General features: G+C 63.2%; 46 protein-coding genes (2 of these 46 cut by a window edge). 34 read left to right on the forward strand and 12 right to left on the reverse strand.

Going from position 1 to position 57,671, the window contains the following annotated elements:
* Window positions 1-879: the 3' portion of a winged helix-turn-helix domain-containing protein gene (locus tag J2808_RS02610; protein ID WP_309811160.1), read on the forward strand. The gene continues 390 nt to the left of window position 1, outside the view; 879 of the gene's 1,269 nt are visible here — the last part of the coding sequence; its start codon lies beyond the left edge, outside the window; the stop codon is at window positions 877-879.
* Between the two features lie 47 nt (window positions 880-926).
* Complete coding sequence (gene secA, locus J2808_RS02615; protein ID WP_309811162.1) at window positions 927-3,665, forward strand: preprotein translocase subunit SecA; 2,739 nt, start codon at window positions 927-929, stop codon at window positions 3,663-3,665.
* Window positions 3,666-3,787: 122 nt separating this feature from the next.
* On the opposite strand, the gene J2808_RS02620 is transcribed toward secA, so the two are convergent.
* The gene (locus J2808_RS02620; protein WP_309811164.1) at window positions 3,788-4,264 is read right to left on the reverse strand and encodes an Rv3235 family protein; all 477 of its coding nucleotides are present in this window, start codon (window positions 4,262-4,264) and stop codon (window positions 3,788-3,790) included.
* A 43-nt stretch (window positions 4,265-4,307) separates the two neighbouring features.
* On the reverse strand, window positions 4,308-5,123 hold the full coding sequence (locus J2808_RS02625) for a LysM peptidoglycan-binding domain-containing protein (RefSeq protein WP_309811167.1): 816 nt from the start codon (window positions 5,121-5,123) through the stop codon (window positions 4,308-4,310).
* A 148-nt stretch (window positions 5,124-5,271) separates the two neighbouring features.
* Between J2808_RS02625 and J2808_RS02630 the strand changes: the two genes are divergently transcribed.
* Window positions 5,272-5,844, forward strand: coding sequence for a hypothetical protein (locus J2808_RS02630; RefSeq protein WP_309811171.1), 573 nt, complete (start codon window positions 5,272-5,274; stop codon window positions 5,842-5,844).
* A 112-nt stretch (window positions 5,845-5,956) separates the two neighbouring features.
* On the opposite strand, the gene J2808_RS02635 is transcribed toward J2808_RS02630, so the two are convergent.
* Complete coding sequence (locus tag J2808_RS02635; RefSeq protein WP_309811174.1) at window positions 5,957-6,172, reverse strand: helix-turn-helix domain-containing protein; 216 nt, start codon at window positions 6,170-6,172, stop codon at window positions 5,957-5,959.
* 153 nt (window positions 6,173-6,325) lie between these two features.
* On the opposite strand from J2808_RS02635, the gene J2808_RS02640 reads away from it, so the two are divergent.
* From J2808_RS02640 to J2808_RS02655, 4 genes are read left to right on the forward strand one after another with little or no spacing between them, the layout of a single operon-like run.
* The gene (locus J2808_RS02640) at window positions 6,326-6,970 is read left to right on the forward strand and encodes a hypothetical protein (RefSeq protein WP_309811177.1); all 645 of its coding nucleotides are present in this window, start codon (window positions 6,326-6,328) and stop codon (window positions 6,968-6,970) included.
* Window positions 6,967-8,274: an AAA family ATPase gene (locus tag J2808_RS02645; protein WP_309811180.1), complete on the forward strand. Its 1,308-nt coding sequence runs from the start codon at window positions 6,967-6,969 to the stop codon at window positions 8,272-8,274. Before J2808_RS02640 ends, J2808_RS02645 begins: the two co-directional genes overlap by 4 nt.
* 58 nt (window positions 8,275-8,332) lie before the next feature.
* Complete coding sequence (locus tag J2808_RS02650; protein WP_309811183.1) at window positions 8,333-13,186, forward strand: NAD-glutamate dehydrogenase; 4,854 nt, start codon at window positions 8,333-8,335, stop codon at window positions 13,184-13,186.
* 28 nt (window positions 13,187-13,214) lie between these two features.
* Entirely contained in the window at window positions 13,215-14,684 is a 1,470-nt protein-coding gene (locus tag J2808_RS02655; RefSeq protein ID WP_309811185.1) for a sensor histidine kinase, read from the forward strand.
* 96 nt (window positions 14,685-14,780) lie between these two features.
* Here the strand turns inward: J2808_RS02655 and J2808_RS02660 are convergent, their stop codons facing one another.
* Window positions 14,781-15,029 carry a WhiB family transcriptional regulator gene (locus tag J2808_RS02660; RefSeq protein WP_003804966.1) on the reverse strand — a complete coding sequence of 83 codons (249 nt, stop codon included), beginning with the start codon at window positions 15,027-15,029 and terminating at the stop codon, window positions 14,781-14,783.
* A 232-nt stretch (window positions 15,030-15,261) separates the two neighbouring features.
* Between J2808_RS02660 and J2808_RS02665 the strand changes: the two genes are divergently transcribed.
* Window positions 15,262-15,777, forward strand: coding sequence for a hypothetical protein (locus J2808_RS02665; RefSeq protein ID WP_397427967.1), 516 nt, complete (start codon window positions 15,262-15,264; stop codon window positions 15,775-15,777).
* Window positions 15,778-15,867: 90 nt separating this feature from the next.
* On the opposite strand, the gene J2808_RS02670 is transcribed toward J2808_RS02665, so the two are convergent.
* Window positions 15,868-19,932: an FtsK/SpoIIIE domain-containing protein gene (locus J2808_RS02670; RefSeq protein ID WP_309811188.1), complete on the reverse strand. Its 4,065-nt coding sequence runs from the start codon at window positions 19,930-19,932 to the stop codon at window positions 15,868-15,870.
* A 244-nt stretch (window positions 19,933-20,176) separates the two neighbouring features.
* Between J2808_RS02670 and J2808_RS02675 the strand changes: the two genes are divergently transcribed.
* From J2808_RS02675 to J2808_RS02720, 10 genes are all read left to right on the forward strand, one after another.
* Window positions 20,177-21,466 (forward strand): nucleotide sugar dehydrogenase, encoded by a 1,290-nt coding sequence (locus tag J2808_RS02675; RefSeq protein WP_309811191.1) that lies wholly within the window; start codon window positions 20,177-20,179, stop codon window positions 21,464-21,466.
* A gap of 53 nt (window positions 21,467-21,519) precedes the next feature.
* Window positions 21,520-22,116 (forward strand): acyltransferase, encoded by a 597-nt coding sequence (locus J2808_RS02680; protein WP_309811194.1) that lies wholly within the window; start codon window positions 21,520-21,522, stop codon window positions 22,114-22,116.
* Window positions 22,113-23,204: a DegT/DnrJ/EryC1/StrS family aminotransferase gene (locus tag J2808_RS02685; protein ID WP_309811197.1), complete on the forward strand. Its 1,092-nt coding sequence runs from the start codon at window positions 22,113-22,115 to the stop codon at window positions 23,202-23,204. Before J2808_RS02680 ends, J2808_RS02685 begins: the two co-directional genes overlap by 4 nt.
* Window positions 23,204-24,199, forward strand: a complete 996-nt coding sequence (locus J2808_RS02690; protein ID WP_309811200.1) for a Gfo/Idh/MocA family oxidoreductase — start codon at window positions 23,204-23,206, stop codon at window positions 24,197-24,199. The genes J2808_RS02685 and J2808_RS02690 overlap by 1 nt, the downstream gene beginning before the upstream one ends.
* Window positions 24,196-25,371 carry a glycosyltransferase family 4 protein gene (locus J2808_RS02695; RefSeq protein ID WP_309811203.1) on the forward strand — a complete coding sequence of 392 codons (1,176 nt, stop codon included), beginning with the start codon at window positions 24,196-24,198 and terminating at the stop codon, window positions 25,369-25,371. Before J2808_RS02690 ends, J2808_RS02695 begins: the two co-directional genes overlap by 4 nt.
* 144 nt (window positions 25,372-25,515) lie before the next feature.
* Window positions 25,516-26,700: a UDP-galactopyranose mutase gene (gene glf, locus J2808_RS02700; RefSeq protein WP_309811206.1), complete on the forward strand. Its 1,185-nt coding sequence runs from the start codon at window positions 25,516-25,518 to the stop codon at window positions 26,698-26,700.
* Window positions 26,697-28,718, forward strand: coding sequence for a glycosyltransferase (locus J2808_RS02705; protein WP_309811208.1), 2,022 nt, complete (start codon window positions 26,697-26,699; stop codon window positions 28,716-28,718). Before glf ends, J2808_RS02705 begins: the two co-directional genes overlap by 4 nt.
* Window positions 28,715-29,620: an ABC transporter permease gene (locus tag J2808_RS02710; protein ID WP_309811210.1), complete on the forward strand. Its 906-nt coding sequence runs from the start codon at window positions 28,715-28,717 to the stop codon at window positions 29,618-29,620. The genes J2808_RS02705 and J2808_RS02710 overlap by 4 nt, the downstream gene beginning before the upstream one ends.
* Window positions 29,621-29,622: 2 nt before the next feature.
* Window positions 29,623-30,351, forward strand: coding sequence for an ABC transporter ATP-binding protein (locus J2808_RS02715; RefSeq protein WP_309811213.1), 729 nt, complete (start codon window positions 29,623-29,625; stop codon window positions 30,349-30,351).
* A 60-nt stretch (window positions 30,352-30,411) separates the two neighbouring features.
* Window positions 30,412-32,472 carry a DUF6541 family protein gene (locus tag J2808_RS02720; protein WP_309811215.1) on the forward strand — a complete coding sequence of 687 codons (2,061 nt, stop codon included), beginning with the start codon at window positions 30,412-30,414 and terminating at the stop codon, window positions 32,470-32,472.
* Here the strand turns inward: J2808_RS02720 and wecB are convergent.
* Together wecB and J2808_RS02730 are read right to left on the reverse strand one after the other, a co-directional pair.
* Window positions 32,466-33,539 (reverse strand): non-hydrolyzing UDP-N-acetylglucosamine 2-epimerase, encoded by a 1,074-nt coding sequence (wecB, locus tag J2808_RS02725; RefSeq protein ID WP_309811218.1) that lies wholly within the window; start codon window positions 33,537-33,539, stop codon window positions 32,466-32,468. The two genes, J2808_RS02720 and wecB, sit on opposite strands and share 7 nt — an antisense overlap.
* Before the next feature lie 54 nt (window positions 33,540-33,593).
* Window positions 33,594-34,736 carry a glycosyltransferase family protein gene (locus tag J2808_RS02730; protein WP_309811222.1) on the reverse strand — a complete coding sequence of 381 codons (1,143 nt, stop codon included), beginning with the start codon at window positions 34,734-34,736 and terminating at the stop codon, window positions 33,594-33,596.
* 94 nt (window positions 34,737-34,830) lie between these two features.
* Between J2808_RS02730 and J2808_RS02735 the strand changes: the two genes are divergently transcribed.
* The 3 genes from J2808_RS02735 to J2808_RS02745 all read left to right on the forward strand — a co-directional run bounded on the left by J2808_RS02735 (window position 34,831) and on the right by J2808_RS02745 (window position 36,967).
* A complete protein-coding gene (locus J2808_RS02735; RefSeq protein ID WP_309811224.1) occupies window positions 34,831-35,538 on the forward strand; it encodes a glycosyltransferase family 2 protein in 708 nt (235 codons plus the stop codon).
* Window positions 35,539-35,543: 5 nt separating this feature from the next.
* On the forward strand, window positions 35,544-35,966 hold the full coding sequence (locus J2808_RS02740; protein ID WP_309811228.1) for a DUF2304 domain-containing protein: 423 nt from the start codon (window positions 35,544-35,546) through the stop codon (window positions 35,964-35,966).
* 62 nt (window positions 35,967-36,028) lie between these two features.
* The gene (locus J2808_RS02745; RefSeq protein WP_309811231.1) at window positions 36,029-36,967 is read left to right on the forward strand and encodes a glycosyltransferase family protein; all 939 of its coding nucleotides are present in this window, start codon (window positions 36,029-36,031) and stop codon (window positions 36,965-36,967) included.
* Between the two features lie 22 nt (window positions 36,968-36,989).
* On the opposite strand, the gene J2808_RS02750 is transcribed toward J2808_RS02745, so the two are convergent.
* Both J2808_RS02750 and J2808_RS02755 read right to left on the reverse strand, forming a co-directional pair.
* Window positions 36,990-37,517 carry a hypothetical protein gene (locus J2808_RS02750; RefSeq protein WP_309811235.1) on the reverse strand — a complete coding sequence of 176 codons (528 nt, stop codon included), beginning with the start codon at window positions 37,515-37,517 and terminating at the stop codon, window positions 36,990-36,992.
* Window positions 37,510-38,850 (reverse strand): glycosyltransferase, encoded by a 1,341-nt coding sequence (locus tag J2808_RS02755; protein ID WP_309811237.1) that lies wholly within the window; start codon window positions 38,848-38,850, stop codon window positions 37,510-37,512. Before J2808_RS02755 ends, J2808_RS02750 begins: the two co-directional genes overlap by 8 nt.
* A gap of 181 nt (window positions 38,851-39,031) precedes the next feature.
* Here J2808_RS02755 and J2808_RS02760 point away from each other — a divergent pair, with 181 nt between their 5' ends.
* Window positions 39,032-39,976 (forward strand): glycosyltransferase, encoded by a 945-nt coding sequence (locus J2808_RS02760; protein ID WP_309811239.1) that lies wholly within the window; start codon window positions 39,032-39,034, stop codon window positions 39,974-39,976.
* Here the strand turns inward: J2808_RS02760 and J2808_RS02765 are convergent.
* Window positions 39,973-41,754: an ABC transporter ATP-binding protein gene (locus tag J2808_RS02765; RefSeq protein ID WP_309811241.1), complete on the reverse strand. Its 1,782-nt coding sequence runs from the start codon at window positions 41,752-41,754 to the stop codon at window positions 39,973-39,975. The two genes, J2808_RS02760 and J2808_RS02765, sit on opposite strands and share 4 nt — an antisense overlap.
* A gap of 26 nt (window positions 41,755-41,780) precedes the next feature.
* Between J2808_RS02765 and J2808_RS02770 the strand changes: the two genes are divergently transcribed.
* Window positions 41,781-42,872 carry a glycosyltransferase gene (locus J2808_RS02770; protein WP_309811243.1) on the forward strand — a complete coding sequence of 364 codons (1,092 nt, stop codon included), beginning with the start codon at window positions 41,781-41,783 and terminating at the stop codon, window positions 42,870-42,872.
* A 147-nt stretch (window positions 42,873-43,019) separates the two neighbouring features.
* Here the strand turns inward: J2808_RS02770 and J2808_RS02775 are convergent, their stop codons facing one another.
* Both J2808_RS02775 and J2808_RS02780 read right to left on the reverse strand, forming a co-directional pair.
* Window positions 43,020-46,361: a GH25 family lysozyme gene (locus J2808_RS02775; RefSeq protein ID WP_309811246.1), complete on the reverse strand. Its 3,342-nt coding sequence runs from the start codon at window positions 46,359-46,361 to the stop codon at window positions 43,020-43,022.
* Between the two features lie 223 nt (window positions 46,362-46,584).
* Window positions 46,585-48,759 (reverse strand): acyltransferase family protein, encoded by a 2,175-nt coding sequence (locus tag J2808_RS02780; protein WP_309811249.1) that lies wholly within the window; start codon window positions 48,757-48,759, stop codon window positions 46,585-46,587.
* A gap of 70 nt (window positions 48,760-48,829) precedes the next feature.
* Between J2808_RS02780 and galE the strand changes: the two genes are divergently transcribed.
* From galE to ftsX, 11 genes are all read left to right on the forward strand, one after another.
* Entirely contained in the window at window positions 48,830-49,849 is a 1,020-nt protein-coding gene (galE, locus tag J2808_RS02785; RefSeq protein ID WP_309811251.1) for a UDP-glucose 4-epimerase GalE, read from the forward strand.
* Between the two features lie 156 nt (window positions 49,850-50,005).
* The gene (locus J2808_RS02790; protein ID WP_309811253.1) at window positions 50,006-51,229 is read left to right on the forward strand and encodes a CpaF family protein; all 1,224 of its coding nucleotides are present in this window, start codon (window positions 50,006-50,008) and stop codon (window positions 51,227-51,229) included.
* Entirely contained in the window at window positions 51,229-52,083 is an 855-nt protein-coding gene (locus tag J2808_RS02795; protein ID WP_309811255.1) for a type II secretion system F family protein, read from the forward strand. The genes J2808_RS02790 and J2808_RS02795 overlap by 1 nt, the downstream gene beginning before the upstream one ends.
* Window positions 52,080-53,021, forward strand: coding sequence for a type II secretion system F family protein (locus J2808_RS02800; RefSeq protein ID WP_309811258.1), 942 nt, complete (start codon window positions 52,080-52,082; stop codon window positions 53,019-53,021). The genes J2808_RS02795 and J2808_RS02800 overlap by 4 nt, the downstream gene beginning before the upstream one ends.
* A gap of 73 nt (window positions 53,022-53,094) precedes the next feature.
* Window positions 53,095-53,376 carry a hypothetical protein gene (locus tag J2808_RS02805; protein WP_309811259.1) on the forward strand — a complete coding sequence of 94 codons (282 nt, stop codon included), beginning with the start codon at window positions 53,095-53,097 and terminating at the stop codon, window positions 53,374-53,376.
* A 3-nt stretch (window positions 53,377-53,379) separates the two neighbouring features.
* Entirely contained in the window at window positions 53,380-53,763 is a 384-nt protein-coding gene (locus tag J2808_RS02810; RefSeq protein WP_309811261.1) for a TadE family protein, read from the forward strand.
* Entirely contained in the window at window positions 53,744-54,247 is a 504-nt protein-coding gene (locus J2808_RS02815) for a hypothetical protein (RefSeq protein WP_309811264.1), read from the forward strand. Before J2808_RS02810 ends, J2808_RS02815 begins: the two co-directional genes overlap by 20 nt.
* Window positions 54,248-54,285: 38 nt before the next feature.
* Window positions 54,286-54,699, forward strand: coding sequence for a pilus assembly protein TadG-related protein (locus J2808_RS02820; RefSeq protein ID WP_309811267.1), 414 nt, complete (start codon window positions 54,286-54,288; stop codon window positions 54,697-54,699).
* A gap of 53 nt (window positions 54,700-54,752) precedes the next feature.
* Window positions 54,753-55,868, forward strand: a complete 1,116-nt coding sequence (gene prfB / locus J2808_RS02825) for a peptide chain release factor 2 (RefSeq protein ID WP_309811271.1) — start codon at window positions 54,753-54,755, stop codon at window positions 55,866-55,868.
* 177 nt (window positions 55,869-56,045) lie between these two features.
* Window positions 56,046-56,837 carry a cell division ATP-binding protein FtsE gene (ftsE, locus tag J2808_RS02830; RefSeq protein WP_309811273.1) on the forward strand — a complete coding sequence of 264 codons (792 nt, stop codon included), beginning with the start codon at window positions 56,046-56,048 and terminating at the stop codon, window positions 56,835-56,837.
* Window positions 56,834-57,671, forward strand: partial view of a permease-like cell division protein FtsX gene (gene ftsX / locus J2808_RS02835; protein ID WP_309811276.1) — the 5' portion only. 77 nt of this gene lie beyond the right edge of the window; only the first 838 of its 915 coding nucleotides appear in the window; the start codon lies at window positions 56,834-56,836; the stop codon falls past the right edge of the window. The genes ftsE and ftsX overlap by 4 nt, the downstream gene beginning before the upstream one ends.

Consider the following 57,671-nt stretch of genomic DNA (forward strand, 5'->3'; position numbering starts at 1 on the left):
GTCCTCGCCATGGGAAAGCCCCTGACGGCAGCCGAACTCACTGTGAAGATCGGGCATGTGGAGGACCGAAGCAACGAAAACTGGGGCTGGAACTGGAACGCCGTGAAGAGGGTCCTCGAAGACCTCTTCCAGGACGGCCTGATCTCCGCCGCGTCCAGGACCGAGCAGTTCGAGCGCAGGTACGCCCTCACCGCGCGCGTACTGCCCGCCCGGCCTGCACTGGTGGAGGACGGGCGGGATCCAGTGGAGGCCATGCACCGGCTGATCGATGCTGCGGCCTACGCCCACGGCATCGGCACCGTGCGGTGCTTTGCGGACTACTTCCGCATACCGGCCAAGGCGGCGGCCGACTCCGTAGAACATCTCCTCAGGACCGGTAGGCTGGAGCCGGTTTCGGTGGCAGGCTGGGACCGGAAGGTGTTTCTTCATACGGAGGCCAGGCTGCCGCGTCGGGCCGCCGGCCGGGCGCTGCTAAGTCCCTTCGATTCGCTGGTCTTCGAGCGGCGCCGGCTCGAGGAGCTGTTTGGCTTTCACTACCGGATCGAGATTTACACCCCCGAGCATCGGCGCCGCTTTGGGTATTACGTCCTGCCTTTCCTGCTGGGCAACACCATCGTGGCGCGCGTGGACCTGAAAGCTGACCGAACCGCAGGAAAACTCCTGGTCAAATCCGCGTACGGCGAGCCGCACGCGCCGCAGGCAACCGCCGTCGAACTTGCCGACGAGCTGGAACTCATGGCTGAATGGCTCGGGTTGGGGGACGTTGTGGTCAGCCCCGTGGGGGACCTGGCGGAGCCCCTCGCGGTGGCCCTTCGCCGCGGTGTTGGTGCGATCCGCTCTCAGGGAACACCGGCCACGTGGCCTGTGTCTCTCCCGTAGACTAAAAACGCCAGAATTCGGCAGCATCAGACTGGGAGTATCTTCACGTGGCATCACTTATCGAAAAACTTCTCCGTACGGGTGACAAAAAAACCCTGCGGCAACTTCGGAACTATGCCGACTCCATCAATGCCCTCGAAGAATCGTTCCAGACGTTCACTGACGCTGAGCTCCGTGAGGAGACCGACCGCCTCCGGGCCCGCCACCAGGACGGAGAGCAGCTGGACGATCTCCTCCCGGAGGCCTTTGCTGCCGTGCGTGAAGCTTCATCGCGGACTTTGGGGATGCGCCACTTTGATGTCCAGCTGATGGGCGGCGCTGCCCTCCACCTGGGCAACATTGCCGAAATGAAGACCGGTGAAGGCAAGACCCTCGTGGCCACCGCGCCTGCCTACCTGAATGCCCTCACGGGCAACGGCGTCCACGTGATTACCGTGAACGACTACCTCGCCGAATATCAGTCCGACCTTATGGGCAGGGTCTACCGCTTTCTGGGCCTCAGCAGTGGCTGCATCCTTTCCAACCAGGATCCCTCCGTGCGCCGCCAGATGTACGCCGCAGACATCACTTATGGCACCAACAACGAATTCGGCTTTGACTACCTGCGCGACAACATGGCGTGGGACAAATCAGAGCTGGTCCAGCGCGGCCACAATTTTGCGATCGTGGATGAAGTGGACTCCATCCTCATCGACGAAGCCCGCACCCCGCTGATCATTTCCGGCCCCGCCCAGGGCGATACCAACCGGTGGTACAGCGAATTCGCGAAAGTGGTCCAGCGCCTGAAGCTCGGCGAGGACTACGAGACAGACGAAAAGAAGCGCACCGTCGGTGTCCTGGAGAGCGGCATCGAAAAGGTGGAGGACTACCTGGGCATCCAGAACCTCTACGAATCCGCGAACACCCCGCTGATCGGCTTCCTGAACAACGCCATCAAGGCCAAGGAACTGTTCAAGCGGGACAAGGACTACGTCATCCTGGATGGTGAAGTCCTTATTGTCGACGAGCATACCGGCCGCATCCTCGCCGGCCGCCGGTACAACGAAGGCATGCACCAGGCCATCGAGGCCAAAGAAGCTGTGGAGATCAAGGCCGAAAACCAGACCCTGGCCACGGTGACCCTCCAGAACTACTTCCGCATGTACTCCAAGCTGGCAGGCATGACCGGTACAGCCGAGACCGAGGCCGCCGAGTTCATGAGCACCTACAAGCTGGGTGTTGTGGCCATCCCCACCAATCGGGACATGCAGCGCATCGACCAGGCGGACCTCGTCTACAAGAACGAGGCCGTCAAGTTCGACGCCGTGGTGCAGGATATTGCCGAACGCCACGAAAAGGGCCAGCCGGTCCTCGTGGGCACCACCAGCGTTGAGAAGAGCGAATACCTGTCCCGGCTGCTGGCCAAAGAAGGCATCCGGCACGAGGTCCTGAACGCCAAGAACCACGCGCGTGAAGCCGCCATCGTGGCGCAGGCCGGGCGCAAGGGTGCTGTCACAGTGGCCACCAACATGGCCGGCCGCGGCACTGACATCATGCTTGGCGGCAACGCCGAATTCACCGCAGTGGCCGACCTGGCCAGGCGCGGGCTGGACCCGGAAGAGAATTCCGAAGAGTATGAGGCCGCATGGCCGGCTGCCCTGGAGGCGGCCAAGCAGGCCGTGAAGGACGAACACGAAGAAGTGCTGAACCTCGGCGGGCTGTACGTCCTGGGAACTGAGCGGCACGAATCCCGGCGCATCGACAACCAGCTCCGTGGCCGTTCCGGCCGCCAGGGCGACCCCGGCGAATCACGCTTCTACCTCTCCCTGACCGATGACCTGATGCGGCTCTTCAACTCCGGTGCGGCCGAACGGCTGATGAACAGCTCCGTCCCGGATGACGTGGCGTTGGAATCTAAGTTGGTTTCGCGGGCCATCGCGTCTGCGCAGGGCCAGGTTGAAGGCCGCAACGCCGAGCAGCGCAAGAATGTCCTCAAGTATGACGACGTCCTGAACCGCCAGCGCGAAGCCATTTACGGTGACCGCCGCCGGATCCTTGAGGGTGACGACCTGCACGAGAAGGTCCAGTTCTTCGTGGAGGACACCATCACCGCCCTGATCGACTCCGCCACAGCCGAAGGCAATGGCGACGACTGGGACTACACCCAGCTGTGGACGAACCTCAAGACCCTCTACCCCGTCAGCGTCACAGCGGAAGAGATCATCGAGGAAGCCGGTGGCAAGTCCAAGCTCACCGTTGAATTCCTCAAGGAGGAGCTGCTCTCCGACGCCCGCGTGGTCTACCAGACCAGGGAACAGACCATCGGTTCTGAGAGCATGCGTGAGCTTGAACGCAGGGTGGTGCTCTCTGTCATCGGGCGTAAGTGGCAGGAACACCTCTACGAGATGGACTACCTCAAGGAAGGCATCGGTCTGCGGGCCATGGCCCAGCGTGACCCGCTGGTGGAATACCAGCGTGAGGGCTTCACCATGTTCCAGGCCATGATGGAGGCCATCCGCGAAGAAAGCGTCGGCTTCCTGTTCAACCTGGAAGTTGAAGTCACCCCGGCACAGGACGTCGTGGTGGCCGACGCCGCCGGTGGCCACACGGAGCACGTTGAGCCGCAGATCCACGCCGCCGGCTTGGAAGCACCGGAGAAGCCGGCGCAGCTGCAGTACACGGCCCCCGGCGAGGACGGTGCCTCCCAGACCAGGGTGGAAGGCCGTGCCTCGTCCCGATCCGGTAACCCCGCCAAGGCGGCGGCGCAGGATGCCGCCAAGCGTCAGGCAAAGAAGAAGCGCCGCTGACCTCAGCGCGACCAGAAAACAGGAAGTGCCCGGAGCATCAGCTCCGGGCACTTCCTGTTTAGCAGGCATTTACTCAAGCCGACTCCGGATTCAGCCGACTCCGGATTCAGCCGACTCCGGATTCAGCCAACGACGAACTCAGTCACATGCCAAGCCTGTTTGCCTCGCTCAAGCCGGACCGCTACGGCGCGGGCGCGCACATCATCAATAACCACTGCGCTTGCTTCATAAATGCCGGGGGAGACCTCGCAGACACGGACCGAACGCACCACGGAATTCCTGTGCAGCCGGGCCAGGGCGGGGGAGGCGGAGCGGGCCTGTTCGCGGCGGATCAGCGCGGCGCGGTGCTGCAGCACCGCGAGGCAGCGGGGATCCAGGCGGCGGGCCAACTGATGGATGGGCCTGACCCCGGCGAGGACTTCCATGGCGGCCTGCACGGTACTGCGGGTGATGGCGAGGACCTCGGAATTCTCGTCCGCTGCCCGGAGCGGCTGACCCTGCGCCCCAGGTGCGATGACGGGCCGTGAGGGAACCTGACGGACTGCAGCCGCAGGGGCTCCGGTGATCCGTGCGGAGCGGATTGGCGTAACAGCGTTCATGTGATTCCCCTTAGTTGTGTGCTGATGAAAGTCGGAACGTCGGCTAGGCCGTAGAAGGTGTTTTCAGGATCTGGCCGGGGAGCAGGACATGCGGGTTTTCGCCGATCTGTGCTTTGTTGGCTTCGTACCAGCGGGGCCAGTGCAAGGCGACTTCGACATCTGAAGCAGTTGGCCCCAACTGACGCGCGGCAATGTCCCACAAGGTGTCGCCTGCCAGCACCGTGACCACGTGCGCTAATGGCGGCGTGTCCTGCAGGGCGCGAATGGACGGGGCGGCGAGCAGGCCAGGATCGGTGACCGGCGCGCTGGGCCGCCAGTCGGGCCGGACCACAGGGGGCGAAGCGTCCGTTGCGGGTGTATCTGAGTTCGGCGGTCCTTCAGCCTGGGATGCTCTTCCCGGCATTTGCGCGACCTGGTGCGACTCCGTGGGGGACCACTGGGCCTGGACCGCAACGTCCTGCGTTGGTACCCAGGCGGGTCCGGCAGGCGGCACAGCCGCATGGGCCATTGGAGCGGCGAGAAGCTGGGCCGATAGTGCGGCCACGGCGAGCCTCCGCATGAATCCGGGGCAACACCCAGCCGCCCGGTCTGCGGCACGCAGCCTGCCGCAGCGTGCCAGGACTGCAACCGCCACAGCCATCAGCACGGAGAGGATCCACCACACCACGATGGCCAGTCCTGCGGCCACTGCGAAGGCACCCAGCAGGTCGTCGACTCCAGGCGCCTGCCGGCGCGCCGCCGACAGTTCCCACCGATCCAGCAGGCCCACGCCGGCGAAGTACAGAAAAGATCCGAGCAGCAGGATGGAGGCGGCCATGATTGCGTCTGCGCGAAGCCCGCGTGGTGTAAGACCAGTCATGATGTCCCTATCGTGTCTTTGATGCAGTTTGATGTTGTTTAATGCATCTTGAATCAGTTTGGACCAGCCATAATTGATTTGTCCAGAGACTGGAAGGAAACTGGTGGTGGATTGACCGTCCACGAAGCGGCACCCTACGCTTGGGCCCATGCGTTGGGATGCACTGTTCACTGACATGGAGGCACAGTTTGCCGAGGGCGGGAAACTGGCGCTCGAGGGCGAGATCTCGGAACGGGCCAGGGTGGAAGCCGCCTCCGTTGCGCTGGCCGACAGGCTGCGGGGCGGCCTCGGGAACCTGGTAGCTGTTCATCTCGTATGTGGGCGGACATTCGAAGGCAGGCTCAGCCATGCGGGAGCTGACGCCCTGGTGCTGGACGAGGGCCAGCATCAGGTGATGGTCCCTTACGCTGCGGTGGCGCGCTACGCCGGTCTAGGGCGGACGTCCGAGGCTGAGCCTTCGCAGGTGCGGCGGCGGATCGGGCTGGCGCACGCCTTACGGGGTCTGGCGCGTGACCGGGCGGCGGTTGCGGTCATTTTGCGGCATGTGCCGGTCAAGGACAGTGGCCTCACCGGTGTCATCGACCGGGTGGGCAGTGATTTTGTGGACCTGGCGCTGGTCAGCCAGGGGGAGGCGCGGCGGGCAGCGCAGGTCCGGCTGGTTACCACCATTCCCTTTGAGTCGCTGGGTGCGATCCGGTCAAGGCGCGGCGCTGAGATGTAGCTCCGGGCCAAAGTTTTTGTCCAGATAATCGGGTTTTCCGGCCCGCTGGAGGCGTTTGTCTGGACAAGAACTCAGTGGACGCGGTTAGCGGGGGTTGGCGCGTGGACCCTGCTCAGGCCTGCTTGGCTTTGGCTTCCTGGATCATGCGGCTGGCCTCGGCGTAACGCTCCTCGATGTACTGCTCCAGCATTTTCTCCTCAACACGCCACTGGCCGCGGCCACCTACCTGGATAGCTTTAAGCTCCCCGCTGCGGACCAGTGCATAGGCCGCCGGCGAGTTGATCTGGAGTTGCTCCGCAACGTCGGCGAGGGTGAGGAATCTGGGCATGGAACCATTTTGCCACTCAAGTGGCCATCTGGTGTGGTTATCCACAGTTTGGTGCCGTTTGGTCTTTTGACTTTTGTTCCGGGGCCCGTGCCGTAACAATGAGGGTGTCCGGGCGCAGCCAGCCGCCTGGCTCGGAGCTAGGGGGAGCAAGGCATGAGCCACGATCCAGGAACCGCAGGTGCGAGGCTGAAGCCGCCGTCGTGGAAGGATCCGCGGCTCTTGGTGGGAGTGCTGTTGGTGCTGGCCTCCGTGGTGGGGGTGATCTCGCTGGTAAGCAGTGCAGACCAGACCACCGAGGTGTACGCGGCCCGGGACTCCATAGCCGTGGGAGAACGGCTGACACCGGACAACGTGGTCCGTGCCAAGGTCCGCCTCGGTGATACCGAAGAGCACTACGTCACGGTGGAAGCGGGGCTGCCCGAGGGCATGGTTGCAGTCCAAAGAATCGGCAAGAGCCAGTTGGTGCCAAGGGAAAGCCTGGCCGGGGTGGACGCCCTGGACCGTAAGCCCGTGGCCGTGACCATCGAGGAGCCCCTTCCCCCGCAGGCGGTGGCCGGTACCCGGGTGGACGTCTGGGTCGCGTTGCCCGATGCCAGGAACGGATTCAGCGAGCCGCAGTTGCTGTTGCCCGGAGCCGAAATTGCCCAGGTGACTGCCGCGTCCACCGCTCTGGGCTCGTCCCGCAGCACGGTGCTGATGGTCCTTGTGGCTGACAGCCAGATGCCGGCCATCCTTGGAGCGCAGGCCAACCAGGCCAAAATTTCCGTCGTGTGGAACCCGGGCGGCGGCACCCCATGAGCATCCCCGTGGTTACCGTCGGCCAGGCCCGGGAAGACGTAGTCGGGGGCCTGGAGGGGCTTCATGGTCCCGTCACAGTGGTCCGCCGCTGCGCCGAACTGGCCGAACTGCTGGCTGCCTGCCAAAGCGGGCTGGCGCGGGCCGCGGTGGTGGCAGACGGCTCCGAGGGATTGACGGCTTCCCTGGTTGACCGGCTCGGGGCAGTAGGCGTGGCGATCATTGCCCTCACGGACAACGCTGAAGAGGCCGCGAGGCTGCGCGGGATCGGTGTGGCGTCCGCGCTGACCGGCGTTGAATCGGCCACCCTGGCCGGCCGGATTGCAGAGGCAGTTTCCCAGCTGACCGGCACCGCGCACGGTACCACTTCCGGGGCCGCACTGGCCGACACGGGTGCTGCGCTGCGCCCTGTCCCCGCCGAGCCGGCCGAGGCGCCGCAGGCCTCCGGGGCCGGCAGGATCATTGCCGTCTGGGGACCCGCCGGCTCACCTGGCCGCACCTTTGTTGCAGCCAACATCGCGGGGGAGTTTGCAGCGGAAGGAAAGTCCGTGCTGCTCGTTGATGCGGACAGCTACGGGGCAAGCATCGCGGCCGTCTTGGGCCTGCTGGACGAATCGGCCGGCGTCGCCCAGGCATGCAGGCTGGCGGACCAGGGATTGTTGGACGCCGAAGCGCTGCACAAGGTGGCAATACCTGTCACCACCAAGCAGGGGACCTTCCGTGTGCTGACGGGGATCACTCGGGCGGACAGATGGACGGAACTTCGGGCAGCTGCGTTGTCCCTGGTTCTGGAACGCGCGAAGGAGATTGCCGACGTCGTGGTAGTGGACACCGGCTTCTGCCTCGAAGCCGATGAAGAACTCAGCTTCGACACGATGGCGCCGCGCCGGAACGCCGCCACCCTGCGGAGCCTGGAACTGGCGGACACCGTTTTCGCGGTTGGGGCCGCCGACCCGGTGGGTGTTCCGCGGCTGGTCCGCGGACTCACGGAGCTTGAATTGGCCGTGCCCCACGTGTCACCTGTGGTGGTGATGAACAAGGTCCGGGCATCGGCCGTCGGCAGATCGCCGGAACGTCAGCTGAAGGACGCCTGGGAGCGGTATGGCCCGCAGTCGGGGCTGGACGCGTTCCTCCCGGCAGACAGCGCCGCAGCGGACGCTGCACTGTTGGGCGGCTCGTTACTGCTGGAAACAGCCCCGGATTCCAAGCTGAGGCGTGCGATCGCCGAATTGGTTTGTGCACCTGCCCAGCAAACTGCCCGATCCTCTGTATTTTCTTCCACCGCGCAGCGTTTGGCAAAGGGTTAGGCTCGCCGTAGGAGCTGCAACGGTGCAGCGTCAATCTTTGTGATGGAGGCGTTTGTTGATGTCGTCTGGATCCAGTGTGGAGGATCAGTCCGTAGCAATTGGAGACCGGGAGGGATTCCTGGGGGACTATTACGAGCATCTGGCTGAAGAGGATGCCCGAAGTTACTCCCAGGACCTGCTGGCTACCCGTGCGGAAACCCACCGCCATATCGCCGCCCACCGGCGGCCGGGGCAGGCGAATATTTCCGTCATCAACGACGGGGACGGCAGCGTCGTCTACATCGTCACCGACGACATGCCTTTCCTCGTGGACTCGGTCAACGCCGAACTCGTCCGCCAGAACGCTGCCATCCGCCTTGTCCTGCACCCGCTCTTTGTTGTCACCCGTAACAGGGAAACAGGGGAGCTGGTCAAGGTGGACCGGGTTCCATCCCACATCGGGATCTCCAGCGGTGACACCGCCGCGATGCCCCTCATCTCCCACCTCATCGCGCAGGGCGAAAACACCTCCCACATGGAGTCGTGGATCGCGGTAGAGATTAACCGCGTCTCCGACGAAGCGCAGGTATCCCTGATCGAAGGTCTGGAACGGATCCTGGCAGACGTGCGCGCCGCCGTCGAAGACTGGCCGAAGATGCGGAATAAGGCCATGCAAATCGCTGCGAGCCTGGACCAGGTGGCGAACCCGTCCCAGATAGCCGAACTGCGCCAGGCGCAGGATTTGCTGCAATGGCTCGACGACGGCAACTTCACGTTCCTGGGCTACCGCGAGTACGACCTGGTCAACGTGGACGGCGAAGATGTGCTGGAACTGCGTGAAGACAGCGGGCTGGGCCTGCTCCGCGCGAAACCGGGCGCCCCGCATATGCAGCACCTGACCGACGCCGGCCGGAAGAAGGCCCGCGAGAAGCGCGCCCTGGTAATCACCAAAGCGAATTCCCGGTCCACCGTCCACCGTCCCGCCTACCTGGACTACATCGGAGTCAAGAGCTTTGATGTGGCAGGCAACGTGAACGGCGAGCGCCGCTTTATCGGTCTGTTCGCCACCAGCGCCTATGCCGGGTCCGTCCGGAACATCCCCATCGTGCGCGAAAAAGTGGACGCGGTGCTGAACAGTGCGGGTTTCCCGCCGGACTCCCACTCCGGCAAGGACCTTCTGGGGATCCTGGAAACGTATCCGAGGGACGAGCTTTTCCAGATCGAAATCGAGGACCTGGCGGCAACGGCGGCAGGCATCCAGAGGCTGCAGGAGCGCCGGCGGACCCGGTTGTTCCTGCGCCCGGACATTTATGGCCGCTTTATGTCGGCGGTGATCTACCTGCCCCGTGACCGGTACACCACCAACGTCCGGCTCCGCATCGAGGATGAACTGCGGTCCACCTTCCAAGCCGAAAGCATCGACTATGAGGCCAGGATGACTGAGTCCGCCCTCGCCAGGCTCTTCTACCGGATCCGCCTGCCCAAGAATGCCGAACTCAGCCATGTCAACGCCGAAGAGCTCGAAAAACGGCTGGTCCGCGCGGCCCGCTCCTGGAGTGAAGGCATTGCCGAGGTCCTGCGCGACGGTGGGGCTGACAAGCAATCAACAGAGCTCGCTGCTATCTGGTCCGAGGCTTTCCCCGCCGGCTACCGGGTGGATTACGAGGTAGAGGACGCGCTGGAGGACATCGCCCGGTTCGAGAAATATGGGGCGGAAGCGGAGCGGATTGCCGGCGCCAGGCAAGAGCGGCCCGGAGTCCACGTGTACCTGCCAAAGGGCGCGGGGGAAGACTTGGAAGAGGACGCGCGCGTCAAGCTATACATGCTTGAGCCCAAGAGCCTCAGCCAGATCCTGCCGTACTTCCACAACCTGGGCCTCGAAGTGTTGGATGAGCGGCCCTTTGAAATCGAGACCGCTGATCGCCGGGATTTCTTCCTCTATGACCTCGGGCTGAAGTACCCGGCGGGCGTGGACCCACTGGCAACCGGCGAGTTGCTGGGCGACTCCTTCGGAGCTGCAGTTTCCGGCGCGGTAGAGTCGGACAGCTTCGACCGGCTGGTGCTGCGCGAAGGCATGCACTGGCGTCAGATCACGGTGCTGAGGGCTTACGCACGGTACATCCGGCAAATGGGCAACTCCAACTCGTTCGGTTTCATGGCGGATACCCTGCTCGCGAACCCGGACGTCACCAAGGGCTTGCTTGCGTTGTTCGCCGCCCGGTTCGATCCGGCTCTGTCCAGTGCTGAGCGGCCCGCCGCCCAGGGGAAGGTCCGTGCGGAACTTTCGGCCGCCATTGAAGAGGTGGCAACGCTCGACGCCGACCGTGTCCTGCGCACGTTCGCCAACCTGATCGAGGCCACGGTCCGCACGAACTACTACCAGTACAAGCCGCACCTGAGCTTCAAGCTCGAACCGGCCCGCATTGAGGGGCTGCCGTTCCCCCGGCCGATGTTCGAGATCTGGGTCTATTCCCCGCGGGTGGAGGGCGTGCACCTGCGCTTCGGCAAGGTAGCCCGTGGCGGCCTGCGCTGGTCTGACCGCCGCGAGGACTTCCGGACGGAGATCCTCGGCCTGGTGAAGGCACAGACCGTCAAGAACGCGGTCATTGTTCCCACCGGTGCCAAGGGAGGATTCTTCGCCAAGCGGCTTCCTGACCCCGCTGCGGACAGGGCCGCCTGGATGGCGGAGGGTACCGAAAGCTACAAGACGTTTATCCGTGGCCTGTTGGACCTCACGGACAATCTCGTCACGAAGGACGGGGCGGAAACTGTTGTGCCGCCGTCGGACGTTGTCAGGCACGACGACAACGATTCCTACCTGGTGGTGGCGGCGGACAAGGGGACGGCTACGTTCTCGGACATCGCCAATGGGCTGGCCGTTGAATACGGCTTCTGGCTCGGTGACGCGTTCGCCTCCGGCGGTTCGGTGGGCTATGACCACAAGGCCATGGGCATCACGGCCCGCGGGGCATGGGAGTCGGTCAAACGTCACTTCAGCGAGCTGGACGTGGACACCCAGAGCCAGCCCTTCACGGTCGTGGGCGTGGGTGACATGTCAGGTGACGTATTCGGCAACGGCATGCTCCTGTCCCGGCACATCCGGCTCCTGGCCGCCTTCGACCACCGTCACATTTTCCTTGACCCCGCGCCGGATGCGGAAACGTCCTTTGTGGAACGGCAGCGGCTTTTTGAATTACCGCGGTCTTCGTGGGACGACTACAACAAGTCTCTGATCAGCGAAGGCGGCGGCGTGTATGCCCGCCAGGTGAAGTCCATTCCGGTCTCGCCGCAGGCCCGGGCCGCGCTCGGGCTGCCCAAGGCGACTACCGAATTGAGCCCGCCGGAGCTCCTGCGTGCCATCCTGCTGGCCCCCGCCGACCTGCTGTACAACGGCGGAATCGGGACGTACGTGAAGGCAAGCAGCGAGTCCAATGCCTCGGTGGGCGACAAGGCCAACGACGCCATCCGAGTGGACGGTAAGGACTTGCGTGTCAAGGTGGTGGGTGAAGGCGGCAACCTGGGCATGACCCAGCGCGGCCGCATCGAGGCGGCGCTCCAGGGCGTCATCCTGAATACCGATGCGATCGATAACTCCGCCGGCGTGGACTGCTCGGACCATGAGGTCAACATCAAGATCTTCGTGGACCGGATGGTGGCCGCGGGCAAGCTGTCGGCGGAGGAGCGCGCCGGCTTCCTCGCTGCCATGACGGATGAGGTTGGGCGGCTGGTCCTGGAAGACAACGTGGACCAGAACATCCTGCTCCTTAACGACCGGCAACGTGTGGCCGAGTGGAGCCCGAGCTATGAGCGCCTGATGGACTGGCTGGAGAAGTCCGCAGACCTGAAGCGTGAACTTGAGGCGCTGCCGAGCACGGAAACTCTGCGGGAGCGGCTGGGCCAGGGCCAGGGGCTGACATCGCCGGAGCTCTCGGTACTGGCGGCCTACGCGAAGATCGAGCTTGCTTCGGCACTGCGTGAAAGTGACTTGGCGGACGATCCGTGGTTCCGTGCGACGCTGCGTGCCTACTTCCCGGCACAGTTGCGGGAGCGGTTCGACGCCGAACTGGACTCCCATCCGCTGCGGCGCGAGATTATTGCCACCGTGGTGGCCAACGACATGATCAATCTGGGCGGCATCACGTTTGCGTTCCGCACTATGGAGGAAACGTCGGCCACTGAGGTGGCCGTGGCCAAAGCTTTCGTGGCGCTCCGGGAGATCTTTGAACTCAACGTCATGGTGGACGAACTGAACAGCCTGCCGGCATCGTTCCCCACCGAACACTGGAGCGCGGTCCACCTGGACATTCGCCGCATCCTGGACCGTGCGGTCCGCTGGCTGCTGGCCCAGGGCGGTAGCTCACGTCCCATCGCCTCGATCGTGGCCGAGTTCAAGCCGCTCCTGGATCCGATGCGCGGCCGGTTGCTGGACTATCTCCGGGGCGACGACCGTGAGCGGGTGGCCGGTTGGCTGGAGAAGGCACGCGGCTGGGAACTTCCGGAAGACCTGGCCGTCCGGTGGGCGGAAATGTTCGAGAGCTTCGTCCTGTTGGACATCGCCAAAATCGTGCACGCCCGCAACGAGCCGGTGGAAGAGATCGCTTCGGTCTACTACACAGTGTTTAACCGGTTCCATGCTGACGCGCTACTGGAGCGGATCACCAACTTGCCGCGCCAGGACAGGTGGCAGGCCCTGGCGCGGGCCGCCTTGCGGGATGACCTGTACTCCACTGTCTCGGACATGACGACGGCGGTGCTTGAGTCGACGGGGTCCGAGGACTCTGCGGAGAACCGGCTGAAGGACTGGGAGGGCCAGAATGCCGAGCAACTGGGCAGGGCGAAGAGCATGTTTGATGAGGTCAACGCGCTCGAGGCCGACGACATGGCCTCACTGTCGGTAGCATTGAGGCTCTTGAGGTCAATCGTCCGACGCTAGGAATCCCGGCGTCGTAACTGGAGGTGCAGTGGCAATCTTTACGGACCCCATCAGGGAACACGCTGATTTTGGGCCGGGCGATGCCGAATGGCTGCACCTCCTGGTGGGCGACTGGCAGATGGTTGCGGACCTGGCGTTCGCCGACCTGGCGTTGTGGTTCCCGCATCCGGATCACGGGTACGTTGCGCTGGCCCACGTCAGGCCCTCAACCACGCACACTGTCTTTCACGGCGACTTTGTGGGCGAACCCATCCGGCCCGACCTGCAACCGCTGGTCGACAAGGCGTGGGCAAGCCGTGCCATCGAACGGTCCAGCGAGACCAACTGGAGCTCGGACATGGCGCTGCGGGTGGAGGCTGTGCCGATGGTCCGCAACGGCCGGACCCTGGCTGTGGTGACCACTCACATGGACCTGTCCAGTTCCCGGATGCCGTCACGCCTGGAACTGACGTACCGGCAGTGCGCCTACGACCTTCTGCGGATGGGAACGCTGGGGCTATGGCCTGACTTCGCATCACCCACCGGTTCGCGCCGCGGTGCGCCGCGTGTGGGGGACGGGCTTATCAGGCTCGACGCGGAGGGGATTGTGCAGTACGCAAGCCCTAACGGCGTGTCTGCTTTCCGGCGGCTCGGCGATGGCGAGTCGCTGGAAGGCCGGTCGCTGGCCGAAGTCACCGCCGGCCTGCTGAAGGACCGGCGCCTGGTTGACGAGACGCTGCCACTGGTGGTCACCGGACGGATGCCGTGGCGCAGTGAGATTGAATCCCGTGGCGTGAGCTTGTCCCTGCGGGCCATTCCGCTGCGGGACGAGCAGCAACGCTTTGGCGCGCTGGTGCTCTGCAGGGACGTTTCGGAACTGCGGCGCCGGGAGATGGAGCTCGTCACCAAGGACGCCACCATCCGCGAGATCCACCACCGGGTAAAGAACAATCTGCAGACCGTGGCTGCGTTGCTGCGGATGCAGTCCCGGCGGATGGTCAGTGATGAGGCGAAACAGGGCCTGGAGCAGGCAATGCGGCGGGTCGCCACCATCGCCCTCGTTCACGAGACGCTTTCTCAGGGATTGGCGCAGAGCGTTGACTTCGACGAACTGATCGGCCGCCAGTTCAGGCTGTCAGCCGAAGTGGCGTCGCCCTCGCAGCAGGTCAAGACCGAGCGTTCGGGCCTCTTCGGGGAACTACCCAGCGACTTCGCCACCCCGCTGGCACTGGTGATCAACGAGTTGGTGACCAACGCCGTCGAGCACGGCCTCGCGGGCCGCGCGGGAACGGTCTGGCTCATCGCCGACCGTTCTGAGGAAGAAGACGGTGAAGAACTGCTGACCGTCACCATTGCCGACGACGGTGTAGGGCTGCCCGATACGCCACATGTGGAGGGGCTCGGTTTGCAGATCGTGAGGACACTGGTCACCAGTGAGCTGGGCGGCACCATCCAGTGGCACCCGCGCGACGGCGGCGGAACGGCTGTCCAAATCCGCCTCAGCCTGGCCGCCAGGTAAGGCAGCAACTTAAGTGGCGATGGCCGCGACCTGGAAAAGGTCGCGGCCATCGCTTTATACAATTCAGAGCGCCTTTGGCGCGGTGGGACTCTGCGCTTAGGAGGCGCGGCGTGCCCTGGCAGCGCGGCGCTTGAGGGCGCGGCGCTCGTCTTCGCTCATGCCGCCCCAGACGCCGGCGTCCTGGCCGGATTCGAGGGCCCATTGGAGGCAGGTGTCAACAACCGGGCAGCGGCGGCAAACGCTCTTGGCTTCCTCAATCTGGAGTAGGGCTGGCCCTGTGTTTCCGACGGGGAAAAACAGTTCAGGGTCCTTGTCGAGGCACGCTGCGCGGTTACGCCAATCCATGCTGATCAGTTGCTCCAATTCTGGGAAGAGCCGCTTTGTGAAATTATTCACTAGTGGCTACAAAGGAAAGGGGCCCTGCGGGGCCCCATCGGTCATCTTCATCAAGGTTGTCATGTTAACGCTGTGTAAACAAGGGGTAATAGAGCTTGATATCCCCGGAATCCTGAGCGATACATCACATCTTCCTTGGCGACCCTCACCACTGTCCGACTATGTCCGGTAGGGTGCCAGTGTGTCAAGAGCCCCCCAAAACCCTTCAGATCCACTGCCCGAGCCCGCTCCCGGAAGCCAGGAATCCCCGGCCGGTGCAGGTGCAGGTGCCGATGCGGGAGCCGGGCCGGACGCAGCCCCGGAGCGCCCGCGCGGAATTCTGGTGATCGCGCTCATTGTGGCCGCCGAGGCCACTGCCCTCTTGGTCGCGGCGGCCTGGTATGGCTATGAACTCGTGACCAGTGCGCCCGTGCTCTCGTTTGGGGGTGCGGTCTTCACCTTGGTGCTGTTGCTCGCATTCTCTGCCTGGCTCTATGCGGTGGCGCACTTCCTCTTCCGGGGGCGCCGGTGGACAAGGGCTGCTGCGCTGGTGGCGCAACTATTTGTCCTGACCATCGGCTTCCCCACCCTCACGGGCGGCGTGGTGTGGGCCGGCCTTGCCATGCTGCTGCCCGCTCTGACTGCCATAGTGCTTCTCTTCGACAAGCGTGTCATTAGCTATGCCTCACAGAGCGGCGGGTTGCCCCCGGCCCTCTAGCTGGCAGCGCTGTTGTTTTCCGCGACCTGGCCGTCAGCCGCGCTTTCGTTGGCTGGATGCTGTTGGGATTACGCGGTGCAGGCGGACCCGCTAGGCCGCCAGTCTTCTCAGTGGTTTGTCCGGACAAGCCCAGCCCAGTTGGACAGCCAAGGCCCGGCCGTTCTGGATAAGCACGCTCCGGCCCGGAGGCGGATTCGGTTCCGCCTCGAACCGCACCCCAAAGAGATCCCCATCCAGGAATGTCCGGGGCGCGATCAGCACGCCGGTGCCCAGGCTGCGCGCTTGGAGGGCCAAAGGCACACGCTGGGAAAGCAGCGGGCTGTAGCCGGCCGTCATCACCACGCTGACTCCCAGAACGTTGAGGTCTGCGAGGCAGCGGTTCACGTCGTGTGGCAACAGGTCTGCATCGTCCACCAAGGCCACCGATCCTGTATCCAGAGTGCCGGCGGCTGCCTGGCGGAGGACACCAGACCAGTAAGCCACGGATGGAGTTGCCCGTTCCGGCCATAGCCAGTGTCCTGCGTCGGGGTTGAGCTGCGGCAACATGCGGAGAAATGATGACTTTCCCGACGACGGCGCGCCCAGCACAGCAAGGACGCCGCCCGCCGGCACACGCACTGATACCGCTTCGAGTTCGTCACCGCCCAACCCTATCCAGAGGTGGCCGGGCGCTTGTCCAACCTTGACTGTCTCTCCGTCCCGGACCTGGCCGTCAGTGTCATCCTGGATTGGAGCCGCAGTCCTCTCCAGAATCCGGGCCGCGGGAACCACGGCCGGCAGCGGCTCAACACGGAACGGCCGGATAACGGGGGCCAGTGGTTGAGCCCGGGCAGCGGACTCCGTCTCAGCTGCTTCAAGGCAGGTGGCCGTGTAGAACTGGCAAACTGCCGTTCTTCCGGCGGACCATGCGCCCAGGGCCACGCCCCGACCGGCCACAGATGGAGTCGGAGGCAGTTTCGGCCAGGCAACGCGGCTCTCTTCGCTTGAACCGGTGGGGAAATACACGCGGTTGGGAATGGCGGCGAAGAACCTGGCGGTGACGAGGTCCCTTTGGCCGGAGATGATCACCGTGATACCGGCCCTGCCGCCATCACGGATCAGGTCGTGGACCAGGTCCTCGGCCCAGGCGAGCGGTCCCGACCGAAAGGACGATGCCCAGGACCCCCAGCCAGCGAGCACCAGCGCGAGTGGCGTGGCAGCAGCGGCGGGATCGGCGAGCCGGCGCGACTGCTCCTGTGCGAGGCGTTCCAGGATCCGGACCGCGCGGCGAAGCTCGTGCAGCCCGGCCTTGGCACCCACCCGGCCGTGAGAGGCCAGCCCCGCGAACGAGCTGTCGGGATCAAGGATGTACAAATGGGATTCGATCGGGTGGGATGCCAGGCTGTGGACTGCCAGCCGGATCGCCGCAGCGGCGCCGGATTCCGGTCCGCCCACAAGCCCCAGATGGCCGTGCTCGGAAGGTTTCCAGATGAGCGGCGCCGTTCGCTGTTCCGAGGGCAGGTCCATCAGCCCGAGCCTGATGGTCCAGGCATCCCCATCTGTAACAGTCCCGTCCGCACCCGCGGTGATGGGCTCGGGGATCGGCGAGGAGGGTTCGGGCAGAACGCGGGGAAGTGGGGCAGCCACCGGCATCCGGATGGAGACACTGTTCATGGACTCCCACACCGCTGACATGGAAGCGATTACGGGGGCGGCTCCCACGGCCGGCGTCGGTGCCGCCCCTGCTGATCCGCGTTCACTTCCGGCCGGGCGGATCTCGATGTACTCCGACGCCAGCTGTACGGAGAGCCCGGGCAGGTCGGGGGTAAACGCCCCGGCAGTCAGTGAGCCGGCCTGGAACTCCACCGGAGCTTCAGTGCCACGCGCCAGGTAGGCTCTCCCCGGTGTGTCCACGCTGATTCCGGCGGCGGCTTTCGAATTGATAATGTCCATCGACTCCATCTCCGATTGGACACGCAGCGCGATGCTTGTGGTGACATTTGCGCGGATGTCAGCCGTCAGGGCGCCCTGGGGCCGTTGCGTGGCCATGATCAGGTGAATCCCCAGCGAACGGCCAATGGCGGCGATCCTCATGAGTTCGCGGAGCGCTTCCGGGGCGTCTTCCACGAGCATGCGGAATTCGTCGATGACCATCATGAGGTGGGGCAGCGGTGACGCGAGGCCCGCCGGAGTGGTCCGGTAGGCGGCAAGATCCGGCGCCTGCACAGCCGCCAGGACTTCTTCACGGAACCTGATTTCGGCCCGGAGGGACTGCAGGTACCTTTCCAGTTCGTGGCTGCTCAGATCGGTGAGCATGCCTACACAATGGGGGAGCCCGGTCAGTGGCCCCAGCCCGGAGCCGCCCTTGAAGTCCACAAAAAGGAAGTTGATGCGGTCCGGCGGGTAGCTCAGAGCTAATGCGCTCGTCAGGCTGCGGAGAAACTCGGACTTGCCCGAACCCGTGGTGCCAGCCACCAGTAAGTGCGGCCCGTCGGTCTGCAAATCCAGCATCCTGGGACCCTCCGCACCCACTCCGACGGGGACAGCCAGTTCGGGCCGCCTGCTGTTTGCCGCCCACCGCCTGGCTGTTTCGGGTGTGGAGGCCGGGAGGAGATCCGTGAGCCGGCAGGATAGCGGGATGCTCCCATTGGCCTCGCCGGGCTTCTGCTCATCCCGCGCCAGACGGCGGCAAAAATTGTCGAAGACATCGACAGGCGCCAGATCCGGCGCGAACCGGAGGCATTTTGTTCCTGTGTTGAACACCGAGCCGCGTTCACCGAGCTCGACGTCGGCAGTGAGCGGGGCTGCGCAGTCGCCGGGGATGTGGATGACCTGCCACTCATGTTCGAGCGCCATTTCGATGATCGGGGTTGTGTCCTCCTGGTCGTCCAGGAGAATCAGCATGCCATGCCCATGTGAGGGCTCGAATCCTCGCGCCATCAGGGCTTCGACGGTGCCACGATGGCTGGAAAGAGTGACGCCTTCAAGGAACCGGGCGGCGAGGGGCACCTGGTCCGCTCTTCCATGGATCACCACACAGGTACCCCGGCCGAGTGGGTAGCCGGCGAATTGCATGAGGAGTGAACGCACCAGGCCCTCGACCGAGTCGCGCGGCCCACGGACGGTGGTGAGCGGCCGTGCGGGATCGAGTGTCAGCGGCAGCGGACCGGCTGATGGAACCGTCCGCCCCGGATCGGGCGGCTCGAATTGGAGGTTGGCTGGTTGAACGCTTAGGCCCAGCCGAAGCCATATGCCCTTGTTGGTGACCTGGGCGCTCCGGTCTTTTCCAGTGGCACCGCCGGTAGTAAGGGAGGAGAGCGGCGGGGCGGCCCGCCGTCGCCGTTCCTGGTCGTTAGTGACTGCGGCACTGACAGCCGCAGCCAGTTCGCGACGTTGCCGGCGCCCGCCGACCACAGGCACCAGGATGGAGATCGCCGAGACAGCAGTGAAAGCCAGAAACATCCACATCCCGGTGATGACCGCGAGGCCCACACCGATGATCACCGGCAGGACAGCCGTCAGAAGGAGCGCCGCGCGGTTCACCGGATCGTCCCGCCGTCTGACGACGAGCGGCTCGCGGACATCCGTGCCGGCCATGTCCAGTTGACTCGGGGACTGCTCCAGGAAAACCAGCGACATGGTTGAGTTGCCGCATCGGATGGTGGAGTTGGTGGTGACGGCGGCGTTCCGCTGGCGCTCGCCGTCCACTTCAGTGCCGTTGACGCTGTCCAGATCCACAATGGTGATGGCGGTCTCGGTGACCACCAGGCGGGCGTGGGCCCGGGATAGATCGGGGTCGGCGATGACGATCTCGGCGTTACTGCGACCTATGGTGTACGTGCCCCGCCGCAAGGGAACCACCAGGCCCGCGCCAGCGCCGCTGTGCACTGCGAGTGCCAGGGCTGCAGGCGGTTCCGACGCACGCTGCCTGGATCTGCGGGCGGTCATGTCCGCCGCATCGACGAGGATGGCACCGTTGACCAGCGGAGGCTGTCCGAGGGTGAGTAAACTCACGTCCTGCCCGTTGATGGACACTCGGCCGGTACTGAATCTGCCGGCCAGCGCTTCCTGCAGATCGGCCCCGGACGCACCGTCCGGACCCTCGATGGTCAGCTCCAAAGGTGGTTCCTGCAGGGCAGCGCCTGGGCTCCGGACGAGCGTACAGTGCAGCGGCATGTGGGGTCTTCCTTACGTGATTACTGCGTGAAGACGATGCTAATGCTGACGGGATCCGGGGCGGGGGGAAGGCCAGTACTATGTGGAAAACCGCGTCAGACGGTGCCCCGAAGCGTGCAGGGCGCGCAACAGCGTCGGCTGCAGAATCGGCGTTCGCTCGGGACAACGGATAGTGTTAAGCGAAACCGTGGGGCGGCAGTAGGGCTCTTCGCCTGCCAATCATGAGAGAAAAGGCATCAGAACTGTGAAGATTGCTGTAATTGCGCTGGGGAAAATCGGGCTGCCGCTGGCGGTTCAATTTGCTTCCAGGGGCCATGAAGTTGTGGGCGTCGATGTGAACCAGCAGCTTGTGGACCTGGTCAACGCCGGAACCGAGCCGTTTCCCGGTGAGGCGCACCTGCAGGCGAAGCTTTCGGACCTGGTGCCTGCGGGCAGGCTTCGCGCAACCACCGACTACTCCGAGGCGGTTCCGGGCGCGGACGCCGTGGTGCTCGTGGTTCCGTTGTTCGTCGATGCAGACGCCAAGCCGGACTTTGGCTGGATGGATGCCGCCACCGAAGAGCTGGCAAAGCACCTGACGCCCGGCACGCTGGTCTCCTATGAGACGACGCTGCCGGTAGGAACCACGCGCACGCGTTGGAAGCCTGCCCTCGAAGCTGGCTCCGGGTTGGTTGAAGGCGAGGACTTCCACCTCGCGTTTTCGCCCGAGCGCGTTCTGACAGGCCGCGTTTTCGAAGACCTCCGCAAGTACCCGAAGCTGGTCGGCGGCTTGTCCGAAGCGGGCGCAGCAAAGGCGGTGGAGTTCTACCAGGCCGTCCTGGACTTCGATGACCGGCCGGACCTCTCACGGGCAAACGGTGTGTGGGACCTTGGCTCCGCAGAGGCGTCTGAGTTGGCGAAACTCGCCGAGACCACCTACCGCGACGTCAATATTGGGCTCGCAAACCAGTTTGCCCGTTTCGCGGCAACTGCCGGCATCGACATCTACCAGGTCATCGATGCCTCCAACTCCCAGCCGTACAGCCATATCCACCAGCCCGGCATCGCCGTCGGCGGGCATTGCATCCCGGTTTACCCGCGCCTCTACCTGTGGAACGACCCCGAGGCAACTGTGGTCCGGGCTGCCAGGGCGGCCAACGCAGAAATGCCTGATTACACCATCGGGCTTCTCGAAGGTGCGTATGGCGACCTCAACGGAGCCCGGGTGGTTGTCCTTGGTGCCGCCTACCGTGGCGGAGTCAAGGAAACCGCGTTCTCTGGCGTCTTCGATGCTGTCGCATCGATTTCCCGCCGGGGCGGAACCGCCCTTGTACACGATCCGCTCTACACGGACGAGGAGCTGGAGAAGCTCGGATTCGCCGCCTACCATCTGGGCGAACCGGTCGACGCCGCAGTTGTTCAGGCCAATCACGCCGAATACAGCGAACTGACCAAGTCGGACCTTCCTGGAATCAAAGCCTTCATTGACGGGCGCCGCGTCAGCAGCGCCGAACTGTGGCCGGGAGTTGTCTACCGCGTCATCGGTAAACCCTGATCCATCCGGCTTCGACGGCCAACTTAGAATTCATCCCTGATTGGAGTCATTTGATGAGTAGCATCGCTCCCAGCGCCGATGTGTCGGAACGGGCAATCCTCGGTGAGGGTACCAAGATCTGGCACCTTGCCCAGGTCCGCGAGGACGCCCGACTCGGCGTGAACTGCATTGTTGGCCGCGGCGCCTACGTGGGCACCGGTGTCGAGATCGGCAACAACACCAAGATCCAGAACTACGCTCTGGTCTACGAACCTGCCAAGCTGGGGAACGGCGTGTTTATTGGTCCGGCAGTTGTCCTGACCAACGACACGTACCCGCGATCGGTTAGCCCGGATGGTTCGCTCAAGAGCGCCCACGACTGGACGCCTGTTGGCGTGACGATCGAGGACGGTGCATCAATTGGTGCCAGGGCTGTCTGCGTTGCCCCTTTGACGATCGGACGGTGGGCAACAGTTGCCGCCGGTGCCGTTGTCACCAAGGATGTTCCGGCATTTGCCCTGATGGCGGGAGTCCCCGCACGACGGCTCGGCTGGGTGGGCAAAGCCGGATTCCCGCTCACCCTGGACGGCGAGTACTGGGTGTGCCCTGAGACGGGCGCCAAATATGTTGAAGACGAAAATTCTTTGAAAGAAGCAGAGGACAACGCATGAGCCAGGAATTCATTCCCGCAGCAAAGCCGATCATCGGCGATGAGGAACGCGCCGCCGTCGACGCCGTTATGGCGACGGGCATGCTTGCCCAGGGCACGCAGGTTGCTGCGTTCGAGTCGGAATTTTCGCAGGTCCTTCTCGACGGACGCGCATCTGTTGCCGTGAATTCCGGCACCTCTGGTCTCCACCTTGGCCTGCTGGCCTCGGGAGTCGGCGTCGGCGATGAAGTAATCGTTCCGTCCTTTACCTTCGCGGCGACCGGAAATTCCGTTGCAGCCACCGGCGCCACCCCTGTGTTCGCCGACATCGAATTGGACCACTACACACTTGACGTGGACCATGTTGCTTCCCTCATCACGGATAAGACCAAGGGCATCATGCCCGTGCACTTGTACGGCCACCCCTTCGCGGCCGAGGCCTTCGCCAAACTGGCCGCTGACCATGGCATTGACCTCTACGAGGATGCCGCCCAGGCCCACGGCGCGAGCCTGAACGGCAAGAAGGTCGGTACCTTCGGCAAGTTCGCCATGTTCAGCCTGTACCCCACCAAGAACATGACCTCGGGTGAGGGCGGGATGGTGTCCACGGCCGATGCCGACGTGGAACGCAATCTTCGTCTGCTCCGCAACCAGGGCATGGAGAAGCAGTACGAGAACGAAATCGTGGGCTTCAACGCGCGGATGACTGATCTGCACGCTTCGATCGGACGGGTCCAGCTCACCAAGGTCTTGGGTTGGACGGCCCAACGCCAGGCCAACGCCGCCTTCCTGACGGCAAACCTTGAAGGCGTAGGCACCCCTGTTGTGGCACCGGGCGCCGAACACGTCTTCCACCAGTACACCATCCGGGTCCCTGAAGACCGTGACGGCATGTCCAAGGCACTGCGCGAGGAATACAACATCGGTTCCGGTGTCTACTACCCGGTACCCAACCACCGTCTGCCGTCCTTCAACCGGACCGAAGAACTCCCGAACACCGAAATCGCGGCAAAGGAAGTTCTGTCCCTGCCGGTTCACCCGTCACTGAGCCAGGATGACCTTGAACGCATTGTCAGCGCAGTGAACAAGCTCGCGCAGGCGGGTGCATAGTGGCCAACCTTCGCGTAGGACTGATCGGCCTCGGCATGATGGGCCGCCACCACGCCCGCGTTATCCGCGAGGTGGAAGGCATCGAGCTGGTTGCCGTGGCCGACTCCTATGGCGACCCTCATGGTGTTGCCAAGGAACTGAAGGTCCTCTCGTCCGTTGAAGAACTCATCGCGGCAGGTCTGGACATGGCTGTGGCCGCTGTTCCCACCGGCATGCATGAAGAAGTCGGACTCGCGCTGGCCGCAGCGGGTATCCACACCCTGGTGGAAAAGCCGATCGCAGCAAGCGCTGACGCCGGACAGCGGATGGTTGAAGCCTTTGCCGCAAAGGGCCTGATCGGCGCCGTCGGCCACATCGAGCGCTTCAACCCCGCCCTTCAGTCGCTGCGGAAGCGCATCGCCAACGGAGAGCTCGGCGATGTGTACCAGATCGCCACGCGCCGCCAGGGACCTTTCCCGTCGCGCATTGCCGACGTCGGCGTCGTGAAGGACCTCGGTACCCATGACATTGACCTCACGGCATGGCTCGCTCAGAGCCGGTTCGAAACGATCTACGCCCGGACCACGACACGCAGCGGCCGCCCGCACGAGGACATGGTTACCGCAACGGGTCAGCTCGACAACGGCGTGATCACCAACCACCTGGTCAACTGGCTGTCCCCGATGAAGGAACGGTTGACGATCGTCACGGGCGAAAAGGGCGCCTTCGTCGCTGACACCGTCACAGCGGACCTGACATTCTTCGAGAATGGAACTGTGGCAACCGAGTGGGAATCCATGGCGGCGTTCCGAGGAGTTTCCGAAGGCAACGTCACTCGTTTGGCCATCCCGAAACCGGAGCCGTTGCGCACCGAACACGAAGCCTTCCGCGATGCCGTGCTGGGATTGCGGAGCGACGTCGTCACGATGCAGGAAGGCCTCGACACCCTTCTCGTGGCGGAGGCCGTGCTGCGATCCGCAGACAGCGGACAGATGGTGCGGGTTCCCGCTTCGTGACGGTGCGAAAACCCCTGAAGGTTGCGCTGGTCAGTAGATTGTTCACTCCTGAGGTCGGGGCGGCTGCCTTCCGTCTGCAGGCTCTGGCGGACGGTCTGGCCGCGGCAGGAGCCGAGGTTGCCGTGATCACGACCCGGCCGCCCATGGCGGCCGGGCCGGCTCCGGTCAGGGAATACAAGATCTCGCGATGGCCCGTGCTCAGGGATTCAGGCGGCAATGTGCGCGGTTATGTCCAATACATGAGCTTCGACGTACCGGCGCTGTTCCGCCTGCTGTTCACCAAGGCCGACGTGGTTGTCGCGGAACCGCCGCCCACCACGGGAGTCGTCGTGGCGCTGAGCTCAGCCCTGCGTCGCCGCCCCTTCGTCTACTACGCGGCCGACATCTGGACCGAGGCGTTGTCCGCCACCAATGTTCCTCCACTTGTTGTGCGGGTAATGCGGGCAGCGGAGGGTTTTGCTCTTCGCCGGGCCGCCAAGGTCATCGCTGTCTCAGAATCCGTAGCCGGGAAGGTCGTTGAGTTCGGCGTACCTGCTGACCGCGTTCACGTTGTGGGCAACGGTATCGACACGACCGTCTTCGGTCCTGCCGGCGAAACGGCTGAGAACACCGGGCCCTACTTCGTCTATACCGGAACGATGTCGGAGTGGCAGGGAGCGGACGTTTTTGTACGCGCATTGCCGGCTGTCCTGGCCAAATTTCCTGAGGCCAGCATTCGCTTCTACGGGCAAGGCTCCGACGAGCAGCATCTTCGCGAACTCGCGGCCGAGATAGCTCCCGGCAGTGTTTATTTCGGCGGCGTGATTCCTCCGGCCGAGACAGCATCATGGATCCGGGGCGCGTCGGCGGCTCTTGTCAGCATCAAACCCGGCCAGGGCTACGACTTTGCCAAGCCGACGAAGATTTACGCCGCAGCGGGCTGCGGAACACCGGTGGTCTTCGCTGGAACTGGAGACGCCGCGGCGCTGGTTGCCGACAATGGGCTCGGAGAAGCAGCCCAATACGATGTCGCCTCCGTGGCAGAAGCAATGGTACGCATCCTCGGCGCCGGGGACGGGGTAAAGGAAGACGGCGGCCGTGCCGCCAGGGCGGCCTGGGTCCAGGAACATGCATCCTTGGCCAAGTCGGGAAAGCTGGCCGCAACCGAAGTCGTAGCTGCTGCGACGGGCTGAAAATGCCGCCGACGGAGGATGCTGCAGGGGGCGTACACGGCACCCTTATGGACCTCCGGAATGCAGGCCAATGTTGAATCTCGGGTAGTCTAGACCCGGCACATAGGGCTGTCTAGCCCTGCCACCAAAGAACACAGGAGAGTTGTGAACGCTGATCTCGTCGTCGTCGGTTCAGGTTTTTTTGGCCTGACAATCGCAGAGCGCGCCGCCACCGAGCTGGGGCTTAAGGTTGCGGTCCTGGACCGCCGCCACCACATCGGGGGCAACGCCTACAGCGAAAAAGAGGCAAAGACCGGCATCGAAGTGCACCGGTACGGCGCACATCTGTTCCACACCTCCAATGAGCGTGTCTGGGAGTACGTGAACCGCTTTACGGCCTTCACCAACTACCAGCACAAGGTCTATACCAGCCACAACGGCGAGGTGTACCAGATGCCGATTAACCTGGGCACGATTAACCAGTTCTTCCGCGCCTCCATGGGCCCTGCCGAGGCCCGGGCCCTCATCCAGGAGCAGGCCGGGGAGCTGGCGGGAACGGACCCGGAAAACCTGAACGACAAAGGCATCCAGCTGATCGGGCGCCCTCTCTACGAAGCATTTATCAAGTACTACACCGGCAAGCAGTGGCAAACTGACCCCAAGGATCTGCCTGCAGAGATTATTTCCAGGCTCCCGGTCCGCTACAACTATGACAACCGGTACTTCAACGACACGTATGAGGGTCTGCCTGTCGACGGCTACACCGCCTGGATCGAACGGATGGCGGATCATCCGAACATCGAGGTCCACCTCAATACCGACTTCTTCGATGACGGCGAGTTCGGCCGCGAATCGGTCCGGGGCCAAGTGCCAGTCATCTACACGGGCCCGGTAGACCGCTACTTCGACTTCGCCGAAGGCGACCTGTCCTGGCGCACCATCGACCTCGAGGAAGAGGTCCTGCCCGTAGAAGACTTCCAGGGCTGTGCCGTCATGAATTACCCGGATGAGAACGTGCCGTTCACCCGGATCCATGAATTCCGCCACTTCCACCCTGAACGTGAATACACGAAGGATGCCACCGTCATCATGCGGGAGTTCTCCCGCTTCGCGGAGAAGGGCGACGAACCCTATTACCCGGTGAACACCGCCGTCGACCGTTCCAAGCTGCTGGCTTACCGCGACCTCGCCCGCGGTGAGGACTCCGTGCTGTTCGGCGGTCGGCTGGGAACGTATAAGTACCTCGATATGCATATGGCAATCGGGTCGGCCTTGAGCATGTTCGACAACGAGATCAAACCGCACTTCAGCGGTGGTGCGAAGCTGGAAAGCGGAGGAGTGGACGCATGAGCGTAGCAACAGAATTCCGGCAGGAGTCCGAACCCGGCACCGGCGAAACGACGTGGAGAACTGTCCACCGTGTGGTGTTCCCGGTGGATGGCGACACAGACACATTGCCGCTGTACGTGGATTTCGACGCAGCGCGACGTGTAGTCGAAGAGGACACCACTTCCAAGCGGGGCAGCAAAACACCACAGCTCGTGGTGCAGAGCAGCCAAATCCGCTCGGACTTCATTCTGGACCGCCGCCGGCTGTCCTTGCCGGCCCACCAGCGTGTGTCTTTTGGCACGTACTTCAACGCATTCCCCGCCAGCTACTGGCGGGCCCACACGGATGTGCAGAAAGTGCGGCTCAGTATTGAAGTGGACGCCGAGGCCACTGTCATTGTGTACAAGTCCAGTCCGCGCGGCAGTTCCAACCGTGTCCAGAGCATGCACACGTCTGGCAGCACCACCGCCACCTGCGAGCTGCCACTGACCACGTTCGCCGACGGCGGCTGGTATTGGTTTGACCTCGTCGCCCATGGCCGCGACGTCACGCTCAAGAGTGCCGACTGGTCGGTGCCTCAACCCGACGGCTTCAAACCGGGCACCTTGTCGATCGCGGTAACCACGTTCAACCGTCCTGATTACTGCGTCAAGCACCTGCGCAACTTTGCCGGGTCCGAAGACCTGCTTGGTGTCATGGACCGCCTCATCGTCACGGACCAAGGCAACCAGAAGGTCAGGGACGAGCCCGGTTTTGACGACGCCGCTGCCAACCTGGGTGAGAAATTCACCCTGGTCGAGCAGGGGAATCTTGGCGGCTCGGGAGGATTTGCCCGGGGTATGCTCGAGGCCGTGGAGGGTGGTGAGAGCGATTACGTCATGCTTCTGGATGACGACGTCGTTGTCGAGACCGAAGGCGTCCTCCGTGCCGTAAATTTCGCCGACTTCACCCGCCACCCCACAATTGTGGGCGGACACATGTTCAACCTTTTCGAACGTTCCGTGATCCACAACTTTGGCGAGGGCATCAACCAGTACCGCTTCCAGTACGAAGCGCTCGGCCAGGAGAGGAGTGCACACGATTTCGCTGCCAGCAACCTCCGCACCACACCGTGGATGCACCGGCGGGTCGATGTGGATTACAACGGCTGGTGGATGTGCCTGATCCCGACGTCCATCATTCGTGAAATAGGCCTTGCCCTTCCCGTCTTCATCAAATGGGACGACGTCGAATACGGCATCCGGGCCGGTGCGAACGGCTACACCACAGTCAGCCTTCCTGGTGCTGCTGTCTGGCATATGCCGTGGACGGAAAAGGACGACACCATCGACTGGCAGGCGTATTTCCACCAGCGCAACCGCTGGGTGGCCGCCCTCCTCTATTCCCAGTACCGAAAGGGCGGCCGGCTGCCGATCGAAAGCTTCCTGAAGGATGTCAGGCACTTGCTTTCGCTTCAATACTCGGCAGTGGAGCTACGCAACCGCGCCCTTAAAGACCTGTTGGACGGGCCCTCCCACCTCCACGAGACGATCGGGAGTAAGCTCGCTGAGATCCGTGCGATTCGATCCAGCTTCCCTGATGCGCAGGTGACCAATGACCTCACACAGTTTCCTGCGGTCAAACGGCAGCACATACCCAAATTCGGGCTGGCACCGTCCCGTCCGAAAAACTATGCACAGGCGGTCTCCAGCGCATTTTCCGGCGCACTGCGGCAGCTGCGCCCGGTGAGCCCTGCCGCCAAGGAAAATCCCGAGGCCGTGGTCGCTGCGGCGGACGCCCGGTGGTGGCGGTTGGCTCACCTGGATTCGGCACTCGTTTCTGCCTCTGATGGGACAGGTGCGTCGTGGTATCGCAGGGACAACGTCCGGTTCCGCAAGCAGCTCCTGACAAGTGTGATACTGCACGCACGCGCTTTGGGCCGGTGGGATGAGCTGTCCAGCTCTTACAGGAAAGAACTCCCCAATTTCACCTCTCCGGAAGCCTGGGGCAAGACCTTCGAAGCAGCCTCTGTGGCTGACGAGCAGAAGCCCAGTAGATGACGAAGGGACAAACCTCCCCGGCACGGCAGGAACATGGCCGCGAGCTGGTTTCTCCTGGTAAGGGGAACGGCCTGGCGGATGTATTCCGGTCCAGGTTTTTGCTCAAACTCCTGGTCCGCAAGGAACTCCGGGTCCGATACCGGGGATCGGTGCTGGGCCTGCTCTGGACGTACGTCAAGCCGGGCGTCCAGTTCGTTGCCTTTTACATAGCACTCGGCGTTTTCCTGGGGCTGGAACAAAGCGCCTCCAACCGTGGCGGGCTGCCCAACTACGCTGTCTACCTGTTCTCCGGCATCATTTTGGTGAACTTCTTCACCGAATCGCTGAGTAACTCCACGCGCTCCATCGTCCACAACAGCGGGCTGATCAACAAGATCTATTTGCCGCGTGAGCTGTTCCCGGCAGCCTCGGTGTGGGTGTCTGGTGTGCACTTTCTGCCGCAGATCTTTGTGCTTGTTGTGGCGTGTCTGTTCAGCGGCTGGAGGCCTGGCCCACTCGAAGCTCTTTCCGCGGTCGCTGGATTCCTGATCATCGCGCTGCTGGCGGTTGGTCTGGGCCTCTTCTTCGGCGCCGTGAATGTCTACTTCCGGGATGCCGAAAACGTCGTTGACCTGTTCCTCATGGTGGCCACGTGGGTCTCGCCGGTGCTGTATTCATGGCGAATGGTCCAGGACAAGGCCGGCGAGATCGGTTTCGCGATCTACCAGCTAAACCCGATCACTGTTGCCGTGGAGTGCTTCCACCACGCGTTTTGGCTTCCGACCACTGCCGGTGCCGAGGGGAGCCCGCCCAATCTGCTGACGGTGTGGGTCCCTGTCGCCCTGATAGTGTCCCTCGTCATTCTTTTCCTCGGCCAGTGGACCTTCCGCCGGCTCGAAGGCCGTTTCGCCCAGGAGCTGTAACCGTGTCTGTCGCCATAGAAATTCGGCATATCAACAAGCAGTTCGTGCTCAGGCACACCCGCTCGCTGAAAGAGGCCCTGGTCTGGCTGTCGAAAGGCCGAAAGGGCGATCTGTCCAAAAAGTTTCATGCCCTGAGGGACCTGTCCGTCGAGGTCGGACACGGTGAAACAGTGGCGCTGCTGGGCCTTAACGGCTCGGGAAAGTCCACTCTGCTCAAGCACATTTCGGGGGTCATGCAGCCGGACTCGGGTACGGTCCGTACCGGTGGCCGGGTGGCCGGGCTGATAGAAGTGGGGGCCGGCTTCCACCCCGATCTTTCAGGACGTGACAACGTCTACCTCAACGGCGCGATCCTCGGCATGAGCGAAACCGAGATCAAGGACAAGTTCGACTCCATTGTCGAGTTCGCGGAGATCGGCGAGTTCATCGACACCGAGGTAAAGTTCTACTCTTCCGGAATGTATCTGCGGCTCGCATTTTCCGTTGCAGTCCACACAGACCCGGATGTGTTCCTGGTGGACGAGATCCTTGCCGTCGGAGACGAGCCGTTTCAGAAGAAGTGCCTTGCAAAAATCAAAGAGTTGGCCTCGGCAGGCAAGACGCTCGTTGTCGTGAGCCATGACCTGGATCTTGTGGCGCAGGTCTGCGAACGCGGCGTGCTGCTGGAACATGGTTCCGTCATCATGGATGGACCGATCGATCAGGTCATCCAGAAGCTCCGGGACCGTTAGCGGCGCCTCGGCAGACCCGGGGGATCTGGCCCGGTGCGAGCGTGCGTCGACCATGCACGAATGAAGACAGTTCTTGCGGCAGTCGGTGACGACGCTCTTTCTAGCAACATTATTGGAGGAAATTTGTCCTGGCTTGAGACTTTGCCGGCTTTGTTCGCCGCGCTGGCAGTCGTCCTCCTTCCCGGTGCCGCCTTGGCGTGGGCCGTCGGATTACGGCGATCGAGCCTCCTTGGACTCGCGCCGCTGTTCTCGCTCAGCATTGCCGGCGTCGTGGCCGTGGTCGCCGATTGGGTCCGCTTGCCCTGGAACCTCGGAGTAGTGCTGGTGGCTACCGCGCTCGTGTCCGCGGTGGGCTGGCTCCTGTTCCGGCGCTGGAAGCCAGCGGAACGTCCGCAACCGGAACCATGGACTGTCGTTGCCAGTGCAGCAGCGGGCATCAGCGTCGGGGCGTTCCTGATTGGACGCCGCATCATTCAGTTGGTGGGCGCGCCGGACAATATTTCACAGCGGTATGACAACATTTTCCATCTCAACGCAGTCCGCTATGTCCTGGACACCGCGAACGCGTCCTCGCTGGACCTTGGCAGAATGGGCGGCGGCGGCGGGGGACGGGCCTCCGTCTATCCAGCCGTGTGGCATTCGCTGGCAGCGCTCGTTACGCAGCTGACCGGGGCGGAAGTGGCGGTGTCCGTCAATGTCATCAACCTGGTCGCAGGTGCGGTCCTTTGGCCGGTCTCGGTCGTCTTCCTTACCCGGGTCATCATCGGCCCGCGGCTGCTTGGGCTGGCGGCGGCCGGCGTGCTTTCGAGCGGTTTCGTCGCATTCCCCTACCTCCTGATGGTCTGGGGGCCACTGTTTCCCAACCTTCTTTCGGCGAGCGTCCTGCCAGCAGCATTGGCCGCGATAATTTTGGTGTGCCGGAAGGCGACGTCTATGAATGAAACGCCGCTGCAGTCCTGGCTGGCGTTGCTCATCGTCTTGCCAGGACTGGCGCTGTCGCACATGAGTTCCGTCAATGCACTGCTGGCATTCAGCGCACCTTTACTGCTGTGGACGCTGGCCGCCAAGATCCGGAGGCTGGCCCAAGGCCGGGCTCCCTTGCGCTCGTACGTTCTGCCCGCACTCGTAGCCCTCGTCGTGACGGCCGTTGCCGCAGTCGTATGGAAGCTCCTTCGCCCGGGGTTTTACGGCGGGTGGAAAGCGCATCAGACGGTGGCCGGCGCCGTGGGTGAGGTCGTCACTAACGCCCCCATGCGTACCGAGGTGGCCCTCGTGGCGTCCGTCCTTGTGTTCATTGGTGTCGCAGCCATCCTCCCCCAACGCAAATTGTGGTGGGTTCTTGGGTGCTACGCCGCGGCTGCGTACCTTTACATCGTGGACGCCGGCTTTGCCGCAGGCTGGGCCCGGGACTTCTTTACCGGAACCTGGTACCAGGACACGCACCGGCTGGCCGCCTACTTGCCGATATTCGCGACCGTGCTGGCAGCATTGGGGCTTACAACCGTGGCCGACGCGATCCTCAAGGCGGCCGCCACGTACCGCGGAAGGTTGAGGGGCATGTTCCCTAAGGGCCAATCCGGCTGGAAATTTGCCGGCGGGTTGACACCTGCGGCCGTGGCAGGGGGACTGGTTGTTTGCGCTCTGCTGGCCCTGGTGACACAGACCGGTCCCGTCCGGAATTACATTGGACAAAACAAAATCTTCTACGAACGGGACACCAAGGAATCAATCGTCTCGTCGAACGAGTACAAGCTATTTGACCGCCTCGCCGCGGAGGTGCCCGAAGACGCAGTGATCGCGGTCAATCCTTGGAATGGCGGCTCCTTGGCCTATGCCTTCGCGGACCGGAAAGTGCTTGAATACCACCAGACCCAGCGGATGAATGCCGACATGCGCACTATCGCGGAGGGCTTGGCGAACGCCGACACAAATCCGCAGGTATGCGCGGCAGTCCGGAAGCTGAAGGTGACCTACGCCCTGGATCTCGGCGGTCAGTACTTGCTGAACCATCCGTCCAGTGAGACGTACCAGGGTCTCCAGGATCTTGAAAAATCCAAGGCTGTCCAACTCGTTGACAGCGAGGGGGAGGCAAAACTCTTCAAGGTTGTGGCGTGTCAGTAGCCTGAGTCTGCGCCTGCCTCCAGCAGTGCGTCCACAGTGCGCCGCGCCGCCTGGCCGTCTCCGTAAGGGGACTCAGTTGTGGGGGCAGGTGCTGGCCGCTGCACAGCCGCGGCCAGCACGGACAGGTCGTCACTGACCAGGACGTTCCAGCCGAGGTTGACCGTTTCCACCCATTCCGTTTCGGGCCGGATCGTGGTGCAGGGTACGCGCAGCAGGAATGCCTCTTTCTGCAGTCCTCCGGAGTCGGTAATCACGCCGGCACTGTTCATTACAGCGTTGACGAGTTCGGGGTAGGCCAGCGGGTTGGCGACTTTGAGCCGCCTGCTGTCGAGTGACAGGCCATGGCGGGTTGCGATGTCCACCAGCCGGGGGTGGGCGAGGAGGACCACGTCCCTGTCGAGGTCAGAGAGCGACTCAATGATTTGCTTCAGCCTTGCCGGATCATCGGTGTTGTCCGGCCGGTGGATAGTACTGATGTAGTAATCGCCGGGCGTGACGCCTGAAGGGAGAAGGGCGTCCCGGTGTTCGAGCACGGAGCGGGTTTTGTAGAGCACATCCGTCATGACATCCCCGACCAGCACGCTGCGTGCGGCCAGTCCCTCATTGGCGAGGTGCTGCATGGCTACTTCCGTAGGGGCCAGGAGGATATCTGACGCGTGATCAGTCAGGACCCTGTTGTGTTCCTCAGGCATCCGGCGGTTGAACGAACGTAGTCCCGCCTCGAGGTGGGCGAGGGGGATGTGCATTTTTACCGCAGCGAGTGCTGCGGCCAACGTCGAGTTCGTGTCCCCATATACGAGCACGCAGTCGGGGCGGACGGACTCGAAAATGTCCTCGAGTCCCGCAAGCATGGTGCCGGTCTGGCGGCCGTGCTTGCCAGAACCCACACCCAGATTGAAATCGGGGGCCGGGATACCCAGGTCCTCGAAGAATACGTCCGACATGATTTCGTCGTAGTGCTGGCCGGTGTGTGCAATCAGATGTTCTGCGCGACCTTCCATGGCGGAAGCGATCGGTGCGAGTTTCACGAACTGGGGGCGCGCGCCGACGACGCTGAGAATACGCATGGAAGCAACTTTACCGGTCAGGAACCAAAGGTCCGGAACCGGGGCGTGCCGGGCTCAACGCGAAGGAAAAAGTTCCTGCAGAATCTCGCGCTCCGTGTCTTCATCGACCTTTGAGCTGAGTTCCAAGGCGGACTCGTGGGCGTTGGCCTTGCACTTGGCGATCCTGGCCCTGTCGAGCTGTCGCAGCGCGGCGGCCAGGGACTCCGATGAGAAGTCTGTGGTCACGGCTCCGAGGTCGTAGCGTTCGATGAGCCGGGAAGTTTCAGGCGAAGGGCTGAAGACGATCGCCAGCCGTGCCTGAACGAAATCAAAAAATTTGTTTGGGAGCATCAGGGCGTGGTTTCGGGTCTGCGGGGGCAGGCTAAAGATGCCGACATCGTACGCGTTCAGCACTTCGGGAAGTTCCGCCGGCGTGACCGGAGGGTGAAAGGTGACCTTGGTGGGGCCTGTGGCAAGGGCTTCCAGCGTCCGCAGGTACTTGCCACCGTCCCTGGCGGGAACGAGGTAAAAGTCCAGGCTGTATCCCGGGCCGAGCTGTCCAACGGCGTCAATCATCCCCTCGAGGTTCCTGCCGGGGACAGCGGCCCCGCTGTGGACCAGCCGGATCGTGTCCGGAGACTCTGCGCTGGGAGTCAGATCCTCGAAAGGCCGCGCGTTACGCACGGTCGCAGTACGGCACCCAAACTCCTGCTCGTAAAGCCGTGCGATGGAATCGTTGACGACGGTCACTGCCCGTGTACGCGGCAGGTACTTGGCGCACACGTAAGTCATGAAGGGTTTGATCAGCAACCGCCACGACAGGACATGCACGCGTTCCTCGGGAGCCCACTCATGCATGTCGCCCCAGACGGGGGCGCCGTTGGCCACATGGTGGGCAAGGGGAAGCGCACGGGCTTCATTGGCGACGACAAGGTCGTAGGAGTGTCCGGCCGCCAGATCCGCGGCTGCCCGCACGGCCGGAGCCTTGAGCTCAAGGCTTTTGTAACGCCGCAGTCCCAGGAGTGCAACGCCGGCCAGAGTCTGGGGGAGGGACGGAAGCGATGAATCGATCCGCAGGTGTTCGGTTGCTGATTCCGGTTTCTCGCCGTAGCCCATAGTCGTCACATCGCCGTACTCCGCCAAAACGTCGAGCTGGCGGAGTACTCGCGCATCAGCTTTGATATCGGAGAAGGAGATGCAGAGGATTTGTGGGCGCATCCTGCAATTCTAGGGCGAATCGGGGACCTGTCCGAGCCAGCTGGCGCCGCTCAGGGCGCGTAGCCCGCTGTCCCGCCGGCCCGGCGTTGGGTCCATGGCTTCGAGCCGACCGTGCCCGCTATGCGATACTTGCGTAGTGAGTCGTACTTGGATTGTGATCCCTCTGTTCAACGAGGCCCCCGTTATCGGCTCCGTCATTAAGGACCTCCTGCCCGAATTCCCCCATATCGTGTGCGTTGATGACGGAAGCACTGACACCTCCGCCCAAGCCGCCCGGTCTGCCGGCGCAGTAGTCGTCCAACATCCCGTAAACCTGGGCCAGGGCGCCGCCCTGCAGACAGGGTTCGAGTATGTTCTTCAGGACCCCGAGATGTCCTGCGTGGTGACTTTCGACGCCGACGGCCAGCACCGGGTGTCCGATGCCGCAGCAATGGTGGCCCGGATCCGCGGCGGCGAGGCCGACGTCGTCCTGGGTTCCCGCTTCCTGGATTCGCGCACGCGGCTCGGCCCGGTGAAGCGTCTGGTGTTGCGCACTGCCGCGGTCCAGTCGCGCTGGAGCACAGGCATGCCCCTGACAGACGCCCACAATGGATTGCGTGCGTTCAACGGTCACGTGGTGTCGAACATCCATCTCACGCAGAACAGAATGGCGCACGCTTCTGAGCTCGTTCAGATACTGGCAGCACTCAAGCCGAGATGGACGGAACACCCGGTGGAAATCATCTACACCGAGTACTCCAAATCGAAGGGCCAGTCACTCCTCAACTCCGTCAATATCCTGGCGGACCTGCTCTTTAGGTAGTCCACATGATCATCATCGTTCAAGTAGTCCTGGTCCTCGTCGTCTTCTTCTTCTCGTCGATGCTGATCCGCGGAGGATCCAACGCGAAACACATGGCGGTGCGCCGCATCATGGTTCTACTGTTTGCCGTCTCGGCGGTCCTTTCGATCTTCTTTCCCGCCATTCTCAGCCAGATGGCACGACTCGTCGGGGTAGGCCGGGGCACCGACCTGATGCTCTATGCCTTCATTGTCTCGTTCCTTGTATACATGTCCACGACGCACCAGCGCTTCCGGCAGACGGAGACCACGCTCACTAAGCTGTCCCGCAGGATCGCGTTGGACGAGGCAGAGCGGCCGTGGGAGACCGTCGCCGCAACGGCTTCCCCTGCTGTGTCCGAGCCGACGTCCAACGATGCAGCGCCCCCCCGACCCCGCCAAGGGCTGTGACGAGCGACAAAGCGGGGCCCAGGGTCCTGCATGTTAACGACTGCGCGTTTTATGCGCATCGCGTGCTTGCAGATGCCCGGACGCGCGGCCTTCCATGGGGTTTCTACCCGCGGGCAGTGGCCAGTTCGGGCCGAACCGGGCTTCTCGGCAGGCTGCGCTACGCCGGGCAGGGCTTATCCTGGCTTGCGGGCCTGGCGAAGCGATCGCTGCGCGTGGACCTTCTGCACATCCATTCGGGCAGCATGCTTCATCACACCCGGTTTGTACCCAAAAAATATGTCCTGACCCTCCACGGCACGGATATCCGCAGCCTGCAGTATGAGCCGCAATGGCAAAAGTCGATCCGGGACGGGGTACGGCGGGCGGCTTCGGTCATGTATACGACGCCTGATCTTCGGGAACACGTGATCGGACTCCGCCCGGACGCAATCTACCTGCCGGTACCGGTTACTCTTTCCACGCTCCCGCGCCGCAGCGTGGATGAATCCGGGACACCCCGAATATTTTTCGTTTCCCGCTGGGATGATTCCAAGGGAGCCGTCGAACAACTCGCTACCGCGCGCGAGCTCATCCGCCTGAGCCGTGGCCGGTACGAAGTTGTGGGACTGGACTGGGGGCCGCACACGGCAGCCGCAGCCTCAGCCGGCGTCAACCTCGTGCCCAAAATGAGCCATCAGGACTATCTTAAGTTCCTGGCAGGCAGTGCCGTGGCCGTGGGCCAGTCCTCGGGCGTATTGGGCTCCAGCGAACTGGAGGCCCTCGGCATCGGCGTTCCGCTGTACATGCCTCTTGGCGAGGGTCTTTACCCGGACTCTCCTCCGGTCGGATGGGGAAATTCCGTGGACCCTGAAGGGCTGGCACTGTGCCTGGTCGAAGAGCTCGTGGACGGCCACGCGATGGACGAGCGTGCACGGGAAGGGCTGCGCTGGATCGATGAGCACCACTCGACGGCAGCCACCGTCGACCGGCTGCTGGAGATCTACGGGCAGGTGCTCAGCTAGACACCGCCGGGCCCGCAGCCGCTTATCCGCCCAGCGGCCGGGAGTCCCCAAACCTGGCGGCAAAGACCTTCTCAGCTGCCTGCAGGCCGAAATAGGCAGCGGGCACCTTCCCTGCACGCAGAAAATGCCAGGCTGTCCGAACAGCCGGCAGGTCTGCCGCCAAGAGAACGTCAGCAGAGGCCAGCATCGCCACGGCGGAGGGGTCAGCGCGCACTGACCTCCAGTACACCCGCGACGGATCCGTGGGGCCCAGTGACAGCAGCAGCCGGCCGGGTGGTGAGGTCCGCAGCAGTGACTCAAGGCGCTCCAACGGCAAGGCAGCGAGCACCCGATCCAGGAGCGGGGTTCGGCGGGGTGAGACCACGTGGGATGACGCCATGTCCAGTTGCGCGGTCGATGGCAGCCAAGACAGGAGCGACACTTTGACGTCACGCCCCGAGGCCCGGCCGAGTGCCGAGTGCGGCGAGTCGTCACCCAGGGCCGATCGGAACAGTTGCTCGGGCACGGAACGTGATCCGATGAGTACAACGACGTTCAGGGGCTTATCCATGGCTGGCCTCCGCTACGAGTTCGGTCAGGTGACTGATGCGGGGCTGCAACTGTTTGTCCCGGGAAAGGTGGTCCGCCCACGCCTGATTCCGTGCGTAGTCAGCCGGGGTCATGTCCCCTGCCCTTTGGGCCGTCTTGAGGATGGTTTCAGCGATGCTTTCCGGCGAAAGGTCCGGTACCGGGAACCAATCCTGGTGGCCGTCGAGGATAGTTGTACAGGCGGTCTCCGGGTGGTGCAGGGAAGCAATGGGTAGGCCGCTGGCGGCATACTCGAAGACTTTGCCGCTGGTCACGTACTTGCTTCTGCCAAGGATGAGCATGAGCGCGTCAAAGCCTTTGTACTTGTCGGCCACGGCAGTTTTGCTAACCGGGCCTTCATAGCTGACGCCGTCGTCGGCATACTCCTTAAGGAGCGCCAGTATGGTGGGATCCGGCTCGGCGTAGTGGCCAAGCCGGCCATGGATCTCAAACCTGGAGTTACGGACGAGTTTGGACCGGGTGCGCGCGATACGCCAGCCCTCAAGCGATTCGCGCAGCGGCATAGGCCCGTAGATGGTCCCCAGATAACCGAACACGAGGCCGGAAGCGTCGGAACGCTCCGGTTTGGAGATGCCGGCGAAGGCCTGGGCGAATTCCGGATCGAAGGCGTTCGCCACCACACGGAAGCGCTCGGAACCTGGCGCGTAGGACTGCGCGTGCCAGTCGCGGATAGGAGCGTTCACGAACCAGACTTCCGCCGCGGAGGCAAGGAGCTTTTTTTCAAGCCTGGCGGAGCGGCTGAACCGGGAGCCGACAAACGTGTCAGTGTAAACATTCAGGTGCCACGTATCGCGGTAGTCCATCACATAGGGGACGCCCGCAGTCTTGTGCAGATGCCACCCCGGCACAAAGTCCACGTTCGGGTTGGCGGTCCCTATGACGAGGTCGACCGGATCGGCACTATGGATGCGGTCGGTCTCCTTGAGGAGCGCCTTCTTCCAGCCACCATAGACGGGCTCCGGGAAGGCGAGGCGATCAGACTTCGCCCGTGCGTAAGACCACAGCAGGTTGGAGGCGATCCTTGTCCGGGACCACTTCGCGAGGTCCGGCTCGCCGCGCACCCAGCTGAATGGTGCGCGGACAATGTTCAGGCGCGGATCCACCTTCAGCTCAAGGTCGGTGTCGGTGCCTGTCTGGTACTCGAATACCTCCCGGGTCGCCGTCAGCACCGTGACCTTCCAGCCAGCGTCCACGAATGCGTTCGCTGTCGCCAGTGCGCGGTAAACACCCGCTCCCCGAGAGGGAGGGAAACCCCAGGCAACATACAGCAAATGCGGGCGTTTCGGTGAAATCAAGGGCTTCCTTCCGATGTTCTGACGTTACAACTGTACCGTCCTGCGGTGGCCGGCCCGCGCCCTCCTCACCGGCTCCCGCCGCGGGCCGCGGCCTGTCTGCTAGGTTCTAGACATGGCAAGAAGAGGCGGGGATCCGCGGGTAGTTCACGTTTTCGACTGTGCGGATGTAGGTTCCACGCTCGTGCGAACAGCTCTTGCCCAAGGCAAGCCGTGGAGCTACCTGCCCGCTCGCGACGCATCCCGCGATGGCAACGACCTGCCGGGACGCCTCAACAGGTTGCGTGGGGTCGGTGGCTGGACAGCGAAAAGATGGTACTTGACCCTTCCGGCGGACCTCCTGCACATTCACTTCGGGACGCGCGTGGACATTGCCACTCGGTGGCCCAAGCGGCCGTTCGTCGTGCATTTCCACGGCACCGATATCCGGGAGTTCTATCAGGACCCCCGGCAGCGGGCGAAGATTCAGTGGGGTGCTGACACTGCCCAGGCCGTGTTCTATGCAACCCCGGACTTGGCGGAGTATGCACTCGAAGCCCGGCCAGATGCCGTGTATGTGCCGAATCCGGTGGACCTTGCCGAGCTCCCTGCCTGGGCACCGTCGGCGGAGCCGCGTGTGGCCTTCGCCTCTCGGTGGGGGGCCGCCAAGGGCGGCGCAGAGCAGCTCGAGCTGGCGGCCAAACTATCGCGGGCACTCGCCGGCACAGGAGTACGCCTGCAGGGGCTGGATTGGGGAGAAAACGCCGCCCGTGCTTCAGAACTAGGCGTTGAGTTGATCCCCACCATGGGCAAGACGGCTTATCTGGGCTGGCTGGCGCAAGCCCATACTGTTGTCGGGCAGTCCACCGGGCTGCTCGGTATGAGTGAGCTGCAAGCCATCGGCATCGGTGTGCCCACTGCAGCGAACCTCAGGCCGGGGCTCTATCCGGGCGTCGTTCCGGTGATCGGGACAGACACCGTCAACGAGCAGGTGGATGCCATCGTGGCGGCGGCGAAGGACGCAGCCACCACGGCCGCCCGTCTCGGGGCGCTTTCGTGGATTACCGAGCATCATGACCCGACCAAAATTGTTCGGCTGCTGTCGTCGTCTTATGCGGCTATTTCCCTCCGGGAGGGACGGGCGGACTAACTGAGGCCCGCCAGCGATGCCTGGACGGCGAAGTCCGGGACGCTGCGCACGACTTCGTCGAAGGAGCCGTGGGCCACGACCCGGCCGTCCCGCATGAAAAATACGATGTCGGCGTCCCTGATGGTGGCGAGTCGGTGTGCCACCGTAATCACGGTCACCTCGCCGTGCAGCTCGTGGATTGCCTGGGTGACCGCCGCCTCAGTACTTGTGTCCAGGGCGCTTGTGGCCTCATCCATAACCAGCACATTGGGCTCGTTGTAGAGGGCGCGCGCAATGCCGAGGCGCTGCCGCTGGCCACCGGAGAGGGCAAGCCCGCGTTCTGCCACCATGGCGTCTATGCCGCCCTCCCTGCCCAAGACCGTTTCCAGGAGTTGGGCGCGGCGCAAGGCGACCACAACTTTGTCCGGTTCCACATTGGCTGGGTTCCAGGTCAGTGCCACGTTCTGCCCGACCGTTGCGTCGAACAGGGACACCTCCTGCGGAACGTAGCCGATTCGTTTACGCCAGTCGTCCAGCACGAAATGCATGTTCTGGCCTGCGACTTCGATGTGGCCACCGCTCGGTTCGAGCAGTCCCAGGAGAATGTCCACAAGTGTGGACTTTCCCGCGCCGGACGAGCCGACGACCGCGACGTGTGAGCCTGCCGGGATCCGCATGGTGACCCCGTCGAGGGCAGGGCTGTCCGCATTGGGGTAGTGGAACGATACGTCGTGGAGCACGATGTCTGTTTTGCCGGGGCCGAGCTCGCGTTGCGGACGCTCAGCGGCGTTGGCAGCCAGCAACTTCTCTCCGCTCGCAATATCGCGCATCACCTGATGGGCAAAGGAGGCGCTCGAATTCGCCTGTGACTGAACTGCCTGAAGCCTGGTCAAGGACGGAACCAGCCGGAAGCCGGCAACGGCGAACAAGCCGATGGCGCTGATGGCTCCGGCCGGACCTCCCGTAGCCAGCCCGACTCCGCCTACGAGTGCAAAGCCGACGATCAGGGCGGCCTCAAGGACGTAGCGGGGGACCTGCCCCAGGAAGATTGACTGTGCGCGCGCCGCGGAACTGCGGACCCGGGTGGAGTGCACCCTTTCCTGCACGTCGCCTGCCCGGCCCGCAAGCGTGAGTTCCTTGAGGGCGTTCATCGCTTCGGTGAGCATCACCACGGTGCGTCCTGACCAGTGGCGGTTTTCGCGGCCTGCGTTGACCGACCGCGGCGAGATGACACGAGCCAGGAGAAAAGCGATCAGCCCGAGGTAGGTCAGCGTGACTACTGCAATGAGCGGTTCGGCGACAAAAAGCACAACAATGACGGCGAGGAGCGTGCCGAATTCCCCGAAAAGGGTCATCGCCGGGATCAGCACGCCCGAAACGGTGATACCAACACCGACGTCGACCATTCTGATGAGCTCGCTGGAGTTCTTCTTGAGCCGGTCTTCCCAAGGGGAGGCGAGGTAGGAAGCAAACAGGCGGTCGCCGATGGCGACTTCGTGCTGGGCGAAGCGGCGCGTGGCGACCCTCAGCAGCAGGACGGCCAAAGCACCCTTCAGCACTATGAGCGTACAAACGCCTACGAGTATCGGCACTACCTGCTCGGAGACGTTACCGAGGACGGGGAGGATGACAGGGCTGTTGGAGACCAAGGACGGCAACAGCAGGGCGATCATTCCCAGAGCCAGCATGTCCAGGACGGCAAGGCAAGCGCTGGCGATGCCGTAGCTCAGCAGGAATCGCCTGCTCCCGGCCGGAAGAGTGGAGAGTAACGGCCGCAGGACTGTCAGTAGATTTTTCATACATGGATCAGGTTACTTGAGAATGCATGGCGGCCGCGTATCCCGGGGCGCCTGCGGAAGCTGCCCTGCGCACGGTTTCGACGGCCGCAAGCGCGCAAAAGCGCGGTGTTAGGGTTGCCGTTGTGAGGAAAACACCCGAGGAACCCGCCGTTGTTCATTTCTTCGATTGCGCCGACGTCGGGAAGACGTTAGTGGGGTACGGGAAGCGTGCGGGCTACAAGTGGTGGCATCGTCCTGCCCTCGCGCCTGGCATGGGAGGCGCCGTTCCCTCGGGCCCGGTGCAGGCAAAATTCGAAAGCACCTCCTGGCGCATCCGCAGGACTATTGAAGCGTTGCGGGCTGACGTGATGCACGTCCACTTCGGCACCAGGGCCGGCGTTGCCAACAGCCGGCCGACGATCCCGTTTGTGATGCACTGGCACGGCACGGACATCCGGACGACGTATTACACCCCGCAAGGCCGTCCCAACATCCAATGGGGCGCTGATCATGCCGCCGCTGTGGTTTATGCCACTCCCGACCTGAGGCAGCACGCAGAACCTGTGCGTCCGGACGCGGTGTATCTGCCAACACCCGTAGATATGGAGGAACTGCCGCTATGGGTTCCGGAAGGTCGTCCCCGAGTAGTTTTCGCTTCACGCTGGGATGATTCCAAAAACGCCACCGAGCAACTCGAGGTTGCCGCGGCCATCCGCGAAGCTACGCAGGGTCGCGTAGCTCTGGAGGGCCTTGACTGGGGGCATCGCGTCGAGGAAGCCCGGGCCTTGGGAATCACGCTTGTCCCTAAGATGCCCAAGGCCGTTTACCTCAAGTGGATGGCGGGAGCGCACTGCGTCGTGGGTCAGTCCTCCGGAATCTTGGGTGTTAGTGAACTTCAGGCCATGGCCATGGGGATTCCCATGGTCATGAATCTTGAAGCTGGTTATTACACTGACGCTCCGACCCTCCAAGGCGACGGACCTGAAGGCCTGGCAGCCCAGGTTCTTCGCGCCTTGGAGGATCCTTTGGCTGTCTCGGCCCGGGCCAATGCCCGGGGATGGGTTGAACGGCACCACAGTCCGGACGCGGCAGTGGCGAAACTGGCCGCCATCTATCGCAGCGTCGTGCCCCGGCTCTGATCCCAGCCGGGAGTGGGGACCGCGTGCCCAATCCGCATAGCGGCAACTGGCAGGCTTTTGGATAGTTCCAAAGCAGCACATACCCGGTCTTACGAAGAAGGCGGTTCCCCAAGGCATGGGCAACCGCCTTCTTCTTGCTGTCGGGCCTTAGCCAGCAGCGGAAGACAGCGAAACGAGCGACGCTGAACCGACCGTTCCCGCGGTTGATACCGGGCCCCAGGCGCCAGTGGACGCCACCGAGTAGTACCGCAGCTGCCCAGTGGTCTGCAGGGCAAGCACTCCATTTCCTGCAGCCCCCGCAAATCCTGCGGTCGCCGAGAACTGCCGGAAGGTCTGCCAGCCGGTGCCGACGACTTTCCGGGTCTCCGGGACGAACTTGTTGGCGCCGGTGGACCGGTACAGCTTCATGGAGCCCGTGCCGGCAACGGCAAGAAGATCCTGGTGTCCGTCAGTATCGAAGTCGACCATGGCCAGCTTCATGCCATTCCAGCCAGTGCCGATCCGGACCGGAGCGCTGAGCGCAGTACCGGATGCGTTGGCCCAGAAGCTCAGCTCGCCGTTGCTGCCGTAACCGACGAGCCCGGGATACGCGCTGCCTGTCACCCAGCGGCCGGTAACGAAGGTGGTCTGGGCGAAGCCAGTGCTGGCGAGGCTGATGGGCCCGGTGAATCCGCCTGCCTTGGAGCCGAGATACACGTTGAGCGCACCCGAGGTCCATTGTGCCAGCACATCGGGCACGCCATCTTTGTTCCAATCGAGGACGTGGAGGGTCTTAGCGCCGGACCAGCCGCTGCCGATCTGGTAGGGCGCGGTCAGGCCACCGGTTCCGCTGGCGGGATGCGTCCATAGCTTGCCTGCGGTATCCACCCGCAGAACGTCGGACTGGCTGGTGATGGGTTGCTGCCGGGTGATGGTGGCGCTGCCGGCGATCAAGGCGTTAGCCCAGCCAGTAGCCACGGCCTTTTTGGCCCCCAAAACACCCTTGGCCAAGGGGTAGTAGCTGAGGTTGCCGGTGGTGTCGCGGGCGACTAGGCCGGTGGAGCCTGCCGCGGCGAAGCCATGGGCGGGACTGATGCTGTTCATTGCGTTCCAGCCGCTGCCTACCTGGGGGCGGGCCTCGCTGATGAATGTGCCCGCACCGTTGGAGCGGAAAATCTTCATTTGGCCTACGTTGTCCACAGCGATGAGGTCCTGGCTGCCGTCGCTGTCGACGTCCAGCATGGTGACATCCATGCGGACAAAGCCCTTTCCAATGGTCGCTGGGGCACTGACCGTTCCGCCGGACGTATTGGCGTAGAAGGCTACGACCGCGTCCGGCCGCCGGACGATCAGGCCGGGGTACTTAGAGCCCTTGAGCCAAGGCCCGAACGTTATGTCCGCACCGGTCATTGCGGAGAGCAGCAGCACCGGGGCAGCGAACCCGCCAGCCTTCAAACCGATGCGGATGCTGAGTTCACCGGCGGTGTTCAGCAAAGCCAGGTCCTGCACGTCGTCCGCATTCCAGTCCACGACGTGGACGGAAGCCAGGCCCGTGAATCCGGTCCCGATCTGGACCGGGGCACCCAGCGTGCCGGTACCTGCCTGGCGTCGGAAGAGGTTGCCGGCGGGGTCGACGCTGACCACATCCGATGCGGCCTTAATGGATGGGTTGACGGGCTCTGGAGTTGGTTCCGTCGTCGGAGCAGTGTTGACGGTTTCTCCTCCGGCGATGAGGAATGCGCCCCATCCAGTGCCGATGACGGAACTTGCACCCCAGGTGGAGTTGCCCGGCACCGGGAAGTATTTCAGGGTGCCGTCTTTCGTTCGGGCCATGATGCCGGTCGCGGCATAGCCCTTGAAAGCGAAAGTGACCGTCATGCTGGTTATCTGGTTCCAGCCGGAACCGACGGCTGGGCGCGTTTCGGAAATGAATGCTCCTGCACCGTTCGAGCGATACTGGCGGAGGGTCCCGGCTGGGTCCTGGGCGAGGATGTCCTCGTTTCCGTCGCCATCGAAGTCGATCATGGTCAGGTTCAGGTTGGACCAGCCGACACCGATAATGCTGGCTGTTCCCAGTCCACCGCCGGAGCTGTTGCGCCAGAAAGAAAGGTTGCCGCCGTCGTCCCTGGTGAGGATCTGTGGGTATGGGCTTCCGCTGAGCCAGTAGCCGATGGTGAGCTGGTAGCCGCCCCAACCGGACGAGGCGAGGACGGGCCCTGTCGAGAAGCCTCCGGCGGCGACGCCGAGGTAGACAGCGACCCGGCCGGTTGTCCACTGGGCCACCAGGTCAAGGACGCCGTCGGCGTTCCAGTCAATCACGTTGATCGAGCGCAGCCCCGTCCATCCTTGGCCGATCTGCTTTCGGGCACCGAAGGTGCCTGTCCCGGTGGCCGGATAGTCCCAGAGGGCACCGTTGGCATCGGCCGCGACGGCGTCGCCGGTGGACATGATCGAGGGCCGCGGAATCGTCCCATCAGCGGTGGAAGCGAACTTCTGCAGAGAGGCGTAGCTGCCATTCCAGGCGTTGGAGTCGCCGGCGAAGGGGCCCTTGCTGCTGTACTGCCAGACGCTGTAGGTTCCCCAACCGTTCGGCATGTTGCCGACATACGTCGAGTAGGAGGCCAGGTGCAGGGGCTGGTGTCCGAACGCCCCCGAGTTGCCTGTGCACTGGGACCACCAGTCTGTGGTGGTGTAGATCATGGGCAGGCGGCCGGTCCTGGACAGCACACGGTTGGAGAAATCCTTGATCCAGCTGACCATGGCGGTGGGACTCATGTTGTAGCAGGTGTTGCCGAGGGTGCTGTAGGGGTTGTATTCGATGTCCAGCAGCGGCGGCAAAGTTTTTCCGTCGGGACTCCAGCCGCCGCCACTGTTGACGAAGTAATCCGCTTGGGTAGCTCCGGTTGAGATACTGGGCAGCGCGAAGTGGTAGGCGCCGCGCATGAGCCCAACGCTCTGGGCACCGGAATACTGCGAAGCGAAGGTGGGGCTGCGGTAACTGACGCCCTCGGAGGCCTTGACGTACGCGAAACGGGCGCCCATTGAGTACTGCTGTGGCCAATTAACAGTCGGCTGGTGGCTGCTGACGTCCAGGCCCTGGACGCCCGGGGCTTGCCAGGTGTTTTCCGTCTGCAGTGCTTCGGGGATGACAGTCCCTTCAGAGCGGGGGGAGGCGGCCAGCCGCGTTTTGAGACCTTGGCCCATATGGCCGCCGTTCGCGCCGATGGCGGCGTTAAGCGCGTCCATGTCGACAGTCTTAGGGACAGGGTCGGTCGCTGCTGTCTCAACCGGACTCAGTGCTGGTGTGGCTTCAGCCGTTGCCACGCTGCCGGCTGCGGGGTCCTGGTCAGCCGCTGGCGTGGCGGTGGCGCTTGGCGACGCTGACGGCTCCGATTCGAGGGCGCCGGCGTGGGCCGGCAGGCCGAGCGCCGCGACTGCTGTGACGACAACGGTTGCAAGGGTTTTGAGCACCGAAGTGCGTCGTATTGACAGGGTCGGTTTCGGCTTCATGTGTCTCTCCGGAGCGTTAACGTGCTCCGCAAAACACGCTACCTAGTTCACCTTGACCGGTCGTCCGCGAGACGGAAACCGATACGTCAATTCGATTGATCTTGACGCCGAAACCATAGCACCGGAACGCCTGTGAGACCAGAGTTGCCAGTGTTACTCATGTTTCCCAGGGCATGACGCGATTTGCGTGGATCGTTCATGGCGTGAAGAGGCACTGCCATCCTCAAAGCTGCCTCGAAATGTAGGGCACGAGAGCCCTCGAGTACTCGGCGCTGATGTGTGAGTTGTCCCGGAAGACAATCACCGAGCCAACTACCGGATAGCACAGCTTCTGGTCGCAGAACTGCTCGCGCAGGCTCACTTGCTTGACGCCTTCGGGGACCATGGCCGCCCCGGCCCGGCCGATGGCCGTGTTGCCCGGATAGGCCTTTGAGCGCGGCAGCGCACAAGCCAGCGCATTCCCGGAATTCTTCGCCAGGCAGGTAGGCACCGACTGTCCATTGGTCCTGGGTGCGTCATCGAAGGCCACGACGCGTTTGCCTGCTGCCATCCATCCACGCCAAGCGTCCTCAAAGCCGTCGACGGCGGGATCCTGCAGTGTGCGGCCCTCCGGAGAAGCGAATGAGTAGGCGGTGGAATACGCGGCAGTGAAAACTGTGGAAATGCTCCTGTCGGCCGTGAGTGCGTCGTTCACCTTTTGGTTCCATGCCAGGCAACTGCGCTGGCCGTCCTCGTTTTTTTCGGACGGAAGTATTCGGCGGGCTGTCGTGGCTGGGCAGGAACTCTTCGTGTAGGTCTTCACGTGCCATTTCCGGGCGGCAGCCAACTCGTCCATGGCAGGAAACCATGCCGTCGCATGGGAGTCGCCGACAATGGCCACGGTGGCGGTGGCCTGTCCGGCGCTGACGCCGAGGTCACAGCTGACGACTTCAGGTGCCGTGATCCCGGCCTGGCAGCCCCGATACAGAGGCTCAGTGTTCTGTTTCGCAACCAGCGCCGGTCCCGGTGCCGGGGCGTCCTGTCCGGCGACGGATCCGCACTTATTGGCCGCGTTGAGGGCACCGGGGCCGTAGCAGGGCTGGGACCGCGCGCTGGTTGAAACACCCTCGCCGGCGTACGCGAGGGCTGCCAGGGCAAAACTCAGGCCCACGATGGTGGCCATGGCGCCGGCGCCAATCAGGTAGGTCCGAAGGTTCGAACGCAAAATCGCCCCCGTGCGGAGCGGATCCTCGATCAGGACCTTGGTGACCCAGGCAAGGCCGATGCCGGCCAGAAACAGGCCGACTTTGCCGGCAGTCTCCAAAGGCTGGCCGAATGCGAAGGGACAGATGGCAAGCAGCGGCCAGTGCCAGAGATAAATCCCGTAGGAGACGTCGCCAAGGAATGTGGCGGGCGTGCGGGACAGCCAATGGCGGGGGCCGGTAAGCCCTGTGCTGCCGGCACCGGCAATGACCAGCATGGTGCCGGCAACGGGAACCGCGGCTGTCCAGCCCGGGAAGGGAGTGGCAGATGTGTAGTAAAGGGCGGAGAATGCCACGAGCCCGAGCCCAAGCCATGCCAGCACGTTTCCAGGAATGCCTTTGAGTTGCCGCTCGCCGAGGGTGAGTGCCAACAGTGCGCCACCGGCAAATTCCCAGACGCGGGTGGGCGTGGCGAAATAGGCCACCGAGGGGTCTTGGGCCGTTGAAACGATTGACCAGGCAAAGGAGGCAGCACCTACGAAGGACAGTCCTGCGATCATGGCCACGCGGGGGGATGCCCATGGGCTGTCGGGGAAATACTTCGTAAGGCGCGAGGCCCCGTAGAGCAGGCCAAGCAGAATCAGGGGCCAGAAGACGTAAAACTGCTCTTCAACAGAAAGTGACCAGAAGTGCTGCACTGCGGTGGCATCGTTGTGCTGAGCCGAATAGTCGACAGCGTCGGATGCCAACGCCCAGTTCTGTACGTATAAACCACTGGCGGCGACCTGCCGCGCTGTTGTCTCCCACAGGGTCGGCGGCACCCACAGGAAGACTCCCGTTAGCGTGATGAGCAGGACAAAGATCGACGCCGGCAGCAATCGACGGATCCGTCTCGCCCAGAATTTCACGAGTGAAAGCCGGCCAGTCTTCTGCACCTCGCGGAACATGTGGGAAGTGATCAGAAAACCGGATATGACAAAAAAGACGTCCACGCCGACGTAGCCACCGCTCAAGTGCGTCGGCCAAAAGTGGTAGACAACGACCGCCATTACGGCCACTGCGCGCAGACCCTGGATCTCGGGCCGGAATTGAGCGGCACCTCCAGAGGACCCTGTCCTGCGAGATGCCCTCGAGCGTGTGTCGGAAGCAGTTGTTGGTAACACTTCGGGCATTTTACCGTTGCTTGCCCAAGACTCGATCAAGAGATGCCCCTGCATTCAACAGTTCGCGTTGCTCCGCTGACCCGCTCCTTGAAGTCCTCGGAAAATCCGAGGCTAGAATATGGCCATGAAAGTACTGGTCACCGGCGGCGCCGGCTACATCGGATCGCACACCACACTTTGTCTCCTCGAAGAAGGACACGAAGTGGTTGTCCTCGATAATTTGATGAACTCAAGCCCTGAATCGCTCCGCAGGGTGGAGCAGCTAACCGGCAAGACCGTTGAGTTCAAGAAACTTGACCTTCTTGATGCTGCCGCCGTCGACGAGCTCCTCGCCGAGGGCGGATTTGAAGCCGTCATCCACTTCGCCGGCTTGAAAGCCGTGGGGGAGTCAGTCGAAAAGCCGCTCATGTACTACCAGAACAACGTTGTGGGAACTCTGAACCTGCTGCACAGTATGGATGTGCATGGTGTCCGCCAGCTGGTGTTTAGCTCCTCGGCCACCGTTTACGGCGCGTCCGAAGAAGTGCCACTCATCGAAAAGGCGCCTTTGGACGCCACCAACCCCTATGGCCGAACCAAGGAACAGATCGAGGACATCCTCTCTGACCTGGGTGCCGCCGATCCGAGCTGGAGCATCGCTTTGCTCCGTTACTTCAACCCGGTGGGAGCGCACGAGTCTGGCCTGATCGGCGAAGATCCCAGTGGCATTCCCAATAACCTGCTGCCGTTTGTGGCTCAAGTCGCCGTGGGTCGCCGGGAAAAGGTCATGGTGTTCGGCAACGACTACCCGACAGCCGACGGTACCGGTGTTCGCGACTACATCCATGTCATGGATTTGGCAGCCGGCCATCTTGCTGCGCTTGGTTACCTCGCGGATAAGAAGGGCGTGTACCGCTGGAATCTCGGCACCGGTAAGGGGTCGTCCGTCTTGGAAGTCATCGAGGCTTTTGGCGCCGTCGTCGGCCGGCCCATCCCTTACGAGATTGGAGGTCGGCGCCCGGGGGACGCTGCGGTCAGCTACGCTGATCCGTCCGCGGCTTTGGCCGATCTGAGTTGGGCCGCCCGGCGTGACCTGCGTCAGATGTGCCAGGATCACTGGCGTTGGCAGGATTCGAATCCAATGGGCTACAAACAAGCCGAATAAAGCCAGCGGCAAGTCAATGCCCCGGTCTTAGCCGGGAAGCGACTGCAACGTTATCCACAACCCGCCGCATTTGACTTGGCGGCATGCTGTACTCTCCCTAGGCTGTATCCAAGTTGAACTGCCTCCGCCGGGGGCGGCAGTTGTATTGGGGAACTTATGGATGCCGTGCGCATCGTGGAAGATGAAGTCCGCGAGCTGATCCGCCGTCGCGGTCTGGATCCGCTACGTCAGGCCGGTGAGGTCCGCCGCCTGGTGGAGGCGGCTGTCAGCGACTATGACGAGCGAGCCTTGATGGGGCCGCTGCCTCCGATTGGTCCGCTGGAGGCCGCGCGGAGGTTTGTCTTTGATGCTGTTGCCGGATTCGGCGTACTCCAGCCGCTGTTGGACGACCCCTCCATCGAGGAGGTCTGGATCAATGCGCCCAACGAAATTTATGTTGCGCGGAACGGTGAATCAGAGCTGACGTCCCTCAGCCTCACTGACCAGCAGGTGCGCGATCTGGTGGAGCGCATGCTGAAGAGTTCGGGCCGACGCCTGGACATGTCATCACCCTTCGTTGACGCCGCCTTGCCTGACGGCTCCAGGCTCCATGTGGTCATCCCGGACGTCACCCGCCGGCACTGGGCGGTGAATATCCGGAAGTTCGTGGTGAAGGCCAGCAGGCTTGAGCATCTGGTCGAGTTGGGCACGCTGACTCCGCAGTCCGCCCGGTTCCTCGGTGCGGCCGTGGCCAGCGGACTGAACATCCTCGTCTCAGGAGCCACACAGGCGGGCAAGACCACAATGCTCAACTGCCTTGCTGCGAGTATCGGCAGCCGCGAACGGGTCATCACGGTTGAGGAAATCTTCGAACTGCAGCTTCCACTGAGGGACGTCGTTGGGCTCCAATGCCGGCAGCCCAACCTTGAGGGAGAGGGCGAGATTCCCCTGCGGCGCCTTGTTAAGGAAGCGCTGCGGATGCGCCCGGACCGCCTGGTGGTGGGAGAAGTCAGGGAAGCCGAAAGCCTCGACATGCTGATCGCCTTAAATAGTGGCCTTCCCGGGATGTGTACCGTCCACGCCAACTCTGCGCGCGACGCGGTGACCAAGATATGCACGCTGCCATTGCTGGCCGGCGAAAACATTTCCTCGGCGTTTGTTGTGCCCACGGTGGCGTCCTGCATCGACCTGGTGGTCCACTGCAGCCGGCAACTCAACGGACGCCGGCAAGTCACCGAAATCCTCTCCCTTGGCCGCCGCGTCGAGAACGGCATCATAGAGTCGTCCATGGTTTTCGCGATGGCGGATGGCCAGCTGAAGCCGCGGGCAAACTCCATGCCGGCGGCGGAAAAGTTTTCCCGCTCAGGGTACGACGTCGCTACGCTCCTGGAGCCGCGCTGATGGCCCCGCTGTTCGGGGTACTCGCCGGAACCGGGCTCTTCCTCATCTGGTGGTCTTTCTGGGAGAAGCCCGCAGCGCGGAAGCGCCGTCCGCGGGTGAGCCGCATCGAGGACTTGCTCGCCTCGGCCGGAATCGAAAAGGTCACGGCGACCGGCCTGGTTGCCTCGTGCCTGGGACTGGGCATGTTTGTGGTCCTTGTCTTCTTTGTGGTCAGCCGGTCATGGCCCATGTCCCTTTGCTTCGGACTGTTCGGCGCCTGGCTCCCCGTGAGTATTGTCCGTTGGCGGGCAAACCGAAGGACGGCTGTGTTGCGCCAACTCTGGCCGGATGTTGTTGATCATCTGCGCTCCGCCATCCGTGCCGGGCTTTCTTTGCCTGAGGCTTTGATCCAGCTGGGGGAGAAGGGCCCGGAGGAGCTCAGGCATGTCTTCCGCGACTTCGGTGCTGACTACCGGGCCGGCGGCCAGTTTGATGCGTCGCTCAACAGGCTCAAGGAGCGGCTGGCGGATCCGGTTGCAGACAGGATCGTTGAGGCGCTGAGACTGACCCGCGAGGTGGGCGGCTCGGACCTGGGCAAGCTCCTTGGCACGCTCGCGGAGTTCCTCCGTGAAAACGCGCGCACCCGCAGTGAACTTGAGGCCCGGCAGTCCTGGACGGTCAACGCCGCCCGCCTGGCGGTTGCCGCTCCCTGGATTGTGATGCTCCTTCTGGCCACCCGGCCCGAGGCCGTGGATGCGTACAACACGCCCATGGGGGCTGGCGTCCTCCTGGGCGGTCTGGTGGTCTCGCTCATCTGCTACTCCATCATGCTGCGCATCGGCGCCCTTCCCCAGGAGGAGAGGGTGCTGCGATGAACGGCATCTCCGCAGCGGCAGTTGTTTGCGGCATCGTTCTCGGCGTTGGCCTGTGGCTGCTGTTCGTCAGGTTGCCGTTCATGCGGCCCCTCACCTTCGCCGAGCGCATCGAGCCGCAGCTGAAATCGCAAAACCTGGAATCCCGGCTGCTTCGTGCCAGCGGGCAGAATGCCACGCCCTTCGGACCGCTGGAACGGATTGTGCGTCCGCTGCTTCACGACGGCCTCACCGCCCTCGGCAGGCTTAACCTTGGATCGAAGGCGCTGACCCGCCGGCTGGTGCAGGCCGGGGTCAACAAATCACCAGTGGATTTCAGGGCCGAGCAACTGCTCTGGGCTGCCGCGGGATTCGCCCTGTCACTGGCGCTCGTCATTCTGAGCGCAGCGGCCGGCCGTTTCACTCCGTTCCTCGCAGTTGTGGCGGTGCTGGGAAGCGCCCTCGGCGGATTTCTCTTCCGCGACTTCTGGCTGGGCGTCCAGATCAGCAAACGGGAGTCCAGGATGACGGCTGAATTTCCCAGCCTTGCGGAGCTGATGGCACTTGCCGTTGGCGCCGGCGAAAGTGCCACCGGCGCACTGGACCGGGTCTGCCGCAGCGCCAACGGCGAGCTGGCCAAGGAATTTTCCAAGATCCTCGCTGAAACCCGGGCAGGCAAACCTCTTGTGGAAGCGCTCCAGGAGTTTTCCGCCCGGACCGATCTTGGACCGCTCGTACGATTCGTTGACGGCATCATCGTCGCAGTCGAACGCGGCACACCTCTGGCGGACGTCCTCAGGGCTCAGGCCCAGGACGTCCGGGACACCGCAAAACGGGACCTGATGGAGTCGGCGGGCAAGAAAGAAATCGCCATGATGGTTCCCTTGGTCTTTGGTGTCCTTCCTTTAACAGTGGTGTTTGCGGTGTTCCCCGGCATCGCGGCCATCAGTCTTGGACTGTAGCCATGACCATCGCTCAACTGAAAGATCCACCTGCAACCATCGACCACCCGCATTACTCACTGAATGGGACGAAATGAAGAACTTGGGAATTTCGAGCAGAGTGCTGCTCCTTGCCTTGCTGGCTGGCCTGTGGGCATGGACCGTAGCTTCTGCATCGGGAAGCGGACACACGGGAAGCGGACACAGCCAGGAAGGTTCCGATAGTCCAATTCAGGACCACCCGGAACGGGGTGACGTGCCGGGTTGGGTGATGATCACTTTGATGTCCGCGGTCCTCGTGGCGGCATTGCTCGCCCTGGCAGGCCCTGCTCTCGAAACGATGTTCAACCAGGCCATGGACAAGGTCGGAAAATAGGATATGCCAGGCTGGCACAGGGAGGAACGAGGCTCCGCGGTGGTGGACTTTGTCATGGTGGGCGGGCTGCTTACCATGTTCTTCCTGGCCATCATCCAGCTCACCCTGGTCCTGCACGTCCGCAATACGCTCATTGATGCTGCCGCCTCCGGCGCACGCTATGGAACACTCGCCGACCGGGGAACATCGGATGCTGAGGAACGGGCAAGGACCCTGATTGGTGCTGCACTCAACGCCGAGTTCGCGCAGGACATCAGCACCGCCGAAGTGACGTTCCAGGGCCTGCGCACCCTCGAAGTGACCATCAAAGCGCCCTTGCCCGTGATCGGACTGATCGGCCCACGGGACCTGCTGGAGGTGAAGGGACATGCGGCCATCCAGCCGTGACACCCTTCGGGCCCGTTTCAAGGTTCGGATCCGACTCAGCGAAAGGTTCAGGAAGGCCCTCTCCGCGGAGCGCCGGGAAGAGGGGAGCGCCGTCGTCGAGTTCACCTTCCTGGCGCTGCTGCTGATGATCCCGCTTGTGTACTTCATCATCACTGTGGGCCAGATCCAGGGCGGCTCTTTTGCCGTGGTGGGCGCCGCAGACCAGGCCGCGAAAGTCTTCGTTGCGCAGCCGGATGCCGAGTCTGCCCTGGCCGCCGCCGAGCAGGCGGCCGTTATCGCACTCGCGGATTTTGGCCACGAAGCCAGCGCCGCCCGCGTCTCCACACGCTGCGATCCTGCCGACTGCCAAGCCGCCGGAACGGCCGTCACCGTCACCGTGCAACTCTCCGTGCCGCTGCCCTTCGTTCCCTTCAACGATGACTTCAGGCTTCGGGCCACCGAAGTTGAGGCATCATCCACTCAACTGGTCGGCAGGTTCAGGTGAGCGCCGAACGCCCCGGGCAGGCAGCAGAAGATGGTCAGATGACCGTGATGATTGTCGGCTACGTGCTGCTGGCCCTGCTGGTGGTCACCGTGGTCATTGGCATCTCAAGCGTCCATCTTGAGCACAAACGGCTGCTGTCCCTGGCCGACGGCGCCTCGCTCGCCGCCGCTGACAGCTACACCCTGGGTGAGGTTGCGGGGGAGAGCGGGCGCCCCTCCACTACCCTCGGCTCCGAGCGCGTCAGGAACGTTGCGGCGGATTTCCTGGCCAGGAGCCCGTCGTCGACCCGATTCGACGGGTTGGCCGTGACAGGCGCGACGGGCAGCCCGGACGGATCCACCGCCGTCGTTGTCCTCAGCACGGTGGTCCACCCGCCGGTGGTGAACTTCCTGGTGCCTGACGGCATCCGGATCGAAGCAGCATCCACCGCCCGTTCACGTCTGACTCGCTGACCGGGAGCGGGAGAGTCCGGGCCTCGGGCCGGATAGCGTAGGCTTAAACAACCATGGCCAATATTGATTTTTCCGCAGAAATCCGCGCCCTTCGCGCCACGTACCACTCCATCGAGCGAGTCAGTGATGTCGAGGCTTTGAAGGAAGACATCGCCGAACTAAGCGAGCGCGCGGGCGAACCGGACCTGTGGGATGATCCCGCCGCGGCCCAGAAGATCACCTCCCGGCTCTCGCACCGCCAGTCCGAGCTTGAGCGGCTGAACAAGCTTGTGTCGCGGATCGACGACCTGGAAGTTCTGGTGGAACTCGGCCAGGACGAGGACGACGCCGACTCCATGGGCGAGGCGGCCACCGAACTTGAGTCGATCCGGAAGTCGCTGAAGGAACTGGAAGTGGTCACGCTGCTGTCTGGTGAGTACGACGAGCGTGAAGCCGTGGTGTCCATCCGTGCCGGAGCGGGCGGTGTGGATGCCGCAGACTTCGCAGAAATGCTCATGCGCATGTACCTTCGCTGGGCAGAGCGCCACGGTTACCCCACCACGGTGATGGACACGTCCTATGCCGAAGAAGCGGGTCTCAAGTCTGCAACGTTCGAAGTCAAGGCTCCCTATGCCTTCGGCACCTTGAGCGTTGAGGCTGGCACGCACCGGCTGGTGCGGATCAGCCCCTTTGATAACCAGGGCCGCCGCCAGACGTCCTTCGCAGCCGTAGAGGTCATTCCGCTTATCGAGTCCACGGACTCCATCGACATTCCGGATAACGAGATCCGTGTGGACGTCTTCCGATCGTCCGGCCCGGGCGGTCAGTCCGTTAACACCACGGACTCCGCGGTGCGCCTCACGCACATCCCCACCGGCACCGTAGTGTCCATGCAGAACGAAAAGTCACAGCTCCAGAACCGGGCCGCCGCCATGCGCGTTCTGCAGTCCCGCCTCCTTCTGCTGAAGAAGGAGCAGGAGGACGCCGAGAAAAAGGCGTTCGCCGGTGACGTGAAGGCGTCCTGGGGCGACCAGATGCGCTCCTATGTCCTGAACCCCTACCAGATGGTCAAGGACCTCCGCACCGAACACGAGGTGGGCAACACCTCTGCGGTGTTTGACGGCGAGATTGACGACTTCATCGACGCGGGGATTCGCTGGCGGACTGACAACCGCAACGCAGAGAAGTAACACCGCAGGGCCTACCAGGTAGGCCTGATCCTGCGACACACCCCCGTTGCCCCCGAAAACCGGCCAAAAGACTGCGTATAGTCGAGGAGCCGGGGCTCCTAATTCCCCAAACGAATGCCCGTGCGCCGGCTGCAGATCTGGGCTGCATCAGTAGTGCCCTGCAGGGTAATTAGGGCCATGATCCGATTCGAAAATGTCACCAAGGTTTACGACCAGACGGCCAAGCCTGCGCTGGACGATATCAGCCTTGAGATTGACCGTGGTGAGTTCGCCTTCCTCGTGGGCGCTTCCGGATCCGGAAAGTCCACATTCCTGCGGCTGGTCCTTAAGGAAGACCGGGCCTCTTCGGGTGCGGTCTACGTGGCCGGCCAGAACGTCGCCAAGATATCCAGCTGGCGGGTGCCGAGGCTGCGCCGCGGAATCGGCGTAGTCTTCCAGGACTTCCGGCTCCTTCCGCAGAAGAACGTGTTCGCCAACGTTGCCTTTGCGATGCAGGTCATCGGCAAGAGCCGCAGCGTCATCCGTGACACCGTGCCCGAAGTCCTCAAGACCGTTGGCCTGGAAGGCAAGGAAAACCGCCTTCCCCACGAACTCTCCGGCGGCGAGCAGCAGCGTGTGGCCATCGCCCGCGCGGTGGTCAACCGACCTGGCATCCTCCTCGCCGACGAACCCACCGGCAACCTTGACCCCACTACCTCGATGGGCATCATGGGCGTGCTGGACAAGATCAACCAAAACGGCACCACGGTGGTTATGGCCACACATGACGACGACATCGTCAACGAGATGCGCAAACGTGTGGTGGAACTCAAGAACGGCATCGTCATCCGCGACGAAGCCAAGGCGCTGTACACCTCCATGATTCCGGTGGTCGGCCAGTCACGCCGTCTAAAGGACGCCAGCGGCCGGGATGAGGAACCGCCCACGCCGGGGGACCGCCAGCACGGTCCAGGGGAGGAACAGCGATGAGGCTCGCGTTTATCCTCGGTGAGATCGGCAGCGGCCTGCGCCGCAACGTCTCCATGGTGGTCTCGGTCATCCTGGTCACCTTTGTGTCCCTGACCTTTGTAGGTGCCGCAGGCATGTTGCAGCTCCAGATCAACCAGATGAAGGGCTTCTGGTACGACAAAGTCCAGGTGGCCGTTTTCCTTTGCAGTGACGGGTCGACGGCGGCCGGTTGCGCCACAGGGCCGGTCACCCCGGAGCAACAGGACAACCTGCAGGCCCTGCTGGAGTCACCGGCAGTGGCCCAATACGTCAACGATTTCCAGTTCGAGTCCAAGGAAGAGGCCTACAACCACTTCAAGGACCAGTTCTCCAACTCTCCGATCGTCGATTCAGTCACGCCTGACCAGCTCCCCGCATCCTTTCGAATCAACATGAAGGATCCGGAGAAATACCAGATCATCAGCGAGACGTTCTCCTCCCAGCCCGGCGTGGAAACGGTCATTGACCAACGCCAACTGCTGGAGCGGCTGTTCTCTGCCATGAACGCGGCGTCCCTCGTGGCTGTCAGCATCGCCGGTGTCATGATTGTCTGCGCCATCCTCCTGATCGCCACCACCATCCGGTTGTCGGCGTTCAGCCGCCGCCGCGAGACAGGGATCATGCGCCTGGTGGGTGCGTCCAAGATGGTCATCCAGCTGCCGTTCATCCTCGAGGGTGTGATCGCCGCTGTGATCGGCGCGGCACTGGCCTCCGGAACCCTGTGGGCTGTGGCGCATTTCTTCCTCGGCGAGTTCCTCTCCAAGCAGTATCCGGACACGGCGTTCATCTCGCCCGGACAGACGCTGATCCTGACAC

The sequence above is a fragment of the Pseudarthrobacter sulfonivorans genome, assembly GCF_031454915.1.
GTDB lineage: Bacteria > Actinomycetota > Actinomycetes > Actinomycetales > Micrococcaceae > Arthrobacter > Arthrobacter sulfonivorans_C.

Coding starts and splice junctions, on each gene's coding strand:
- J2808_RS02620 (WP_309811164.1), bottom strand. CDS start 4,264: ATGAACGCTGTTACGCCAATCCGCTCCGCACGGATCACCGGAGCCCCT.
- J2808_RS02625 (WP_309811167.1), bottom strand. CDS start 5,123: ATGACTGGTCTTACACCACGCGGGCTTCGCGCAGACGCAATCATGGCC.
- J2808_RS02630 (WP_309811171.1), top strand. CDS start 5,272: ATGCGTTGGGATGCACTGTTCACTGACATGGAGGCACAGTTTGCCGAG.
- J2808_RS02635 (WP_309811174.1), bottom strand. CDS start 6,172: ATGCCCAGATTCCTCACCCTCGCCGACGTTGCGGAGCAACTCCAGATC.
- J2808_RS02640 (WP_309811177.1), top strand. CDS start 6,326: ATGAGCCACGATCCAGGAACCGCAGGTGCGAGGCTGAAGCCGCCGTCG.
- J2808_RS02645 (WP_309811180.1), top strand. CDS start 6,967: ATGAGCATCCCCGTGGTTACCGTCGGCCAGGCCCGGGAAGACGTAGTC.
- J2808_RS02650 (WP_309811183.1), top strand. CDS start 8,333: ATGTCGTCTGGATCCAGTGTGGAGGATCAGTCCGTAGCAATTGGAGAC.
- J2808_RS02660 (WP_003804966.1), bottom strand. CDS start 15,029: ATGGATTGGCGTAACCGCGCAGCGTGCCTCGACAAGGACCCTGAACTG.
- J2808_RS02670 (WP_309811188.1), bottom strand. CDS start 19,932: ATGCCGCTGCACTGTACGCTCGTCCGGAGCCCAGGCGCTGCCCTGCAG.
- J2808_RS02680 (WP_309811194.1), top strand. CDS start 21,520: ATGAGTAGCATCGCTCCCAGCGCCGATGTGTCGGAACGGGCAATCCTC.
- J2808_RS02685 (WP_309811197.1), top strand. CDS start 22,113: ATGAGCCAGGAATTCATTCCCGCAGCAAAGCCGATCATCGGCGATGAG.
- J2808_RS02705 (WP_309811208.1), top strand. CDS start 26,697: ATGAGCGTAGCAACAGAATTCCGGCAGGAGTCCGAACCCGGCACCGGC.
- J2808_RS02710 (WP_309811210.1), top strand. CDS start 28,715: ATGACGAAGGGACAAACCTCCCCGGCACGGCAGGAACATGGCCGCGAG.
- J2808_RS02720 (WP_309811215.1), top strand. CDS start 30,412: ATGAAGACAGTTCTTGCGGCAGTCGGTGACGACGCTCTTTCTAGCAAC.
- wecB (WP_309811218.1), bottom strand. CDS start 33,539: ATGCGTATTCTCAGCGTCGTCGGCGCGCGCCCCCAGTTCGTGAAACTC.
- J2808_RS02730 (WP_309811222.1), bottom strand. CDS start 34,736: ATGCGCCCACAAATCCTCTGCATCTCCTTCTCCGATATCAAAGCTGAT.
- J2808_RS02735 (WP_309811224.1), top strand. CDS start 34,831: ATGGCTTCGAGCCGACCGTGCCCGCTATGCGATACTTGCGTAGTGAGT.
- J2808_RS02740 (WP_309811228.1), top strand. CDS start 35,544: ATGATCATCATCGTTCAAGTAGTCCTGGTCCTCGTCGTCTTCTTCTTC.
- J2808_RS02750 (WP_309811235.1), bottom strand. CDS start 37,517: ATGGATAAGCCCCTGAACGTCGTTGTACTCATCGGATCACGTTCCGTG.
- J2808_RS02765 (WP_309811241.1), bottom strand. CDS start 41,754: ATGAAAAATCTACTGACAGTCCTGCGGCCGTTACTCTCCACTCTTCCG.
- J2808_RS02770 (WP_309811243.1), top strand. CDS start 41,781: ATGGCGGCCGCGTATCCCGGGGCGCCTGCGGAAGCTGCCCTGCGCACG.
- J2808_RS02775 (WP_309811246.1), bottom strand. CDS start 46,361: ATGAAGCCGAAACCGACCCTGTCAATACGACGCACTTCGGTGCTCAAA.
- J2808_RS02780 (WP_309811249.1), bottom strand. CDS start 48,759: ATGCAGGGGCATCTCTTGATCGAGTCTTGGGCAAGCAACGGTAAAATG.
- galE (WP_309811251.1), top strand. CDS start 48,830: ATGAAAGTACTGGTCACCGGCGGCGCCGGCTACATCGGATCGCACACC.
- J2808_RS02790 (WP_309811253.1), top strand. CDS start 50,006: ATGGATGCCGTGCGCATCGTGGAAGATGAAGTCCGCGAGCTGATCCGC.
- J2808_RS02795 (WP_309811255.1), top strand. CDS start 51,229: ATGGCCCCGCTGTTCGGGGTACTCGCCGGAACCGGGCTCTTCCTCATC.
- J2808_RS02800 (WP_309811258.1), top strand. CDS start 52,080: ATGAACGGCATCTCCGCAGCGGCAGTTGTTTGCGGCATCGTTCTCGGC.
- J2808_RS02805 (WP_309811259.1), top strand. CDS start 53,095: ATGAAGAACTTGGGAATTTCGAGCAGAGTGCTGCTCCTTGCCTTGCTG.
- J2808_RS02810 (WP_309811261.1), top strand. CDS start 53,380: ATGCCAGGCTGGCACAGGGAGGAACGAGGCTCCGCGGTGGTGGACTTT.
- J2808_RS02815 (WP_309811264.1), top strand. CDS start 53,744: ATGCGGCCATCCAGCCGTGACACCCTTCGGGCCCGTTTCAAGGTTCGG.
- J2808_RS02820 (WP_309811267.1), top strand. CDS start 54,286: ATGACCGTGATGATTGTCGGCTACGTGCTGCTGGCCCTGCTGGTGGTC.
- prfB (WP_309811271.1), top strand. CDS start 54,753: ATGGCCAATATTGATTTTTCCGCAGAAATCCGCGCCCTTCGCGCCACG.
- ftsE (WP_309811273.1), top strand. CDS start 56,046: ATGATCCGATTCGAAAATGTCACCAAGGTTTACGACCAGACGGCCAAG.